Consider the following 56,085-nt stretch of genomic DNA (forward strand, 5'->3'; position numbering starts at 1 on the left):
CGCTCCTCCCGCGGCGGCGGAATGGGCGGCGGGTTCGGCGGCGGTCGCAGCGGGCGCCGGGGCGGCGGGCGCTTCTGATGCGACGCGCGACCTGTGCGGCGGTGCTCGTGGGCGCCCTCACGCTCGCGCCGCTCGCCGCTGCGGGTGCCGAGCCCGCAGAGCTCGAGTCCGATCACGTCACCGACCGCGCGGGCGTCCTGACCGCCACGGAGGAGCGCCGGCTCGAGGATCGGCTCGCGGCCCTCGCCGAGAAGGACGACCGGCCGGAGCTGTACGTCGTCTTCGTCGACGACTTCGAGGACCCGTCGAACGCACTGCAGTGGGCCGATCGCACCGCCCAGCTCAACAACCTCGCCCCGGATCAGTACCTGCTCGCGGTCGCGACGGAGGGCCGCGCCGTCGCGATCTCGGGCGAGTACGAGGAGGACGGCGGCGGGCCGCTGTCCGAGGAGCGCGTTCTCGAGATCGAGGACGGCGTGGGCTCCGGCTACTTCGCCGACGAGGACTGGGCGGGCGGCGTCGACTACGCCGCGGCCGAGTTCGACGAGGTGCCCCCGCCGTGGTGGGTGTGGGCCCTCGGTCTCGCGGGGCTCGCCCTCGTTGTCTTCCTCATCGTGCAGTTCGTGCTGCTCGGCCGCCGCAAGGCCGCCCGCGCCCTCGAGCTGCGCACGCTCGAAGGTCAGAAGAAGCGCGCGTCGATCACCCTCGTGCGCACGGATGAGGCCCTGCGCACGAGCGAGCAGGAGCTCGGCTTCGTCACCGCCGAGTTCGGCGAGGAGGCGACCGCGGACTTCTCCGCCGTGCTGGCCGAGGGTCGTGCGAAGCTCGACCGCGCGTTCGAGCTGCAACGGCAGCTGGAGGATGCGACCGAGGACTCGGACGCCGACACACGCTCCTGGACCGACGAGATCCTCGCCCTGTGCGGGCAGGTCGACCGCTCGCTGAACGAGCGCACGCGCAAGCTCTCGGAGCTGCGAGGGCTCGCCAAGGATGCCGCGGCGACGATCGAGCGCCTCACGAAAGCGCGCGCCGAGGCCGATTCCCTTGTGGCCACGGCGGAGGCGAAGCTCGCCGAGCTGGGCACGCGGGTGCCCGCCGAGCGGCTGACGGCCATCGCGGACGACCCCCAGCAGATGCGCGATCAGCTTCAGCACGCCGACCAGTGGCTCGCCCGGCTTCATGAAGCCGCGGCCTCGCGGAAGGCGACCGCCATCTCCACCGCCGTGCACGAGGTCGAGCGCGACCTCGCCGAGGTGGCAGAGCTCCACGCCGCCGTCACCGCGTTCGCCGCGTCGGTCGCGGTCGACGCGCCCGCGGTCGGATCCGTCGGGCCGGTCGCCGGCTCCCCCGCGCCGGCGCCGAGCACCCGCGACATCGACCGAGCCGACGCCGCGGTCCGCGCGGCCGAGGCGTCCGTCGCGGCACGTCCCGGTCAGCTGACGGTCGAGGGGCTGTCGACGCTCCGCTCGGCGCGGGAGGAACTGGCCCTCGGCTGGAGGGCCGCCGGAGACCCCGCGGCGCAGGCGGACCACGCGCGCTCAGCCCTTGCCCTCGCGCAGCAGGTGCAGCGGCTCGCCGGTGAGGCGCGGTCCTACGCGGCCTCCGGCACCCCGTCACGTCCGCGTCCGTCGATCCGGTCGTACGCGACGGATCCCGACGAGTCGGGCACCGGGATGAAGGCCGGAATCGGCGCGCTCAGCGGCGGCGCGGCCGGGTTCTTCGCGGGGCTCGGCGTCCTGGGCGACGAGGACGGGTCGGGCGCCGGCCTCGTCGTGCTGTTCATCCTCGGCGGCGCCGTCGTCGGCGCGCTCTCGGGCGCGTTCGGCGGCGACGGCGGCGGCGGGTCGTCGTCCGGATGGGGCGGGTCGTCGTCCCGCTCCTCCTGGTCGTCGCGGTCGTCGTCCCGGTCCTCCTTCAGCGGAGGATCCTCCCGATCCTCGTCGAGCAGCAGATCGTCCGGGCGCTCCGGCGGCCGGCGCTTCTAGACTCACCATCGAGCCCTCGATCCAACGAACCATCCACGCCAGACGAAAGGCACATCATGGCAAAGCAGTCAATCTTCGGGCGCATCTCGACGCTCATGAAGGCGAACATCAACGCCATCCTCGACCAGGCCGAGGACCCGGAGAAGATGCTCGACCAGCTGGTGCGCGACTACACCAACAACATCGCCGACGCCGAGGCCGCGATCGCCGAGACCATCGGCAACCTGCGTCTGCTCGAGCGCGACCACGCCGAGGACAAGCAGGCCGCGGCCGAGTGGGGCAACAAGGCCCTCGCCGCCAGCCGCAAGGCCGACGAGCTGCGCGCGTCGGGCGACACGGTCGACGCCGACAAGTTCGACGCCCTCGCCAAGGTGGCGCTGCAGCGTCAGATCTCGGCCGAGAACGAGGTCAAGGCCACGGCGCCGCAGCTCGAGGCCCAGAACGAGGTCGTCGAGAAGCTCAAGGCCGGCCTCAACGGCATGAAGGTCAAGCTCGAGCAGCTGCGGGGCAAGCGCAGCGAGCTGCTGGCCCGCCAGAAGACCGCCGAGGCCCAGACCCGCGTCGTCGACGCGGTCAAGTCCATCGACGTGCTCGACCCGACAAGCGAGCTCGGCCGCTTCGAGGAGAAGGTGCGCCGCGTCGAGGCACGTGCCGCCGGCCAGCAGGAGCTCGCCGCGTCGAGCCTCGACGCCCAGTTCGAGAGCCTCGAGGACCTCGGCGAGCTCACCGAGGTGGAGGCGCGCCTTGCCCAGCTCAAGTCGGGCGGCCAGCCGCAGGGCCAGCTCGGCCAGTAATCCCGTCCCGCCGCAGAGGCCGCGCCCGCTCGGGGTGCGGCCTCTGCCGTTTCCCGCCACCTTTCCGATCGATCCACGGCAGGATGGGGTGATGGCTCGCTTCGTCGTTGTGCCGCAGTGGCAGGGGTCGCCGTCCTCGCGCGCGATGGCGCACATCGACGGCACGGACGCGATCGCGGGCGATCTGCCGCGGTCGGCCTGCACGTTCGTCGAGGTGCCCCTCGAGGCCGGTGAGCCGCTCGGCACCGGCGTGCTGCGGGCGAGCGCGCTCATCCGCACCCGCGAGGCCCTGACCGCCGCGCTCGACGACGTCCCCGCCCCCGCGATCGTGGTGGGCGGCGACTGCTCGGTCTCGGTCGCCGCGATCGGCCACGCGGCCGCGCGGGACGACGGGCCGCTCGCGGTGGTGTGGTTCGACGCGCACGCCGACCTCCACACGCCGGACACATCCCCGAGCGGCGCCTACGCCGGCATGGCGCTGCGCGCCGTGATCGGCCAGGGTCCGGCAGGGCTCACGCTTCCGGATGGCGCCGTGGCGCCCGGCGGCGTGGTGCTGGCGGGGGTGCGCATGCTCGATCCCGAGGAGGACGAGCTGCTCGCCGACTCCGCGATCACGACGCTCGCCCCGTCGGATCTCACCGACCCCAAGGCGCTCGTCGCCGCGGTCGCGGCGACCGGCGCGAGCCGGGTCTACATCCACGTCGATCTGGATGTGCTCGACCCCGCCGACATCGCCGGCGTCTCGTCCCCCGAACCGTTCGGGGTGACCCCGGCCGCGCTCGTCGCGGCGATCGGCGCGGTGCGGGCGCGCCTGCCGCTCGCGGGAGCCACCGTCGCCGGCTTCACGCCGCAGACGCCGGCGGCGGCCGTCGAGGACATGGGCGCCATCCTGCGCATCATCGGGGCGCTCGCGTGATGCGCGTGGATCTCGCCGCACGGCACCCGCATGCCGAGCTCGCCGCGCTGCCGGAGGGCATCCGGACCCGCGCGGAACGCGCGCTGCGCACGGGCGACCGGATCGACCGGTTCATCCCCGGCTTCCTGCTCGACTCCCCACTCAGCCTCGTCGGCTACTGGTGGGGCACGGCGATCGGGTGGATCTGGGGCACGCTGTGGAGCACGGGCCCCGTCGAGCGCCGCGCCGGCCTGTGGGTGTTCCGCGGTCTGCCGGCGTGGGCCTTCCCGCGCGGCGGGGTGTGCGTCGGCGGCTGCTTCCTGACCGGCGACGCCCCGGTGACCGACCGGCTGCTCGCCCACGAGGCGGTCCACCGCGTGCAGTGGCGTCGGTATGGCTTCCTGATGCCGCTGCTCTACCTGCTCGCGGGTCGCGACGCCCTGCGCAACCGGTTCGAGATCGCCGCGGGCCTCCGCGCCGGCGGCTACGTGCGCACCCGCTGACGCGCGTCGTCCGGCGACCCGCGAGGGCTCAGCGGTCGGCGAAGATCCCGAAGCGCTCGGGGGTGCGGATGCGCTCGGGCGCGACGCCGAGGCGCTCGGTCAGGTGGTCGGCGATGTCGGCGGTGCCGAGGAACCCGCCGAGCAGATCGACCTGCGTGCGGTCGTCCTCGTCGCACATCATCTCGTCGGCCCACGCGGTGACAGCCCGCGTGAGGGCGGCGCCGGCAGCGCACGAGCGGCCGGTGCCGGGAGCTCCCGAGCGCGCGGAGCGGTCGAGCCAGGTGACGACCATGCGCGGCGGCGCCTCGACCTCGGCGATCCAGCCGGCGTCGGGGACCTCGATGAAGATCCGGCCGGTGGCGCAGAACGGCAGCGTCGTCAGCAGGAGCTCGAGGTCGCCGAGCGAGTGCTCGTCGGCCGTCACGAGGTGCTGCACGCGCGTGTGACGCGAGGCCCGGCAGGCGGAGGCGCTGTGCTCGCCGCGGGTACCCGGGATGCGCTGGTCGACGGAGGTCATGATGCCCCCAGTCTACGCCCTTTTGAGGGTTGCCTTACCTCACCCCCGAAGGGCGGGAGTCACGCCTCGATGAGGGTCCGGCGCAGCTGGGCGAGCTCGTCGTCAGTCATGCCGTGCTCGCGCAGGTAGTCGCCGGCGGAGCCGTGCTCGGCCCGCACCTGCGCGAGCACGTCGCGCATCACCGGCGCCGGCGACTTCGTGGCGAGCTCCTCGAGGTGCTTCGCGTCGGGGTAGGCCTCGCGGATCCGCGCGAGCATCCTGTCGCCGCGCCAGGCGGGGAGGTTCTGCTCGGTGAGCGCGTAGTCGGCGACGACCGCGTCCTCGTCCACCCCGGCCGCGGCGAGCGCGAGCGCGACCGTGATGCCGGTGCGATCCTTGCCGACCGTGCAGTGGATGACGACGGGCTCGGCCCCGAGGATGCCCCGAATGGCCGTGACGAGGCGATCGCCGGAGCGCTCGAGCAGCGCGCGGTACATCTGCGCGAGCGAGATGTCCTCGACGAAGAAGGAGGTGACGGAGCCGAGGAACAGCGGCACGCGGAGGGTCTCCACGTCCCCCACCCGGCTCGGCGCGTGCGCGACCTCGTCGTCGGAGCGCAGATCGATGACCCGCCGCACCCCGAGCTCCCGGAAGGCCACTCCGCCGACCTCGTCGACGCCGGCGAGGTTGCCCGAGCGGTAGAGGACGCCCGAGCGCGTGCGCGATCCGCCCGCCGGCAGACCGCCGATGTCGCGGAAGTTGACCGCGCCGGGCACAAGACTCATCGCCCGCCCCTCACGCCTGCGTCGCGGGAGCGGCCGCGCCGCCCTCGCGCGGCGGCACCGGGTAGCGTCCCGCGATGACGACCCGGTTGAACGCGTTGATCGAGATGGCGAGCCAGCTGACCCCGAGGTACTCCTTCTCGCTCAGCACGGCGCCCACGCGGTCGTACACGTCGTCGGGGATGCCGCCGCGGTGGATGAACGTGTAGGCCTCGGCGAGCTCGAGCGCCGCGCGCTCGCGCTCGGTGAACACCCCCGACTCGCGCCACACGGGAAGCTGGGCGAGATCGTCGTAGCCGATGCCGGCGGCGAGGCCGCGGTCGGAGTGGATGCGCGTGCAGTACGCGCAGGAGTTCAGCTGCGAGCAGTGAAGCAGCACCAGTTCCTTCAGCCGATCGTCGACGCCGTTCTCCTTGGCGATGCGGCCGACCTCGCGCGAGAAGGCATCGAGTGCCTTGTACGCGGTCGGCTCCGACTTCGAAAGATGCACGCGCGGCTGGGCCATGCTGACACCCTATCGAGCAGGATGGACCCTGGCACGAAAGCGCCTCCGGATCAGAGTGCACGCTCATCTTTCGAACGAAAGGTGAATGTGCTCAGGTTTCCGCCGTGCATTTGCGCACATCGATCCGCGATTTCCCCGTGTCGCCGAATCGGCGGCACAATGGGACCCGCGCGGCGCATCCGGCGTCGCCCTCCTCCGACCGGAAGCCGCCCTCGTGACCGAGACTCCCGCCGCCGCCATGGCGGATGACGCGCGCGATGAGTTCTCCTATCTGCCGGGTCAGGCAGCCCACCTGGGAGCGGCCGTCCCCGCCGCGGATCGCCTCCGGCTCGATCTGCCGGACGGGCGCGTGCTCAGCGCGGTGCGCCTGGGCGCGCAGCGGCCGCGGATCGTGCTGCTGCACGGCGCGGGCCTGAACGCCCACACCTGGGACACCACCTCCCTCTCCCTCGGCGAGGCCGTGCTGGCGGTCGACCTCCCCGGGCACGGCGACTCGTCCTGGCGGGACGACGCGGACTACCGGCCCCGCACCCTCGCCCCCGACGTCATCCGCGGCATCGAGGCCTGGACGGACGGGCCCGTGGTGCTCGTCGGCCACTCGCTCGGCGGCCTCACCGCGGCCGCGGTCGCCGCGGCGCGCCCCGACCTCGTCGCGGCGCTGCTGCTCATCGACATCACGCCGGGCGCGGCGGGCGGCAGCGGCTCGGCCGAGCTGCGCCGCTTCTACGAGGAGACGGTGTTCGACTCGCGCGAGGCGGTCGTCGAGCGCGCCACGGCATTCGGGCTCGGCGGCACGCTCGAGGACACCCGCCGCGGCGTCTTCCACAACACCCGCGTGCGCGCGGATGGACGCGTCGAGTGGAAGCACCACTTCGCACGCCTCGCCCAGCAGGCCCTCGCGGCCCCCGCGGAGGGCTCGCCGGCCCCGCTCGTCGACGACAGCTCGTGGGACGACCTCGCGTCGGTCGCCGCGCCCCTCACGCTCGTGCGCGCCACGCGCGGCTACATCGACGACGAGGCGGCGGCCGAGTTCGCGCACCGGCTCCCGGGCGCCGCCTTGGTCGAGCTGGATGCCCCGCACAACGTGCAGGAGGTCGCCCCGGGCGCCCTCGCAGCACTGATCTCGTCGGCGCTGCGCGCCGCCGGCCCCTCGCTTCCCCCGACCACCGTCGCAGCGCCCCTCGGCGCCGCCGCGGCTGACCCCACCGCGGATCCGGCCTGACCGGCGATCCGCACGGCGCACCCGAGCGCCGCCCGCTCCGAGAGGACACAATGCACAGCTTCTTCACCCGCCGCCCCCGCCGCCTCGCGGTCGCGGGCCTCGCCGTCGTCGCGGCGGCCCTCGCCGGCTGCACGACGGCCCCGACGACCGTCGGCCCCACGGGCGAGCCCGAGCCCCAGGCGACCCTGCGCCTGGGCATCCCGCTGACCCCCGAGAACATGGACATCCGCCACACGGCGGGCGTCGCGCTCGAGCAGATCCTGATCGACAACGTCTACGAGGGTCTCGTCGCCCGCACCGCCGAGAACGAGATCGTGCCGTCGCTCGCGACCGAGTACGAGGTCTCCCCCGACGGCCTGCAGTACACGTTCACGCTGAACCAGGGTGTGAAGTTCCACGGGGGCGGCGACCTCACCGCCTCCGACGTCGTCTCCAGCTACAACGCCGTCCGCGAGGACGAGGCGCTGCGCGGTCACGCCGAGCTGGCGCACGTCGTGTCGGTCGAGGCCCCGGACGAGCACACCGTCGTGCTGACGCTCGATGCCCCCGACCAGAACCTCCTCTTCTGGCTCACGGGGCCCGCGGGCCTGGTCTTCGACGAGGGCGACGAGACCGACCTGCGCACCGCCGCCAACGGCACCGGGCCCTTCCGCCTCGACGACTTCACCAAGGGCGTGGGCGCGACGCTCACGCGCTTCGACGAGTACTGGGGCGAGGCCAGCGGTGTCGCGGCCGTCGAGGTCTCGTACATCCCCGACCCCACCGCGGCCCTGAACGCGGTGCTCGACGGCAGCGTCGACGTCTTCAACCGGATCCTTCCCGAGTTCGCCCCCGAGATCGAGGGTGTGAACGGGTTCACGGTCACGCGCGGCCGCTCCACCTCCGAGGGCACGCTCGCGTTCAACAACGCCGTGGCACCCTTCGACGACGTGCGCGTGCGCGAGGCGCTGCGCCGCGCGATCGACCACAACGCGCTCGTGGAGGCCCTCGGCGGCGGCACCGTCCTCTACGGCCCGGTGCCCGAACTCGACCCCGGCTACGAGGATCTCACCGGTGTCGCCGACTACGACCCCGAGGCGGCCCGCCAGCTGCTCGCCGACGCCGGCCAGGACGACCTGACGCTCGAGCTGACGATCCCGAACCACTACAGCACCACGATCGCGACGTACCTCGTCTCGGCGTTCCACGACATCGGCGTGGAGCTGAAGGTCAACACCGTCGAGTTCTCCACGTGGATCGACGACGTGTACACGAACAAGGACTACCAGCTGAGCTTCGTCGAGCACGCCGAGCCCCGCGACTTCGCGAACTACGCGAACCCGGGCTACTACTTCGGCTACGACAACCCCGAGGTGCAGGAGTTGTACGCGGAGGCGATCGCCGCCGTCGACCCGGCGGAATCGGCCGAGCTCATCGCGCAGGCGGCCCGCATCGTGTCCGAGGACCACGCGGCAGACTGGCTGTATGTGGCGGACGAGATCACGGCCGTGGGCCCCGGCGTCGAGGGCTTCCCCGTCGACTCGACCACGTCGCGCATCGACCTCTCGGCCGTCACCCTGGCGACCGAGTGACGCGGAACCGGTGACGCGCTCCGCATGATCCGCATCGCATGATCCGCTACCTGCTCACGCGGCTGGTCCTCCTCGCGGTGGGCCTGCTCCTGGCGAGCGCGCTGATCTTCACGGTGCTGCGCGTGCTTCCGGGCGACGTCGCACAGCTGATCGCGGGGACTCAGGGATCCGCCGCGCAGGTCGCCGCCATCCGGGAGCAGCTGGGCCTCGACCGGCCGCTTCCCGAGCAGTACCTGTCCTGGATCGGCGGCGTGCTGACCGGTGACCTGGGCTCGTCCCTCCTGACAGGTGCCCCGGTCGCCGATCAGCTGTGGCAGAAGGCCCAGGTCACGGTGCCGCTCGGCATCCTGTCGATGCTCGTCGCGCTGCTGATTGCGGTGCCCTTCGGCGTGCTCTCGGCCGTGCGTCGCGGCCGCGCCGACGGCACCGCCCTCAGCGTCGCCTCGCAGGCTCTCGCCGCGGTGCCGGTGGTGTGGGCGGGGATGATGCTCGCCGTGCTGTTCGCGGTCGTGCTGGGCTGGCTTCCCGCCCAGGGGTTCCCGCGATCCGGCTGGCGCACCCCCGACCTCGCGCTGCGCTCGCTCATCCTTCCCGCGCTGACGATCGGCATCGTCGAGGGGGCGATGCTGATGCGGTTCGTCCGCAGCGCGACGCTGCAGGCGATCGGGCAGGACTTCGTCCGCACGGGAGCCGCGAAGGGGCTCACCCGCACCCAGTCGCTCATCCGGCACGGTCTTCCCTCGGTCGGTCTGTCCATCGTCACGGTCCTGGGGCTTCAGGTGGCGGGAATCGTGGTCGGCGCGGTCGTGATCGAGCAGGTGTTCAACCTGCCGGGGATCGGCCGGATGCTGGCGACGGACGTCGGAGCCCGGGATCTGATGATGGTGCAGGGCGAGCTGCTCGTGCTCACCGGCCTCGTGCTGCTCATCGGCTTCGTCGTCGACCTCGTCCACCACGCGATCGACCCCCGGCAGCGGGAGGCGGCATGAACACGCTCTCCCGCCTGTGGCGCCTGTCGACCGGCCGGTTCGGCCTGATCGCCGTCGCCGTCATCGGCATCACCGCGATCGCCTCCCTGTTCTGGACGCCCTTCGATCCGAGGAGCGTCGACATCGCCGCGCGCTGGGGGATGCCCGGCTGGCCGCACCTGCTCGGCACCGACGGAACGGGTCGCGACATCCTGAGCCTGCTGATGGTCGGCGCGCGCACGACGATCCTCGTCGCGGTCGGCGCCGGGCTCGTCGCGACGGCCGTCGGCATCCTGCTCGCCGCGCTCGGCGCGCTGACCCCGCGCTGGACGCGCGAGGCGGTCGCCGTGCTCATCGACATCCTGATCGCCTTCCCCGTCCTGCTGATCGCCATGATGATCTCCTCGGTCTGGGGCGGATCGCTCTGGGTCGTCGTGTGGTCGGTGGGCATCGGGTTCGGCGTCAGCATCGCGCGCGTGACGCGCCCCGAGCTGCGGCGCGTGCGCGGCAGCGACTACGTGCTCGCGGGGCAGGCGTCCGGGCTGACCGCGCTGCAGAACCTGCGCACCCATCTGCTCCCCAACGTGGCGCCCGTGTTCATCGTGCAGCTGTCGTGGTCGATGGCGGTCGCCGTGCTCGCCGAGGCCGGGCTGTCCTACCTCGGCTTCGGCGCATCCGTGACGTCGCCGTCGTGGGGGCTGCTGCTCGCCGAGCTGCAGCAGTACCTGCAGATCCACCCGCTCTCGGTGGTGTGGCCGGGCCTGGCGATCACGCTCACGGTGCTCGCCCTCAACCTGCTCGGCGACGCGCTGCGGGAGGCGACGGATCCGACCCTCCGCGGCCGCGACGCGGCCCCGCACGGCCCCCGCGCGATCCCCCACACGACGCCGGGGGTGGTCGCATGATGCGGTGCCGGAGGCTCCTCATTGCATGCGATGTACTGAGCGAGCGGAGCGAGTCGAAGTGACGCTCGAGGTGCAGGATCTCGCGATCGAGATCGGCGGCCGCCGCGTCGTCGACGGGATCTCCTTCGCCGTGCCGGACGGAGCCCGCGTCGGGCTGATCGGCGAGTCGGGATCGGGCAAGTCCCTCACCGCGCTCGCGATCCTCGGCCTCCTCCCCGACGGCGCGACCGCGCACGGAAGCATCCGGTGGAACGGGCGCGAGCTGATCGGATTGCGCGACCGCGAGCTCGCGACCCTCCGCGGCGACGAGCTCGGCATCGTGTTCCAGGAGCCGCAGACCGCGCTCAACCCGATCCGGACGGTCGGCCGTCAGATCGCCGAGTCGGTGCGGATCCACCGCGACGTCTCCCGCGCGGAGGCGCGCCGCATCGCCGTGACGGAGGCCCGGCGGGTGCGGCTTCCCGACCCCGAGACGATCGTGCGACGCTACCCGCACCAGCTCTCGGGCGGGCAGCGTCAGCGCGTCGCGATCGCGATGGCCCTCGCCTGCGAGCCCCGCCTGCTGATCGCGGACGAGCCGACGACGGCGCTCGACGTCACCATCCAGGCCGAGATCCTGCAGCTGCTGCTGGGGCTCGTCGCCGACAGCGGGATGTCGCTGGTCTTCATCACGCACGACCTCGCCGTGCTGTCGCAGGTCGCGACGCACGGGGTCGTGCTGGAACACGGTCGCGTCGTCGAGGAGGGACCGGTCGCGCAGCTGCTGTCGGCACCCGCCCATCCCGTGACGCAGGGCCTGCTGCGCGACGCGACCGCGACGCTCTGGCGGCCGTCGTCGGGAGGGGCTCCGTCATGAGCGAACCGCTGATCCGCGCGCGCGGGGTGAGCCGCCGCTACCTGCTCCCCCGCGAGACGCTGTTCTCGCCGCGCCGCGAGAACGTCGCCCTCACCCCGACCGACCTCGACGTCGCCGAGGGGTCGGCGCTGGGCGTCATCGGCGAATCCGGATCGGGCAAGTCCACGCTCATCCGGCTGCTGCTGGGCCTCGACCGGCCCACCACCGGCACCGTCGAGTTCGACGGGCGGTCGGTGGACGCGGCGGCGTCGGCCCGCTCGCTTCACTGGCTGCGGCGCGAGACCGGCATCGTGTTCCAGGATCCGTACGCCTCGCTGGATCCGCGGATGACGGTCGAGCGGATCGTCGCCGAGCCTCTCTGGGCCCTCGGCGTCGACGGCGACCACGCGGCACGGGTGCGCGAGGTGCTCGCCGACGTGGGCCTCGAACCCGAGATGGCGTCGCGGTACCCGCACGAGTTCTCGGGCGGGCAGCGCCAGCGCATCGCGCTCGCCCGGGCGATCGCGCACCGCCCGCGCGTGCTCGTGGGCGACGAGCCCCTCTCGGCGCTCGACGTCACCGTGCGCGCCCAGATCCTCGAGCTGCTCGCCGGGCTGCGTGCGCGCGACGGGCTCACCCTTGTGCTCGTGTCGCACGACATCGGCGTGGTCCAGAGCCTGTGCGACACGGTCGCCGTCATGAAGGACGGCGCCGTCGTCGAACACGGCACGACCTCGGATGTGCTGCTGCGACCCCAGCACGACTACACGCGGCGCCTGCTCGCCGCGATCCCCACGATCGGCTGAGCGCCCTGAGGCACGGACCGGATCCGAGCTAGGCCCGCGCCCTCAGCTGCTCGATCGCCTCGAGCTCGTCGGGAGCCAGCGGACCACGCGCCTCCGCCGCGAGGCAGGCCTCGAGCTCGGCGCGGTTCTTGACGCCGAGCACGACCGTCGCGATCCCCGGCGCGGTGAGCGCCCAGCGGTGCGCGAGGTCCTCGGGCGTCTGCCCGAGCTCTGCGGCCAGCGCCCGGAAGCCCGCGGCGCGCGCGAAGTCCCGGGCCACGGTGCTGTCCGGCTCGACGGCGCGGTCGATGCCGCTCGTCAGCGCTCCCGCGGCGACCGCCCGGATGCCGACCACCGGCACGCCGGCCGCGCCGGCCGCCTCGACGGCCTCCTCCTGCGCCGGCCGCGGCTCGTCGCCGAACATCCACATGTCGCCCGCGAGATCCAGCGCGTTGACCGCGAGCTGCACCGCATCGGGCCGCTCCTACGCGGCGAGCGCGGCCTGAACGGCATCCGGGTGGCCATGCCCGGTGATGCCCCAGGCTCGGATGGTGCCCGCGTCGCGCAGCCGGATGAGCTCGGGCACAACGAGCTCGGCGCACCGATCCCAGCCGATCATGTTGTTCGTCGGCTCGGAGGCCCCGGGGCGCCGCAGCTGGCTGTGCACAAGCAGCAGGTCGAGGTGTTCGAGGCCGAGGCGCTCGAGGCTGGCGGTGAGGCTCTCGCCGATGCGCGCCACCGGATCGGCCACCTCGTCGTCGGGAACCTGCACCTTGGTTGTGACGAGCGGGGGCGAGCCGCGCCACGTGCGCAGGGCCTCGCCCACCACCACCTCGGATTCGCTGCCGGGGCCGTAGCTCGGCGCGACGTCGAGGTGGGTGATGCCGCCGTCGAGCGCGGCGTGCACGGTGGCGATCGCCTCGGCGCGATCCGTCGCGCCCCAGACGCCGCCGATCCCGCCGCCGCCGAGCGACAGCGCGCTGACCGTTCCCAACCGTCCGAACGGGCGTGTCTCCATAAGTCCTCCTGACCGTCCCGGCCCGCGACCGCGGGCCTCTGCGCATCCACTCTCGTCCGCCATGGACTGGGGCAACAGACCAATCGGGCCTCTATAATCCGGACCATGAGCACGGCGGGCCAGGTGGATATCGGCCTGTTCCTGGACCTGGAGAGCCGGAACGGGCCGCGTCACCAGCGCGCCGCGGCCGCGGTTCGCGACGCCATCCGCGCCGGCCGCCTTGCCCCCGGCGAACGACTGCCCGCCTCCCGCGCGCTTGCCGCCGACCTCGGCGTCTCGCGATGGGTCGTGGTCGAGGCATATGAGCAGCTCACGGCAGAGGGCTACCTCGAGGCGAGGCGCGGTGCCGGCACCACGGTTGCTCGCGCGGCCGCGGCGCAGGCGGGACCACGGGATGACCTCCCCTCCGTGCCGCCCGGCGGCAAGCAGCCGCACCTCGACCTGAGACCGGGCCAGCCGGATCTCTCCGCGTTCCCGCGATCCGCCTGGCAGCGCGCCTACGTCGCCGCGGCACGATCCGCAGCCACCGACGAGCTCGGGTACCCGGCCGCCGCCGGCATGCCGACCCTGCGGCGCACGATCGCCCACTATCTCCGCCGCGTGCGCGGCATCAGTGCGAGCCCGGATGAGGTGGTGATCACCCTCGGCACCGCGACCGGTGTGAGGCTGCTCGCGCGCGCCCTCGTCGCACGGGGAGCCTCCGAGCTGGTCGTCGAAGAGCCAGGGTGGCAGGTGCTGCCCTCGGTCGCCCGCGACTGCGGGCTGAGGATCACACCCCGGGCCGTGGACGAGGAGGGGCTGGTGGTCGAGGGGCTCCCCGGCGCCGACGCCGCGCTGGTCACGCCCGCCCACCAGTTCCCGTCCGGGGCGGCGATGTCACCGGAGAGGCGGCGGGGACTCCTCGCCTGGGCGTCGGCGCGGGGAGCGTTTGTGATCGAGGACGACTACGACGCCGAGTTCCGCTACGACCGCCGCCCGGTCGGCGCCCTCGCCGGTCTTGATCGTCGTCGCGTCGCCTACCTCGGCTCGGTCAGCAAGACCCTCGCTCCCGGGCTCCGCCTCGGCTGGCTGGTAGCCCCGCCCGAGCTGCGTCCGGCGCTCGACGTGGTGCTTCCGCTGCATGCGCTGCCGTCCGCGCTGGATCAGCTCGCCCTCGCACGGCTGATGGAGTCCGGCGCGTACGACCGGCACCTCCGCACGATGCGCCACAGATACCGCGAGCGCCGCGACGCGCTGGTGGCGGCGCTGCGTCGCGAATCGCCCGGGACCGTCGTCGGCGGGATCGCGGCGGGTCTTCATCTGTCGCTTCCGCTGGGCGACCCCGGGAGGGCTCAGGAGGTCGCCGCCTCCCTGGCCCGAGCCGGGGTGCTCGTCGCCGGCCCGGAGCGCTACTCGAGCACGTCGACCGGTGCGATCGTGCTCAGCTACGCCCGGCTCCCCGTCGAACGCGCGCCGGAGGCGGCCCGCCTCATCGCCCGATCCCTGCGCTGACTCGCTCCGCCGACGGCGCCGATGCTCAGCTGAGGCTGCCGGCGCTCCCCACGGCTGCGAGGAAGAACGCCCCGAGAACCACAGCGAACACGAGGAAGAGCAGGGTGAGCACAAGGAAGATGTAGCCGAGCACAAGACCCGTGATCGCCATCCCCTTGCCGCCGAGGCCGTCGCGCCGGATCTGGCCGAGCGCGACGTGACCGAAGATGACCGCCGCGAGCGGGAGCAGCGGCGTGAACCAGCCGATGACGGGAATCCACGAGACGAAGACCGGGAAGAACGACAGGATCCCGAGGATCATCGCCGTGATCGCCGTCCCGCTGTTGCGGGGTCCGGCGGGCACGAGGTAGGCCGGGGCGTACACCTGCATCGGCTGCGACGGCGCATACTGCGGCTGCGTCGGCGGCTGCAGCGACTGCGGCTGATGCTGCGTCGGCTGATCCGGATACGTCATGCAGCTCCCCCTCGGTCTGCGCTGTGCGCGGTGCGCTCTGAGCGTAGCGGTCCGACAGGAGGCGAGGGACCGCGGCGCATTCCCGCACCGCGCCGCGTGCGACGGACCTTCACAGCTCGTTCACCTTCGGGCCACCGTCACGACAGGCGGATGGGGAGCGGTCCCCCTATGTTGCCGGAGTCGGCCATACAGCTCGACTTGTCCCGGGCCGGCATCCTCCTGCATTCCACATACCCGGAAGGTACTCATGCAGACCACCCTTAAGCGCGGCCTCGCGCTGACCGCGGGCCTCACGCTCGCATTCGGACTCGCCGCCTGCTCGTCCACCCCGGCGGCGGAGGAAACCCCCGCCGGCGAGGCGCCCGCCGCAGAGGCCCCCGCGACCGAGGGCACGTTCGCGAAGGACGAGAACACGATCGTCTTCGCCACGCTCCCCGACCACGAGGGCGCCGAGCAGGACGCTCAGCCGATCGCCGACTGGATCGCCGAGATCACCGGCAAGAACGTCGAGCTGTACCAGGCCACCGACTACACCGCCGTCGTGCAGGGCCTCGCGTCCGACAAGATCGATGTGGCGCAGATCTCCGCCTTCACCTACTACCAGACGCAGGCGGCAGGCGGCGAGATCGAGCCCATCGGCGCGCAGATCACGGAGGAGGGCGCCGAGCCCGGCTACTTCTCGGTCGCCATCAAGAACCCGGCCGCCACCGACGTCGCGTCGCTCGCCGACTTCGCCGACCAGCCGATCTGCTTCGTCAACCCGACCTCGACCTCGGGCTTCGCCGTCCCCATGGGCGGCCTGCTCGACGCCGGCGTGACCGTCGCGGAGGAGAACCGCCTCTTCGGCGAGGAGCACGACCTCAACGCGGCGAAGGTCGCCGAGGGCGTCGACTGCCAGGTCGGCTTCGCGCAGGACGTGGACGCCGACCCGCTGATCGAGGCCGGCGAGCTCGAGGAGGTCGACCGCGTGCAGGTTCCGGCCGCCCCGATCGTCATGCAGTCGGCTCTGCCGCAGGACGTCAAGGACCAGCTGACCGCCGCCATCGCCGACTCCACGCAGGAGTCGCTCACCGACGCGGGCATCGAGCTGAACGACTTCCTCAAGGAGAGCTGGTTCGGCTTCGGCAAGGTCGACGACGCGTACTACGACCTGATCCGCACCCTCTGCACCGAGATCGCCGACGAGGTCGAGGCCTGCCGCGCGTAAGCGCCGCACGCCCCTCCCCCTCGGACACAGCGAAAGCACACTGAGATGACGAACAGCGACACCCCCACCGCCACGGCGGTTCAGATCACCGATCTGGGCAAGACCTATCCCGGGGCCACCGGGCCGGCCTTGACGGGGGTGTCGCTGTCCGTCGCTCCCGGCGAGATCGTCGTCCTGCTGGGCCTGTCCGGCTCCGGCAAGTCGACCCTCCTCCGCCACATCAACGGTCTCGAGACCCCGAGCACCGGCTCGGTCGTGTCGCTCGGTCACGACGTCGCCTCGCTGAAGGGCCGCGCGCTGCGCGAGCTGCGCGGCCGCGTCGGCTTCATCTTCCAGCAGTTCGAGCTCGTCGGTCCGCTGACCGTGCTCGAGAACGTGCTGACCGGCGCGCTGTCGACCCTCGGCGGTCCGCGCGTCGGCCTCTTCATGTACCCCAAGTCCCTGCGCGAGAAGGCGCTCGGCCACCTCGACCGCGTCGGTCTGCTCGAACGCGCCTACCAGCGCGCCGACACACTCTCCGGCGGCCAGCAGCAGCGCGTGGCGATCGCCCGCGCCCTCATGCAGGATCCGGACATCCTGCTCGCCGACGAGCCGGTCGCATCCCTCGACCCGGAATCCAGCAGCCAGGTGATGGCCCTCATCCGCGAGATCGCGGCCGAGCGCGGCCTCACCGTCGTCTGCTCGCTTCACCAGGTCGACCTCGCGCTCAGCTGGGGCGACCGGATCGTCGGCCTGCGCGCCGGCGAGGTCGTGCTCGACATGACGACCGAGAACCTCACGCGCGAGCAGGTCATGGAGATCTACGGCCGCGTCGCCACGACGACGGCAGAGATCGACGCGGTCACCGCCGAGCTCGCCGAGGCTCGCGAGCAGGTGCTCGCGGCCGAGATCCGCCGCAACGCCGGCGAGCGCCTGCAGCAGGGCTTCGCCGAGGAGGACCCGTCGTGACGGCTCCCGCCGTCCAGGTCGGACTCGCCGACCGCATCACAGCCGTCCCGCGTCCCGCTCCGCGGCTGTCGACCGTCGTGTCGTACGCCGTCATCATCGGGGTGCTGGGCCTCGGGGTGTGGTCGTTCATCGCGCTCGACTACAACCTCGCGAACTTCGGCACCACGGGCGACAACATCGCACGATTCCTGAACTCGGCGACGCCCATGCAGTGGCCCGGGTTCGAGGTGATGGCGACCGTGGGCGCCGGCGGCGCCAAGGTCTTCACGATCGAGTGGGTCGGCTGGGAGCCGGTCGGGCACATGATCGAGGCAATCGCGATCACGCTCGCGATCACGATCGCCGCGACGTTCCTGTCCGCCCTCCTCTCCATCCCCGTCGCCTACGGCGCCGCCCAGAACACGACTCCCGGTCCGACCGTGATGGCGATCTGCCGCGGCATCGGCGTGCTCGCCCGCGCGGTGCCCGACATCGTCTTCGTCGTGTTCTTCGCGTTCCTCTGGTTCAACTCGGGCACGCTGCCGGCGATCGTCGCCGTCGCCCTCCACTCCGTCGGCATGATCTCGAAGATGTTCGCGGACGCCATCGAGCAGATCGACGAGGGCCCGCGCCTCGCGGTGCGCTCGGCCGGCGGGTCGAAGATCCAGGAGTTCTGGACGGGCGTCGTGCCGCAGGCCCTGCCCGCGTGGATCGCCGTCACCCTCCACCGCGCTGACATCAACCTGCGCGGCACGGTCATCCTCGGCGTCGTCGGCGTCGTGGGTCTCGGCTACGACCTCGACGAGGCTCTGCACGCCGGCCCCTCGGGCCTGCGCCGCGTCATCCCGCTCGTGCTCGTGATCATCGTGCTGTGCCTGGCGTTCGAGATCATCTCGTCGCTTGTGCGCGCCCGCCTGCTCGGCGTCGAGCCCACGGGCAAACGCCTCGGCGACGTCGTCGCGCGGGCCGCATCGAAGAACAAGGCCGCGGCGCCCGCGCTGGCCGCCGTGGCCGCCGAGCGCGACCCCGACAAGCGCATCGCGAACGCCCTGAAGCGTCCCTGGGATCGCCGTCGCCTCGCGTCGACGATCTGGATCTGGGTCGGCATCGCCGTCGTCGTCGCCTCCTTCCTCTACTGCGCGCCCAACGTGGCGAAGATCTTCGCCCCCGAGTGGGACCAGGTGAACAACCCCGCCCTCGACCGCGCCCTGTGGCCGCCCACGATCGGCGATCGCACCTGGGCCGTGGTGCTCGATGCCGTGCTGACGACGCTGAAGGTCGCGTTCACGGCGACCCTGATCGCCGCGGTCATCTCGGCCTTCGTCGGCCCGCTGTCGGCGCGCAACGTCGCGCCGGCGCGCTGGGTGCGCAGCCTGTTCCGCGGCATCACGATCTTCCTACGCGCGGTGCCCGAGCTCGTCGTGGCCATCCTGTTCATCATCGCGACCGGCTTCGGCGCGCAGGCGGCGGCGCTCGCGCTCGGCGTCGGCGGCGTGGGCCTGCTCGGCAAGCTCATCGGCGACTCCATGGAGGAGGTGCCGAACGGCCCCGAGCGCGCGCTCTCCGCGGCGGGCGGCACGCGGCCGCAGGTGTTCTTCTCCTCGACCGTCCCGCTGTCGGTCCCGGCCCTCGTCAGCCACCTGATGTACGTGCTCGACCACAACATCCGCTCCGCGACGCTGCTCGGCGTCGTCGGCGCGGGCGGCATCGGCTTCCTGCTGCTCAACGCCCTGCAGGGACGTCACTTCGACCAGGTGAACGCCTTCCTGTTCGTGATCATCGCGATGGTGGTCGTCGTCGAGGGCGCGTCGGTCCTGATCCGCCGCGCCCTGAAGTGATGCCCGACCGCTACGACCTCGCGGTCGTCGGCGCCGGCATCCTCGGCCTCGGCCACGCCGCCGCGGCGATGGAGCGCGGGCTGAAGGTCGTCGTGGTCGACCGCGCCACGGCGATCACCGGCGCCACGGTGCGCAACTTCGGTCACGTCGGCACGACGATGCAGGCCGGCGAGGGCCGCGACTACGCGGAGCGGGCGCGGGAGCTGTGGCTGCGCTACGCACCGCGCGCCGGGTTCTGGCTGCGTCAGACCGGCACGCTCATGGTCGCGCACGCCGAGGACGAGCTCGCGGTGCTGAGCGAGTCGGTTCCCGGTCAGCTTCTGGACGGCGAGGCGGTGCGCCACCGCGTGCCGGTGCCCGGCGCGATCGGCGGCGCGTTCCTGCCACGCGATCTGCAGGTCGACCCGCGGGAGGCGGCGCCCCGGCTCGCCGACTACCTGTCGCGCCGCGGGGTCGACTTCCGCTGGCGCACCACCGCTCTCGGCGTCGAGCCCGGCATGCTGCACACGAGCCGCGGCGAGATCTCGGCGAGCGCGATCGTCTTCGCCGTGAACTTCGACGTCGACCACCTCTTCCCCGGGATCGCCGAGGAGCACGGGATCATCCGCTGCGGGCTCGACATGATGCTCGCCGACGGCGTCGGCCTCGGGGTGCCGCTGCTGACCGGATCGTCCCTGCTGCGGTACTCGGCGTTCGCCGGCACTCCCTCCGTCGCCCGGCTGCGGGACCGCCTGCATGCCGAGCAGCCCGAGCTGATCGCGCGAGACGTCAACCAGATGTACACCGAGCGTCCCGACGGCACGCTCGTCGTCGGCGACACGCACTACCGCGACGTGACCGTGACGCCGTTCCAGGACGAGGCGGCGTTCGAGCTGCTGGAGCGACGCGCGCGCGAGCTGTTCGGCCGATCCGAGCTGCGCATCCGCCAGCGCTGGCAGGGCGTCTACGCGTCGGCACCGCGGGACTTCCTGCGGGCCGCCCCGATGGACGGTGTGCGCGTCGTGTCGGTCACGACCGGCATCGGCATGACGACGGGCCTGGGCCTCGCCGAGTCGGTCGTGTCGGACCTGTTCGGCTGATCGCGCCGCGACCGGTCGTTGAGCGGAGTGAGCGCCAGCGAGGAGTCGAAGCCATCGGTCGTGGACCTGTTACGGCGGCTTCGACTCGCTGGCGCTCGCTCAGCCCGTTTCGACTCCGCTTCGCTCCGCTCAACGACCAGAAGGCGGAACGACCAGCGGGCGAGTCACCCACCGGTCGTTGAGCGGAGTGAGCGCCAGCGAACGCAGTCGAAACGGGTTGAGCGACGAGCGCCAGCGAGGAGTCGAAAGCAGCGGCGGTGCGCCGCGGGTCAGTCGTCGCTGCCGAAGATCCGCTTCAGCATGCCGGTCTTCTTCTTCGGGTTGAGCTGCTTCTGCAGGTACACGGTGCCGAGCCAGCGATCGAACTTGTAGCCGACCTTGCCCATCCGGCCCACCTCCACGAAGCCGAGCTTCTCGTGCAGCGCGATCGAGCTCTCGGCGCCCTTGTCGCTGATCACGGCGACGAGCTGGCGCAGGCCGATCTCCTCGCAGGCCTCGATGAGCGCCTCGAGCAGCGCGCGCCCGAGGCCCTTTCCCCGCGCCGCCTGGCCGAGGTAGATCGAGTTCTCCACCGTGTAGCGGAACGCCGACTTGCCCGCCCACGGCGACACCAGCGCGTATCCCAGCACCTGGCCGCTCGGGCTCACGGCCACGAGGAACGGCAGGCCGAGCTTCTGCAGGTGGTCGAACTTCTCGCGCCACCGCTTGTGGCTCCAGGCCTTCTCGTCGAAGGTGACCACCGAGTTGCGCACGTAGTAGTTGTAGATCTCGCGGATGTCGGGGATGTCCGCGGGCGTCGCCGGCCGGATCTCGTACGTGAAGGGCCGCTCGGGGGCGGGCCGCTTCTGCAGGTGCCGCGGCAGCACGCGGCGCTTCTGGTACTCCTCCTCCAGCATGGGTCTCAGCCTATGCCGGGATGCGCCAGTCGACCGGGGCCGCACCCTGCTGCTCGAGCAGCGAGTTCACGCGCGAGAACGGCCGGGACCCGAAGAACCCGCGGCTCGCCGACAGCGGCGAGGGGTGCGCCGACTCGACCCAGGGCGTCGCGCCGAGCATCGGCTTCAGGCCCGAGGCGTCGCGCCCCCACAGGATCGCGACGAGCGGCGCGTCCCGCTCGACGAGCGTGCGGATCGCGTGCTCGGTCACCTTCTCCCAGCCCCAGCCCCGGTGTGATGCGGGAGCGCCGGGGCGCACGGTGAGCACCCGGTTGAGCAGCATGACCCCCTGGTCGCTCCAGGCCGACAGTTCGCCGTGCGGGGCGGGCGCGATGCCGAGGTCGTCCTGCAGCTCGCGGTAGATGTTGCCGAGGCTCCGCGGCAGCGGGCGCACGTGCTTCTCGACCGCGAAGGACAGGCCGATCGGATGCCCCGGGGTCGGGTACGGATCCTGGCCGACGATCAGCACGCGCACGTCCGCGAGCGGCCGTTGGAACGCGCGCAGCACGTGCTCCCCGGCGGGCAGATACCCGTGCCCGGCGGCGACCTCGCCGCGCAGCCTCTCCCCGAGGGCGGCGATGTCGCCGGCGACGGGCGCGAGGGCCTCGGCCCAGCCCGGATCCATCAGTCCGGCCGCGGCGAGCTCCGGCAGCGTCATCGCCATGTCAGGCGGATGCCTCCAGGCCCGCGTCCTCCTCGCGCACGGTTCCCTTCCACGACCACGGGAAGTCGATCCACAGATCCGTCGCCTTCCAGGCGTAGTCCGGCTCGATGATCGTCGTCGGCTTGGTGTAGATCGTGACGGAGCGCACATCCGCTCCCCGCCCCTTGAGCAGGTCGACGGCGAGCGCGAGCGTGCGACCCGAGTCGGCGACGTCGTCGACGAGCAGCACGCGGCGTCCGTCGAGGTATGCCATGTCGAGCTCGGGCGGAAGCACCTCGGGCGCGTCGAGCACGGTGCCGATGCCGGTGTAGAACTCGACGTTCAGGGCACCGCAGTTCTTGGCGCCGAGGCCGTACGCGATCGCTCCGGCCGGCAGCAGCCCGCCGCGGGCGATCGCGACGACGACCTCCGGCTCGAAGCCGTCGGCGAGGATGCGCCGCGCGAGATCGCGGGTCGCTTCGCCGAAGCCGTCCCAGGTGAGCCGCTCGCGGATGTCGGTGTCTGCCACGCGGGTCCTTCCAGTAGTGTGTGGGTGATCAGTCGCGCGGCGTCAGGGGGCCGCGCGCAAGGATGTGCTGGGCCGACTGCGCGACGGGGCGCATCGTCACCAGGTCGAGGTTCACGTGGCCGGGCGCGTTCAGCGAGTAGGCGATCACGTCGGCGACGTCCTCGGCAACGAGCACGCCGTCCACGCCCTCGTACAACGCGTCCGCGGCGGCCTTGTCACCCAGGCGGTTGAGCGTGAACTCCTCGGTGTGAACCATGCCGGGGGCGATCTCGATCACCCGGATGGGCTCGCCGTTGAGCTCCTGCCGCAGGGCCTTGACCAGCATCCCCTCCCCCGCCTTGGCGGCGTTGTAGCCGCCGCCGCCCGGGTAGGCGACCTGCGCCGCGGTCGAGGTGACGAACAGGGTGTCCGCGTGGCCCGATCCGGATCGGATGGCGTCGCGCAGCTGGGGCAGCAGGGCCTTCACCAGACGCTGGGCCGAGAGCACGTTGACCTCGAACATCCAGGTCCAGTCGTCGGCGTCGCCGTCCTCGATGCGGTCGGTGCCGCGGGCGCCGCCGGCGACGTGGACGAGCGCCTGGATGCCGCCGGTGGCCGCGACGTGGGCGGCGAGCGCGTCGACGTCGGCCTGGGCGGTGAGGTCTGCCGCGAAGACGGCGGCACCGGTCTCATCCGCGAGGGCCTCGAGCCGATCGGCGCGGCGCGCGACGCCGAGCACGTCCCATCCGCTCGCCCGCAGGGCGCGCACCGTGGCGGCGCCGATCCCCGAGCTCGCTCCCGTCACGACCGCGCGCCGCGGGGCGCCTGCTTCGGTGTTCGTCACCTCTCAAACCTACCCGGCCGTCATGCGGACGTATGTGACGCCGCGTGTCCGCTCCGTTGCCCGCCTCCGACGGCGGACGTAACGTCGGTGCAAGGCCGCGCACGGCCCGCCGACTTCACCCCGACCGGAGGTTCCCATGGCCGAGAACACCTCGTCGCCGCAGCTGCGTTTCGAGACCCTGCAGATCCACGCCGGCGCTGCGCCGGATCCGGTCACGGGCGCCCGCGCGACGCCGATCTACCAGACGACGTCGTACGTGTTCCGCGACTCCGACCACGCGAAGAACCTGTTCGCGCTGGCGGAGCCCGGCAACATCTACACCCGCATCCAGAACCCGACGCAGGATGTCGTCGAGCAGCGCCTCGCCGCCCTCGAGGGCGGCACGGGCGCGCTGCTGGTGGCGAGCGGCCAGGCCGCCGAGACCTTCGCCGTGCTGAACATCGCGCAGGCCGGCGACCACATCGTCTCGTCGTCGTCGATCTACGGCGGCACGTACAACCTGTTCAAGTACACGCTCGCGAAGCTCGGCATCGAGGTCTCGTTCGTCGAGAACCAGGACGACCCCGGCGCCTGGCGCGCGGCCGTCCGCCCGAACACGAAGCTGTTCTTCGCCGAGACGATCGGCAACCCGCAGATCAACGTGCTCGACATCCGCACGGTCGCCGACATCGCCCACGAGAACGGCGTGCCGCTCATCGTCGACAACACGATCGCGACGCCGTACCTGATCCGCCCGTTCGAGCACGGCGCCGACATCATCGTCCACTCCGCGACCAAGTTCCTCGGCGGCCACGGCACGGTCATCGGCGGCGTCATCGTCGACGGCGGCCGCTTCCGCTGGTCGGAGAACGGCGAGAAGTTCCCGGGTCTCACGACGCCCGACCCCTCGTACCACGGCGCCGTCTACACCGATGCGGTCGGCGACGAGCTCGCCTACATCATCAAGGCGCGCGTGCAGCTGCTGCGCGACCTCGGCGCCTCGATCGCGCCGCAGAGCGCCTGGCAGCTCATCCAGGGCATCGAGACCCTGTCGCTGCGCGTCGAGCGCCACGTGCACAACGCGCAGCAGGTGGCCGAGTGGCTCGAGAACCACCCCGACGTCGCGACCGTGAACTACTCGGGGCTTCCCACCTCGCCCTGGTACGCCGCGGCGAACACGTACGCCCCGAAGGGCGTGGGCGCCGTGCTGTCGTTCGAGCTCAAGGGCGGCGTGGACGCCGGCCGCACGTTCGTCGACTCGCTGCAGCTGTTCAGCCACCTGGCGAACATCGGCGACGTGCGCTCGCTCGTCATCCACCCCGCCTCGACGACGCACTCGCAGCTGACCCCCGAGCAGCAGCTCAGCGCGGGTGTCACGCCCGGCCTCGTGCGCCTGTCGGTCGGCCTCGAGAACGTCGACGACCTGATCGCCGACCTCGAGCAGGCGCTCGCCGCGGCCCGCAGCATCTCGTCTGCCCGCGTCTGACCCGCGCGCCGCGAGAGTCCACCTCCGCGCCGAGAATCCCGTCACGCCCGGATTCTCGGCGCGGAGTCGCATTGTCGCCGCGTAACAGTGGCCGGGCGCGCTCACGCCGCCGGGCAGAATGAAGCGCATGGACTGGCAGATCTCCGAGGACACGGTGCCGTCGAGCATGGTGACGGAGGCCGACGCCCGGTCGATGGTCGGCCGTCCCCCGGCCTCGGGCGCCTGGCGCGACGGCGACCCGGCCGGCGACCGCCGGTTCGCCTCCTTCGGCGAGCTGCGCCTCGAGGGCGGCGGCATCCTGCCGTCCTTCCGGATCGCGTATGAGACCTGGGGCGAGCTGAATCCGGCGCGCGACAACGCCATCCTGATCGCGCACGCGCTCACGGGCGACAGCCACGTGCGCGGCGACGCCGGCCCCGGGCATCCGACGGCCGGCTGGTGGGGCGACATCGTCGGCCCCGGCGCGCCCATCGACACCGACCGCTGGTTCGTGGTGGCGCCGAACATCCTGGGCGGCTGCCAGGGATCGACCGGCCCCGCGAGCATCCACCCCGACGGCGAGGCGTGGGCGGCCCGGTTCCCGTATCTGACCGTGCGCGATCAGGTCGCCGCGCAGGCGAGGCTCGCGGATGCCCTGGGCATCGACGTCTGGGCGGCGGTGATCGGCGGCTCGATGGGCGGGATGCACGCGCTCGAGTGGGCCGTCGGAGAGCCGGATCGCGTCGCCCGCCTCGCGGTGCTGTCGGCGCCTCCCGTGACGACGGCCGACCAGATCGCCCTGAACTCGGTGCAGCTCGAGGCGATCCACATCGACCCGCGCTTCCGCGGCGGCGAGTACTACGAGGCCGCGGCCGGCGACGGACCGCATCGGGGCCTGGCGCTCGCCCGCCGGATGGCGCTGCTGAACTACCGCAGTCCCACCGAGCTCAACTCGCGGTTCCAGCGCTCGTGGCAGTCGGGCGTCAGCCCGCTCGGGCACGGGGGTCGGTTCGCGGTCGAGTCGTACCTCGACTTCCACGGCAACAAGTTCACGCGGCGCTTCGACGCGAACTCGTACATCCGACTCGTCGGCGCGATGGACTCCCACGACGTCGGCCGCGATCGGGGCGGCGTCGAGGACGCCCTCGGCCGCGTGACGGCGACGTCCCTTGTGCTCGGCATCGACTCGGATCGCCTGTTCCCCATCGACGGCCAGCGCCGGATCGCGCGCGGCATCCCGCGGACGCTCGACGGGGACGAGGCGGTCGTGCTGAACAGCGACTTCGGGCACGATGGATTCCTGATCGAGACCGCCGCGGTCGGAGCGCATCTGCGGCGCCTGCTCGCGAGCGACTGACCGAGGGGAGCCGCCGATGGATCCGGCATGGACCGCCGCGCTGCTCGCCATCGCCTCCGGCACCGTCTCGGGCCTGCGTCCCTACTTCGTCGTGCTGACGCTCGGCGCGGTGAAGGCTCTCGTCCCGCTCGATGCCGCCGGCCCCGCCGCCGGCGTGATCGAGGCGATCCCCGACATGCTCGCCCAGCCGTGGGTGCTGATCGTGGTGGGCCTGCTCGCCCTCGGCGAGGTCGTGGTCGACAAGCTGCCCTACCTCGACTCGGCGTGGGACGGCATCCATCTCGTCCTGCGTCCGCTGTTCGGCGCGGCGCTCGGCTACGGCATCGGCGTCGGCGTCGACGAGGGAACGGGCGTGGCGGTCGGCGCCGCCGTCGCGGGCGGTGTCACGGCGGCGGGCGTGAGCTTCGGCAAGACCGCGACCCGGGCAGTGGTCAACATGCTGCCCGAGCCGGTGTCGAACGTGCTGGTGAGCTTCGGCGAGGACGCCGCGGCCGTCATCCTGCTCGTGCTGAGCTTCCTGCTGCTGCCGCTCGCGGCCGTCCTCGCCGTGCTGCTGCTGGTGGGCGCCGTGATGCTGATCGTGCGGATGCGGCGGAAGCTCGCCGAGCGCCGACGGCGCGCCGCCGGGGCCGCGGGCTCGAGCTAGTCGAGCCGCGACCCCGCGGTCAGACGCTCGCGAGGGCTTCGGCGACGACGTCGAGACCCTCGTTCAGCAGCTCGTCGCCGATGGACAGCGGCGGCAGGAACCGGATGACGTTGCCGTACGTGCCGCAGGTGAGGACGATGACGCCCTCGGCGATGGCGGCCTTCGCGACCGCCGCCGCCAGGGCCGCATCCGGCTCCTTCGTGGTGGGATCGACGAACTCGACGGCCATCATTGCGCCGAGACCGCGCACGTCGCCGATGCGCGCGTCACCCGCCTGCAGCGCGGTGAAGCGGTGGCGGATGATCGCGCCGACCTCGGCCGCGCGTGCGGGGAGGTCCTCGGTCTCGTAGGCGTCGATCGCGGCGAGCGCCGCGGCGCAGGCGATGGGGTTGCCGGCGTAGGTGCCGCCCAGGCCGCCGGGGTGGGCGGCGTCCATGATCTCGGCGCGGCCCGTGACCGCGGCGAGCGGGAGGCCAGCGGCGAGCCCCTTGGCCGTGGTGATCAGGTCGGGCACGATGCCGAAGAGCTCGCTCGCGAACATGGCGCCGGTGCGGGCGAACCCGGTCTGCACCTCGTCGGCGATGAACACGACGCCGTTGTCGCGGCACCACTCGACGAGGGCGGGAAGGAAGCCGTCGGCGGGGACGATGAAGCCGCCCTCGCCCTGGATCGGCTCGATGATGACGGCGGCGACCTGGTCTCCGCCGATCTGCTTCTCGATCATCGAGATCGCGCGCGCGGCGGCCTCGGCGCCCGTCAGCCCGTCGCGGAACGGGTACGACAGCGGGGCGCGGTAGACCTCGGGGGCGAAGGGGCCGAACCCGCTCTTGTAGGGCATGGTCTTCGCCGTGAGCGCCATGGTGAGGTTGGTGCGGCCGTGGTATCCGTGGTCGAAGGCGACGATCGCCTGACGGCCCGTGTGCTTGCGCGCGATCTTGACCGCGTTCTCGACCGCCTCGGCGCCGGTGCTGAACAGGGCGCTCTTCTTCGCGTGGTCGCCGGGGGTGAGACGGTTCAGCGCCTCCGCCACGGCGACGTACGACTCGTACGGCGAGACCATGAAGCAGGTGTGGGTGAACGCGGCGACCTGGCGCTGCACGGCCTCGACCACCTTGGGATGCGCGTTGCCGACCGTTGTCACCGCGATGCCCGAGCCGAGGTCGATCAGGGAGTTGTCGTCGGCGTCGACGATCACTCCCCCGCCCGCGGCGACGGCCGAGATCGGGGCGGAGTGACCGACGCCCACGGCGACGGCCTCGGCCTTGCGCGCCAGCAGCTCCTGCGAGCGGGGCCCCGGGATCGCGGTGACGAGGCGGCGCTCCTGCGGGAGGGAGGGACCTCCCACGACGGTGCCGGCTGCGAACGACTCAGTGGTGACGGTCATGCGCCGATTGTAGGCGGCGCCGCGGCATCCGGCCGGAGCTCAGGCCTGCAGGACCGGCACCCGCTCGGCGCGGCGCTCGAGCGCGAAGCTCGCGAGCACCATGCCGACGCCCAGCACCGCCAGGACGATGCCCAGCCACGCCGGGGCGACATAGCCCCAGCCGAGGGCGATCACGCCGCCGCCGAGGGCGGCGCCGAGGCTGTTGCCGATGTTCATCCCCGAGTGGTTGAGGGCCGCCGCGATCGTCGGGCGGTCGCCGGAGACGTCCATCAGTCGGGTCTGCACCGCGGGCCCCGCCAGCGCGCTGATCGCTCCGAACAGCAGCATCGCGATCACCAGGGTCACGGCGTTGTGCGCGGCGACGCCGACGACCGCGGAGCCGACCGCGAGCAGCACGAAGGCGGCCACCAGGGCGCGCGCGAGGTTGCGGTCGGCGACGACGCCGCCCACGAGGTTGCCCACCGTCATGCCGAGGCCCGTCGCGACGAGCACGATCGGCACCGCCCACTCGGGGGCGCCGGCGACCTCGGTCATGATCGGCGAGATGTAGCTGTAGATCGCGAAGAACGAGCCGAAGCCGATGGCGCCGACGCCGAGCGTCATCCAGACCTGACCGAGCCGGAAGACGCCGAGCTCGTGCCGCAGGGAGCGGGATCCCTCGCTCGGCATCGACGGGACGACGAGCGCGATCATCAGCACGCCCAGGGCGAAGATCCCGACGACCACCGCATAGGCGGCGCGCCATCCGGCGACCTGCCCGAGCCACGTCCCGAGCGGCACCCCCACGACGTTCGCGACCGTCAGGCCGCTCATCACGATCGAGACGCCACGGGCCCGTTTGCCGGGGCCGAGCAGGTCGGCGGCGACGATCGCCGCGATGCCGAAGTACGCGCCGTGCGGGAGGCCCGCGATCAGCCGCGCGATCGCCACGGTCTCGAAGGTCGGCGCGAGCACTGTCAGCAGGTTGCCGACGAGCAGCAGGGAGGCGAGGACGATCAGCACGCGGTGACGCGGGAACCGCGCCGCGTAGCCCGCGATGAGCGGAGCGCCGATCACGACGCCGAGCGCGTACAGGCTGATCAGCAGGCCGGCCTGCGCGATCGCATCCGCCTGGCTCGTCGCCCAGGCGGTCGCGAGCAGGTCGCGCGCGATGCCGGGAAGCAGCCCCATGGAGACGAATTCGGTCATGCCGATGCCGAAGGAGCCGATGGCGAGGGAGAGGAGCGCCCACATCGCCGCCCCCCTCGACGGGGTCGAGGAGGTCATGCGTACAAGCCTAAGGGGCGCCGGACGGCTCCGCGCGCACAGGGGCCGGGACCGGGGTCAGCGGTCGGACTCGTCGATCGCCGCCTCGAGGCGGGCGATCTTGCCGTCGATCTCGCCCGAGTATCCGGGGCGGATGTCGGCCTTGAGCACAAGCGAGACGCGCGAGCCGAACGGCATCACGGCCTCGGTGGCGCGCTTGACGACATCCATCACCTCGTCCCAGGTCTCACCCTCGATCTCGGTGAACATCGACGTTGTGCGGTGGGCGAGGCCCGACTCGCGCACGACCTTGACGGCCGCGGCGACGGCGTCGTGAACGGATCCGTCGGGGTTCTCGACGTTCGAGCCGGACGGGGCGACGGAGAAGGCGACGAGCATTGGTTGTCTCCTGTTTCGTGTTCAGACGGCGGCGGGAGCCGGCGCGACGGGATGCCGCGCGGCGGAGCGGATCGGCACCCGCGCGAGGCGCACGATCGCCCAGATCATGAGGATCACGAGCACGATGTTGCGCGCCGTGAGGACGGTCACCGCGGTGACGTCTGCCGCGAGGAGACCGCCGTAGAGCAGCGGATACACCGCCTGCGTGAGCGCCGCGGTGAGCAGACCCAGCGCCACGAACGGACGGGCGCCGCGCCGGTCGAGGACGATCCAGAGGACGAGCGGCGGGATGAGCCAGTCGTGGAACTGCGGGGATCCGACCTTGTTCAGCGCGATCAGCACGACGACCAGCGCGAGCGCGAGCGGGGGAAGCAGCCGCACGATCGAGGCGCCGCGCCGGGCCTTGAGGGCGCCGAGCAGCACAACGGCGACCGTGGCGAGCACGAGCAGCGGGGTCATCGCGGCGATCACGAGGTCGACGTTCGGGCCGGTCACCTGGAAGGTCAGGATGTTCTCGTCGTAGAACAGCCACCACCCGTCGAGGTGCAGGGCCGCGCCCCAGAGGTACACGCTGCTGACGGGCGCCTCGAGCTGAAGCCCCCGGCCCGTCTGCGCCGTCACGAAGCCGAGCAGGTGCGCCGCTCCCCCGGCGAGCACCACGACGGCCACGACCAGAGCGGAGGCGACGAGCGCACCCGTGACGACCTCGAGCCGACGGCGGAGGGCGACGAAGGCCGCGGCGAGGAGGGCCGCCGGCCACACCTTGATCCACGCGCCCGCGGCGAGCAGCCCCGCGGCGAGCACGGGGCGGCGGACGATCCAGAGCAGCCCGACGATCGCGAGCGGCACGGTGATCGCGTCGATCCGGTACATCCCCACCGGCCCCAGCAGCAGGATGAACGCGAGCCAGAACCACGCGGCCGTCGACCGCGAGCGCGACCGGCCGTCGCCGAGGAGCACCCAGAATCCGGCCGCGTTGCACAGCGTCACGAGCACCGCCCACGCGACGGTGTAGCCCCCGAGCCACGCGAAGGCGTGCGCGAGGATCATCGGCGCGAGCGCAAGGTGCGGGTAGACCCACGACTCCGTGATCCCGACGATGGATGCCCCGTGCAGGGCGGCGTTCGACCACGGCTCGTACACGAAGTACACATCGCCCATCGGCTGATTCGGCAGCTGCCAGCCGAGCCAGCCGACGAGCACGTGGACGAGCGCGAAGGCGAGCCAGGGAAGCAGTCGCCGACGCACGATGCTCATCCTAGGAGGCGCCGGTGTCCTGCTCACGCGCGGCGAGCGCTGCGGCATACGCGGCCGGGAGGTGCGCGGCGACATCGAGGGCGGTGATCGGATGCCCCGTTCCGCCGGAGGCCGTGCCGGCGGCGAGCCGCGCCGCATGGCCGTGCAGCCAGGCGCCGGTCGCCGCGATCTTCGCCAGGGCCTCGGCGTCGACGGGGCCGGTCGCCGCCGCCGTCGCCGCCACGGCGCCGATCGCCCCGGCGAGCACGTCTCCCGTTCCCGCGGTGGCGAGCCACGGGGTGCCGGCCCGCACGACCGTGAACCAGCCCGTGGGCGAGGCGACGATGGTGGCGGTGCCCTTCAGCAGCACCGCTCCCCCGAGCGCCACCGCCGTCTCGCGGGCCACGAGCAGGCGCTCGTCGAAGCCGCGTTTCAGGCGGCCCTTGAGAGGGTCGTCGCCCTCGACGTCGTCGACGCCGAGCCCCAGCGGGATGCGCACCTCGGCGAGCTCGCCGTCGTGCGGTGTGACGACGATGGGGCCGCGCGACTCGGCCGCGAGGTCGAGCGCTCCGGCGTCGACGATGACCGGCGCGCCCGAGCGCAGGATGTGGATCATCGCCGACCGCACGTCGTCGGGCCGCGTGCGCGCGTCCACGCCCGAGCCGATCACCCACGCGTCGGCCCGGCCCTGCCCGGTCACGACCTCCGGCCGTCGCTGCAGCACGAGCCGCGCGACATCCGGGTCGCCGATCCAGCGCACCATGCCCGCGCCGCTGCGTGCCGCGCCCTCGGCGCCGAGCACCGCGGCACCGGGGTACGCGGGCGATCCGGTGCGCAGCGCCACCACACCCCGGGAATACTTGTGCGAGGCCGCCGTTGGCATCCGGAGGACCGATGCCGCATCCGCCGCGGTCCACTCGCGTGCTTCCATGCCGTCACCCTAATCCCCGTCCCGGGCGCCGTCCCGGTCACGATCGGAGTTCCATGAGCCTGCTGTTCACCCCGCTCACGCTGCGCGATGTCACCGCCCGCAACCGCCTGTGGGTGGCGCCGATGTGCCAGTACAGCGCCGAGGACGGCATGCCGAACGACTGGCATCACGTGCACCTCGCGCAGTTCGCGTCGGGCGGTGCGGGCCTGGTGGTCGCCGAGGCGACCGCGGTGGTGCCGGAGGGCCGCATCTCGCCGCGCGACGTCGGGCTGTGGAACGACGCACAGCGCGAGGCGTGGCGCCCGATCGTCGCCGCGATCCACGCGCGGGGAGCCCTCGCCGGCGTCCAGCTCGCCCACGCCGGCCGCAAGGGATCGACCTGGTGGCCGTTCGCGGGCCACGACGGCACCGTCCCGTCCGAGGAGGGCGGATGGACCACCGTCGCGCCGTCCGCGATCGCGTACCCCGGATTCGCGGCCCCCGTCGCGCTCGACGCCGCGGGCATCGCGGCCGTTGTCGAGGCCTTCCGCGCTGCGGCGCGTCGCGCGCTGGACGCCGGCTTCGACGTGCTCGAGGTGCACGCCGCCCACGGCTACCTGCTTCACGAGTTCCTCTCGCCGCTCACCAACGAGCGCGAGGACGAGTGGGGCGGCAGCCTCGAGAACCGCGCCCGCATCGTGGTCGACGTCGTCCGCGCCGTCCGCGCGGAGGCCGGCGAGGGAGTGCCGGTGCTCGTGCGCTTCTCGGCCTCGGATGCCGCGCCGGGCGGCCTCGTCCCCGAGGACGTCGCGCAGGCGGCGCGCTGGGTGGCCGACGCAGGCGCCGATCTCGTCGACGTCTCGAGCGCGGGCCTCGTCGCTCACCAGCAGCTGTCCGTGGGCCCCGGGTATCAGGTGCCGTTCGCGGAGCGCATCCGCGAGCTCGCCGAGGTGCCCGTCGCCGCCGTGGGAATCATCACGACGGGCGAGCAGGCCGAGCGGATCCTGCAGGACGGCTCGGCCGACGCCATCTTCGCGGCGCGCGAGTGGCTGCGCGACCCGCACTTCGGACTCCGCGCCGCCACGGAGCTGGGCGAGGACCCCGAAAGCCTCTGGCCGCCGCAGTACCTCCGCGCCTTCCGCCCGCACCGCAAGGCGTCAGTGCCGGCGTCGTGTGGCGTCGTGGACCTCGCCGATGAGCTCCTCGAGGATGTCCTCCAGGAACAGCACCGCCGTCGTCCGCCCCTCCGCGTCGCGCACGCGCGCAAGGTGACGGCCCTGGTGGCGCATCACCGCGAGGGCGTCCTCCAGGTCGGTCGTCTCCAGCACCGGCACCATGTGATGGATGCGCTTGGGCGGGATCGGACGCGCGTACTTCGCGGGCACGTCGCCGTCGTCCGCGGCCTTCAGGACGTCCTTGAGGTGCACGTAGCCGACGGGCTCGCCCTCCAGGTCGACGATCACGTAGCGCGAGTAGCCGTGCTTGGCGACCGCGCGCTCGATCTCATCCGGCGTCGTCGTCTCCGGCAGCGAGACGATCTCGCTCAGCGGCACGGCGACGTCCTTCGCCTTCTTGTCGGTGAACTCGACCGCGGCGGCGACGGCTCCCGAGACGTCGTCGAGGACACCCTCGCGGCGCGACTGCGTCACGATCGTCGCGACCTCGTCGAGCGTGAACGTCGACGCGGCCTCGTTCTTCGGCTCCACGCGGAACAGGCGCAGCACCGCATTCGCGACCCAGTTCAGCGCCCAGATGACCGGATGGAACACCTTCGACACCCACACGAGCGGCGTCGCCAGCAGCAGCACGGCGCGGTCGGGAACGGAGAACGCGATGTTCTTCGCCACCATCTCGCCGAACACCACGTGGAGGTACGACACGAGAAGCAGCGCGATCACAAACGCGACCGTGTCGACGAGCCCCTCGGGCATGCCGGTGAGACCCAGCGGCCCCTCGAGCAGGTGATGGATCGCCGGCTCCGACACGTTCAGGATCAGCAGCGAGCAGATCGTGATGCCCAGCTGCGAGGTCGCGAGCATCAGCGTCGCGTGCTCCATCGCGTACAGCGCGGTCTTTGCGGCCCGCGAGCCGCGCTCGGCGAGCGGCTCGATCTGCGAGCGGCGTGCCGAGATGACGGCGAACTCGGCGCCGACGAAGAAGGCGTTCGCGAGCAGCAGCACCACAAGCCATGCGATTCCGGCCCAGTCGTTCATCGCTCGCCTCGCTTCTCGGAGCCGCGACGCGACTGTCCGGCACGCGATCCCTGGTCGCTCGAGCGCCGCTCGATGATCGGATCCGGCTCGGGCGGCGGGTCGGGGGTGAACCGCACGCGGTCGACGCGGCGTCCGTCCATCCGCTCGACCGACAGCGTCCCGCCCTCGATGCGCACGGAGTCGCCCACGCTCGGGATGCGCTCGAGCACGCTCATGATGTAGCCGCCGACGGTGTCGTAGGCGTCGTCCTGGGGCACCTCGACCTCGGCGCGGTCCTCGAGTTCATCCGGACGCAGCTGGCCGGGGAACGTGATCGAGTCGCGGTGGCGGACGACGCCGGCCAGGCGCCGGTCGTGCTCGTCGGCCACCTCGCCCACGATCTCCTCCACGAGGTCCTCGAGGGTGACGACGCCCGCGGTGCCGCCGTACTCGTCCACGACCACCGCCATCTGGTAGCCGCGCGAGCGCAGCTCGGACACGAGCTGGTCGAGGTGCACGGTCTCGGGCACCCGCAGCGGCTCGGTGGCGAGCGCGGCCGCGGGGACATCGGCCCTGCGCTCGCGCGGCACGGCCACTGCGGCCTTGAGGTGAACGACGCCGACGATGTCGTCCATCGACTCGTCGAACACCGGGAAGCGGCTGTGGCCGGTCTGACGCGCGAGCTCGATCACGTCGTCGGTCGAGTCACCGGCGGCGACCGCGTGCACCCGCGGGCGGGGGGTCATGACGTCGCCGGCGCTGAGGCGCGAGAAGTTCAGGCTGCGGTCGAGCAGCGTCGCGGTGTCCTCCTCCAGCACGCCGGCGAGGGCCGACCGCCGCACGAGGGACGACAGCTCCTCGGCCGTGCGCGCGCCGGAGAGCTCCTCCTTCGGCTCGATGCCGAAGGCCCGCAGCACGGCGTTCGCGCTGCCGTTGAGCAGGGCGACAGCGGGGCGGAACACCGCCGTGAAGGCGATCTGGAACGGTGCCACGAGCTTCGCGGTCGCGAGAGGTACGGCCAGAGCGAAGTTCTTCGGCACGAGCTCGCCGAGGATCATCGACAGGATCGTCGCGATCGCGACGGCGACGACCGTCGCGATGGGCGCGACGGCGGCCTCCGCGAGCCCCCACGACAGCATGACCGGCTCGAGAAGATGCGAGAACGCCGGCTCGAGCGTGTAACCCGTGAGCAGCGTCGTGAGCGTGATGCCCAGCTGGGCGCTCGAGAGGTGCGTGGAGGTCTGGCGCAGCGCCGCGATCGTCATGCCGAGGCGCGTCTCGCCGCGATCGCGGCGGGCCTCGAGATCCGCGCGGTCGAGGTTCACCAGGGCGAACTCGCTCGCGACGAAGAGGCCGGTGCCGACCGTCAGAAGGAGCCCCACGCCGAGCAGGATCAGGTCCATGCGGACCCACCTCCGCTCATCGCGAAGGCCGGGCAGTGGGGCGATCTACTACTGGGAGGGTCGTCCATAGGTCTCCGAGTCTAGGGCCGGCGGCTATGCGGCGGCCGAGGAATCCGAGCGCCGCTCTCCACATCCGCCCCCCACCACCAGCGGTGTGCCCGCGCGTCCGGCGCGATGCCGGCCGCGCGGGCAACGGCGTCAGAGCGCCGAGTCGTCGCCGGTCGCGACGTCGGCCGCCGGGGCCGCCTGGCGCACCGGTGCCGCGGGCGTGGGCGTGGTCGCGGGACGCATGCCCTCGCCGATCGCCTCGCCGACCGCGCGGCCGGCGATGATCGCGGAGAGGTCGACGCCGGTCGCGGCCTTGACCGCGTCGAACGTCGCGCGCATTCCCACCGCCTGCTCGTTCGCGAGGTGCGCGGACGCGCCGCCCTCGCCGCCGAGCACGGTGATGGATCCGACGCGCTGGTAGCCCTTGGCGAACTCGGCCATCATCGGCACGACGGCCTCGATCGCACGCTGCGCCATGAGGGCCTCCTCGTGCTCCGCGATCGCCGCGGCCTCGGCCTTGATCGCCGCCGCCTTCGCCTCACCCGCGAGCCGGATCGCCTCGGCGTCCGCCTCGGCACGGAACTTCGTCCCCTGCGCCTCCTGCTGCGCCGAGAACGCCGCGGCCTCGGCCGCCGCGCGTGCGGCGGTCGCATCGGCCTCGGCGGCAAGGCGCACCGTCTCGGCATCCGCCGCGGCACGGGTCTTCAGCTCGAGCGCCTTCTGCTCGGCGATCATTGCCTGCGCCTCGGCCTCCTTGATGCGCGCGTACGCCTCGGCATCCGCGGCCTTCTGCTGCTCGTACGCCTCGGCGTCCGCCTTCTGCTGGCGCTCATACGTGGCGGCCTCGGCCACGCGGCGCACCTCGGCGTCGAGCTTCGCCGACTGGTTCATGGCGGCCTGCTCGAGCACCGCCTGCTCGAGCTTCTCGCGGGCAAGCTTCTCGGCGGCCTCGGCCTCGGCGTTCGCGCGGCCGATCTCTGCCTTCGCGTTGGCCGTGTTCTTCTGGTACGCCGTGTACTCGACGAGGTTCTGCTCGTCGGTCGCGATCTTGTTGCGCTGCACCTCGCGCTGCGCCGAGATGCTCGCCACCTGGGCGTCGCGCTTGACGCGCTCGATCTCGCTCGCGCCGAGCGACTCGATGTAGCCGTTCTTGTCGGTGATGCCCTGGATCTGGAACGAGTCGAGGATGAGACCCTGCGCCTCAAGGTCGCCCTTGATGTTCTCGGCGATCTGGTCGGACAGCTGCTGGCGGTCGCGCATGAGCTGCTCGACCGTGAGCATCGCGACCACGCCGCGCAGCGAGCCCTCGAGCTGCTCGCGCGTGAACTGCTCGATCGCGTTGTCCTGCGACGCGAAGCGCTCGGCGGCGCGACGCACCTGCTCGGGCTCCGAGCCGATCTTGAACAGCGCGACGCCGGTGACGTCCACCGTGACGCCGTTCGACGACTGGGCGGTGGGCTCGACGTTGATCTGGCGGGCGCGCAGGGAGATCAGCTCGGCGCGCTGCGTGATCGGGTTGACGATCGCTCCGCCGCCCGTGACGACGGTGATCCGGGACGTCGCCCCGTCCTCGCCGCGCTGGTTCTTTCCGACGATCACGAGCGCCTCGTCGGCCTTCGCGATCCGGTACCAGGCGCGGAACAGCAGCAGCACGATCAGCCCGACGACGATGACGCCGACGACGATGGGCGCCACCGTGAAGAACAGGGTGAAGGGATCCACGGGAATGCTCCGATTCGATATCGCGGACGCGCCCCCTGCGCGACCGCATGCCCGCTCAACATAGCGACCAAGGGGGACACGGCGCATCCGTCCTGAAAGGGACCTCCGCGTGGCACCCGCACGCGGAGGGCGACGGACGATCTGAGCTAGGCTTTTGGGGCGCGCCCGCGCCACGCAGGCAGCCGTGTGGGCGCAAGACGACGGGTACCGCCCAAGGGGTATCCGGGTCCAGGATTTCACCGATGAAAGAAGGCGATTCGGCCGTGTCGAGCCAGGGAACGGGCACCGGAACCGCGAACGACGGAGAGTTCGGAGCCAATCAGTGGCTCGTGGATGAGCTCTACGAGCAGTTCACGGCCGACAGGAACTCGGTGGACAAGGAGTGGTGGCCGATTCTGGAGGCCTACCAGGCCGGTCGCACCGGACAGCCCGCGCCGAGCGCTCCCGCCGCGCCGGCCGCCGCGGCTCCCGCCCCCGCCGCGCAGCCGGCGGCCCCCGCCGCGAAGCCGGCCGAGGCCCCGCAGGAGGCCGTCGCCGCCCCGCAGCCCACCGGGCAGCAGCCCGTGGCGCGGACGACCGCGAAGCCCGCCGCCCCCGCGCCGATCCCGGCCGATGCTCCGCAGAAGGCGAAGGCTCCCACCGAGCCCGCCGAGGCGAAGGTCGACGAGGACGTGGTCACCGTCCTGCGCGGCATGCCCAAGACCCTCGCCAAGAACATGGACGAGTCGCTCACGGTCCCCACGGCCACGAGCGTCCGCACCATCCCGGCGAAGCTGATGATCGACAACCGCATCGTCATCAACAACCACATGTCGCGCACCCGCGGCGGCAAGGTCAGCTTCACGCACCTCATCGGCTGGGCCCTGATCCAGGCGCTGAAGGAGTTCCCGAGCCAGAACGTGTTCTACGCCGAGATCGACGGCAAGCCGTCGGTCGTCGCACCGGCGCACGTGAACCTCGGCATCGCCATCGACCTGCCCAAGCCCGACGGCACGCGCGCCCTGCTCGTCCCGAGCATCAAGAACGCCGACACGCTCTCGTTCACCGAGTACCTCGCCGCGTACGAGGACCTCGTCAAGCGCGCGCGCGGCAACAAGCTCACCGCCGCCGACTTCGCCGGCACGACGGTCTCGCTCACCAACCCGGGCGGGATCGGCACGGTCCACTCGGTGCCGCGTCTGATGAAGGGCCAGGGCTGCATCATCGGCGCCGGCGCCCTCGACTACCCCGCCGAGTTCCAGGGCGCCAGCCAGAAGACGCTCAACGAGCTGGCGATCGGCAAGACGATCACCCTCACGAGCACCTACGATCACCGCGTCATCCAGGGCGCCGGCTCCGGCGAGTTCCTCAAGAAAGTGCACGAGCTGCTGATCGGTCAGCGCGGCTTCTACGAGGGCATCTTCGCGGCGCTGCGCATCCCCTACGCGCCCATCGCGTGGAACAGCGACGTCGCCGTGGACCTCGCCGAGCGCGTCGACAAGACCGCCCGCGTGCAGGAGCTCATCAACAGCTACCGCGTCCGCGGCCACCTGATGGCCGACGTGGATCCGCTCGAGTACGTGCAGCGCCTCCACCACGACCTCGAGATCGAGTCGCACGGCCTGACCTTCTGGGACCTCGAGCGCGAATTCGTCACGGGCGGCTTCGGCGGCAAGCGCACGATGAAGCTGCGCGACATCCTCGGCGTCCTCCGCGACTCGTACTGCCGCACGACGGGCATCGAGTACATGCACATCCACGACCACGAGCAGCGCGAGTGGTTCCAGCAGAAGCTCGAGCTGAAGTACACGAAGCCCGACCACGACGACCAGCTGCGGATCCTGCGCAAGCTGAACGAGGCCGAGGCCTTCGAGACCTTCCTGCAGACGAAGTACGTCGGCCAGAAGCGCTTCTCGCTCGAGGGCGGCGAGTCGCTCATCCCGCTGCTCGACCGCATCCTCGAGGGCGCGGCCGATTCCGGGCTCGAGGGCGCCGCGATCGGCATGGCCCACCGCGGTCGCCTGAACGTCCTGACGAACATCGCCGGCAAGACGTACGGCCAGGTGTTCCAGGAGTTCGAGGGCGCGCTGCCGGGCAACAAGCGCGGCTCGGGCGACGTGAAGTACCACCTCGGCACCGAGGGCACGTTCGTGTCCGAGAGCGGCGCCGAGCTCTCGGTCTACCTCGCCGCGAACCCGTCGCACCTCGAGACCGTCGACGGCGTGCTCGAGGGGATCGTCCGCGCCAAGCAGGACCGCAAGCCGGTCGGATCCTTCACCTGGCTGCCGATCCTCGTCCACGGCGACGCGGCCTTCGCGGGCCAGGGCGTCGTCGTCGAGACGCTGCAGATGTCGCAGCTGCGCGGCTACCGCACGGGCGGCACGGTGCACGTCATCGTCAACAACCAGGTCGGCTTCACGACGCTCCCGCAGGACAGCCGCACGTCGGTCTACGCCTCGGATGTCGCCAAGACGATCCAGGCGCCGATCTTCCACGTGAACGGCGACGACCCCGAGGCCGTCGCGCGCGTGGCCGAGCTGGCGTTCGAGTACCGCGAGCGGTTCCACCGCGACGTGGTCATCGACCTCGTCTGCTACCGCCGCCGCGGCCACAACGAGGGCGACGACCCGTCGATGACGCAGCCGCTCATGACCGACCTGATCGAGGCGAAGCGCTCCACCCGCCGCCTGTACACCGAGGCGCTCGTCGGCCGCGGTGACATCACCGAGGAGGAGTACGAGGAGGCGAAGCGCGACTTCCAGGAGCGCCTCGAGATCGCCTTCGCCGAGACGCACGCCGCCGAGACCGGATCCATCCCGGTCGTCGACGCGTCGGGTCCCGTCGCCGTCGAGCCCGCGGGCGAGCCCGAGTCCACCGGCGTCCCCGCCGAGGTGATCGCGCAGATCGGCGACGCCCACGCCAACAAGCCCGAGGGCTTCACCGTCCACAGCAAGCTTCAGCAGGTGCTCGACAAGCGCGTCCAGATGAGCCGCAACGGCCAGATCGACTGGGCCTTCGGCGAGCTGCTGGCGTTCGGCTCCCTGCTGGTCGAGGGCACCTCGGTGCGCCTCGCCGGCCAGGATGCGCGCCGCGGCACGTTCGCCCAGCGTCACGCGACGTTCCACGACCGCGTGAACGGCCAGGAGTGGCTGCCGCTTGTGAACCTGTCCGAGAACCAGGGCCGCTTCTGGGTGTACGACTCGCTGCTCAGCGAGTACGCGGCCCTCGGCTTCGAGTACGGCTACTCGGTCGAGAACCCCGACGCGCTCGTGCTCTGGGAGGCGCAGTTCGGCGACTTCGTCAACGGCGCGCAGTCGATCATCGACGAGTACGTCACCGCGGCCGAGCAGAAGTGGGGCCAGGAGTCGAGCGTCGTCATGCTGCTCCCCCACGGCTACGAGGGTCAGGGCCCCGACCACTCGTCGGCCCGCATCGAGCGCTTCCTGCAGATGTGCGCGCAGGACAACATGACGGTCGCCCGTCCGTCGACGCCGGCGTCGTACTTCCACCTGCTGCGCCGCCAGGCGTACGCGCGCCCCCGGCGCCCGCTCGTGGTCTTCACCCCGAAGGCGATGCTGCGCCTGCGCGGCGCGACGAGCGAGGTCGCCGACTTCACGTCGGGTCGCTTCGAGCCGGTGCTCGACGACAACCGCGGCGTCGACAAGAACGCGGTCACGAAGGTGCTGCTTCACTCCGGCAAGATCCACTGGGATCTGCGCGGCGAGCTCGACAAGCGCCCGAACGACGGCATCGCGCTCGTTCGCCTCGAGCAGTTCTACCCGGCCCCGGTCGACCAGCTGAACGCGGTGCTCGACACGTACCCGAACGCCGAGCTGGTGTGGGTGCAGGACGAGCCCGAGAACCAGGGCGCGTGGCCGTTCATCGCGCTCCAGCTGGCGAAGAGCCTCAAGGGCCGCGCCATCAGCGTGGTCTCGCGGGTCGCGTCGGCATCGCCTGCCACCGGCTCGTCGAAGGTCCACGCGAGCGAGCACGCCGACCTCATGAAGCGCGCGCTCGCCTGAGCTCAGCTCACACGCGAAGCGGCCGGTCCCCTCGGGGGCCGGCCGCTTCGCGTTCCGATGGCGCGGCCAGATCAGGAGATCCGGCGACGCGAGGAGGATCTTCCGCCGGATCTCCTCTGCAGCGCGGATCTCCTCGGCTCGGACTGCCGCTAGCGTGACCGGATGGACTCCCACCGGCTCGGCGCGGCGCTTCCGCGGGTCATCGGCTGGCTGAACCGCACAAACGCGCGCCACCCGTGGAGCCACAACGACCGGCTCCACCGCTGGATCGCGCGGCGGCTTCCGGATCGCCGGCGCTCGGTCCTCGACGTCGGGTGCGGGCAGGGTCTGCTCGCCTGGCGCCTGTCCCATCGGTTCGGGCGCGTGCTGGCGATCGACGTCGACGCGCCGCAGGTCGCCGCGACCGCCGCGCGCTGCGCCGACCGCCCCAACGTCACCGCCCGGGTGGCGTCCTTCGCCGAGGTCGACGGCACCTTCGACGGAATCACGATGGTCGCGGTGCTCCACCACCTCGATCTCGAGGATGCGCTGCCCCGGATCCGCCGCCTGCTCGCGCCCGGCGGCCGCCTGTTCGTGATCGGCCTCGCCCGCTCCGAGACCCGGATCGACCTCGCGTGGGACCTGCTCTCGTCCGTGACGAACCCGCTGATCGGCGTCATCCTGCATCCGCGTCCGGTGCGGGATCCGCCCTCCGGGGATCCTTTCCCGACCAAGGATCCGGATGTCACGCTCTCGGAGCTGCGCGCGGCGTTCGCCCGTCACCTTCCGGGCGCGCGCTTCCGGCGCCGGCTCGGCTTCCGCCACACGATCGAGTGGACCGCACCGGCGCGCTGAGCCCCGTCAGTCGCGGCGCTCGCGCAGCCACACCGCGGCGAGCGCGCCGGCGATCGCGCCGAAGAGGTGGCTCTGCCACGAGACGCCGACCTGTCCCGGCAGCACGCCCCACAGCAGCGCACCGTAGAGGGCGGCGACCACAACGCCGATCAGGATCTGCCCGATGCGCCGGTTGAACAGCCCGCGCAGGATGACATACGTCAGCCACCCGAAGATCAGGCCGCTCGCGCCGAGATGCACGGTGCCCGGGCCGCCGGTGAGCCACACGGCCGCTCCCCCGCCCAGCCAGATGAGCGCGGTCGCCGCCAGCCCGCGGCGGTAGTCGACCGCGAGGGCGAGGAACCCGAGCACGAGGGCAGGCACGGTGTTCGCGACGAGGTGCGGCCATCCGGCGTGAAGCAGCGGCGCCCACAGCACGCCCCAGACGCCGTCGGGCCGCCACGGCTCGATCCCCTCGCGGTCGAGGCGGTTGAACATCAGCGTGTCGACGACCTCGATCACCCACAGCGCGATCACGAACGCGCCGATCGTGACCGCCGCCGGTCCGATCGCCCACCGAGCGCGGGCGGGAGCGGCTGACTGGGTCACGTGGCGATGATATCCGCGCCCGCCCTGCGTCCGATCAGAAGGGCCGGCGGGTCAGGCGACGGGAGCCAACGCCTCACGGAGCAGCTGCTTCGCACGCTGATAGCGGCCGCGCGCGGTGGAGGCGGGGACCTCGAGGTGCACCGCCGCCTCGGCAAGGCTGAAGCCGTCCCAGTGGACGAGCCGCACGAGTTCCGCCAGGTCGGGCTCCAGCCGCGCGAGAGCGTCGCGCACCTCGACGCCGCGGTCGGCCGGCGGCGCCGAGCGCGCCACGAGCGACCGCAGCCGGTCGGCGAGGTTCGAGCGCCGGACCTCGCCGCGCTGCGCGTGAAGCAGCACGTTCCGCGCGATGCCGAACAGCCACATCCGCGCCTGCTCCGGGTCATCCGGCAGGGCGCGCTCACGCCGCCACGCCGTCGCCATCACCTCCGCGACGGCGTCCGCCGCATCCTCCGGAGCCAGCCGACGCTGCAAGTAGCACAGCAGGGCCTCGGCGTTGTCCCGCAGCGCGGGGGTGAGTTCGCCGCTCATTCGCAGTGGCTCTCGCCCTCGTAGCTGCCATCCGGGCCGAGCGCGATGCCCTCGGCCTCGAGGTGCTCCCACATGGCCTCGCTGGCGACGCGGTGCACCGCCGCGGTGTACTCGTCATCGGCGTCGTAGATGCGCGGGTCGTCCCAGGCGACGTCGACCTCCTCGGCGCCCACCGTGATCGAGTGCTGCCCGGCTCGACGCTCCTCGATCACTGCCGCGATCGCCTCGTCGGTGAGCACATCGTGCGTGGCGTAGAACTCGCGCACGGCCGCGGCGACCTCCGGCTCGGCGCCGGTGAGGTTGCCGACCCGCAGCTCGCACGTCGCGCCGCTCGGAACGGTGTAGGTCCACGCGGCATCCGGGTCTTCCGCCCACGGCTGCCATCCCAAGGCTCCGGTCGCGGCCGCGGCGGCGGTTCCCCCGCCGAGCACCAGCACGGCCGCCACCGTCGCCACTGCGGCGCGCGGCGGGAACCGGCGCAGCCGCCCGCGCCGTGGCGTCTCGGACATCCGCTCGAGCTCCGCGCGCACGTCGCCATCCGCGCGGGACGTCGGATCCGCACCGGCAAGCAGCGCGTCGAGCTCATCCGTCTCGGTCATGTCATCCCCTCGATCCGGCCGCTCTCCGGCCCTCACAAGGGACATTCCCGGATGACGCCGTTTCGTCCGTCCGGGTTCGCGGGAGATCCCGTGTGCTCAGGATCAGGATGGCGCATCCGGCCCGGAGAAGCGGGGATCTCCGGAGAAGGCGTCAGGCGAGCGGCCGCACGACCACCGGCACCGGCTCGACGCCGACCGTGACGCGCTCCTCGAACTCGAGGCGCTCCGACGCGGCGTGCTGCAGGCGCAGCAGCGTGCCGTCCTCCGTGCGCACGACGGTGCGGCGCAGCGAGCCGAGGAACGTCGACTCCTGCACGACGGCGGGGATGGTGCCGCCGAGCCGCACGTTCTCGGGACGCAGGAACGCCTCCGCGGCGCCGTCGGGCGCTTCGCCCACGACCGGCACCTCCACACCGAGCACTGTCGCGACGCCGCCCGACACCACCGCCGGAACGACGGACGACAGCCCCACGAAGGCCGCGACCCCGGGCGTCGCCGGACGCAGGTAGAGCTCCTCGGGCGTGCCGATCTGCTCGATCCGGCCCGCGTTCATGACGGCGATCCGGTCGGAGACGGCGAGCGCCTCCTCCTGGTCGTGCGTGACGAACACCGTCGTGGTGCCGAGGCGCAGCTGGATGCGGCGGATCTCGTCGCGCAGCTGCACGCGCACCTTGGCGTCGAGGGCCGACAGCGGCTCGTCGAGCAGCAGCACGCGCGGCTCGGTCACCAGCGCGCGGGCGAGGGCGACGCGCTGCTGCTGTCCGCCGGACAGCTGGTGAGGGAAGCGGTCGGCGAGATGCCCGAGGCCCACGAGGTCGAGCGCGTCGCCCGCGCGCGTCGTCGCCTTCGCGCGCGCGACGCCGCGGCGGCGCAGGCCGAACGCGGTGTTGTCGATGACGCTGAGGTGCGGGAAGAGCGAGTACGCCTGGAAGACCATGCCGATGTCGCGCTTGTTCGTCGGCGTGGCCGAGACGTCCTGCCCGCCGAGCAGGACGGATCCGCCGGTCGCCTGCTCGAGGCCGGCGAGCACGCGCAGGGCCGTCGTCTTGCCGCAGCCGGACGGGCCGAGCAGCGACACGAACTCCCCCGGGCGGATGTCGAGGTCGATGCCGTGAAGCACGCGAGTGGATCCGTAGTCCTTCACCACCCCGCGGAACTCGACACGGGTGCCCTCGCCCGCCTCGGCGAGCAGGGCGTTGCCGGAGGTCTGCGGCAGCCCCAGCGGGATGTCGTCGATGGCGGTCATTGCGGCTTCGCTTTCGTGAGGGGGCGCGGGGTGCGCACGGCCTTCGGGCCGCCGATCCCGCCGATGACGAGGAGCAGGATGAACACGAACACCAGCGCGATCAGGGTGAAGATCGCCGGCGCGTAGACGTCCTGTTTGCTGACGAGCACCATCGCGGTCTGCAGGACCTGCCGGTTCAGCAGCGACGCGATCGTGAACTCGCCGAGCACCACGGCGACCGAGATGAGGGATGCCGCGAGCAGCCCCTGGCGCAGGTTCGGGGCGAGCACGCGCAGCACGACGGTGATCCAGCCGGATCCGAGCGAGCGCGCCGCCTCGGAGAGCGTCCGGATGTCGATCGCGTCGACGGATGCCTGGATCGCCCGGTACGCGAAGGGAAGCACCGTGATGCCGTACGCGAAGGCGAGAGTCCACGCGCCGGTGCCGAGCGTGCGCGACACCTGCAGGTAGATAGGCGCGAGCCCGACCACAAGCACGATCGCCGGGATCGAGATCGGCAGCAGCGCGACGAACTCGAACGCGCGCTTGAGCTGCGGGAATCGGAGGTTGACGAGGATGATCGTCGGCGCGATGAGCACGAGCACGATCGCCACCGTGACGAGGGCGAGGATGAGCGAGTTGCCGAGTCCGATCCACAGCGGGCGGAGCGTGCCTGCCGCGGCGGGATCGAACAGGCCGGTCCAGTTGGCGACCGAGTAGCCGTCGCCGTCGCGCAGCGTGTGAAGCAGCGTCGCCGCGAGCGGCACGAGGAAGGCGACGCCGACCAGCACGCCGATGATCCACCGGGTCGCGCGCGACGGCGCGATCAGCCCGGCGCTCATCGCTGCCACCGCGCGGCGCGCTTCTGGATGACCGAGTAGCCCCACATCACGAGGGCGACGACGGCGATCATGCCGAGGGCGAGAGCACCGGCGAGGTTCTCGCGCCCGAGCACCGTCTCGCTCGTCAGGGCCGCGCGGATCTGCAGCGGGATGATCGGCGCTCCCTGGCTGACGAGTGCCGCGGCCGTCGCGTACGACGAGAACGCGTTGGCGAACAGCAGCAGGAGGCTCGCGAGGAACGCCGGGGCGAGCACGGGGATGCCGATCTGCGTCCAGAAGCTCGCGCGCGTGCCGCCGAGCGTGAGGTTCGCCTCCGCCCACTGCGGCTTCAGCGCCGACAGGGCCGGCATGAAGGTGATGACCATAAGCGGCACCTGGAAGTAGAGGTAGGGGCCGATGAGGCCCGGCAGGTCGTAGAGCCACATGCCGCCCTCGTAGATGTCGACCCCGAGCACGCTCTGGATCAGCAGCGTGACCACTCCCTGCGCGCCGAACGCGGCGATGAAGACGAACGCGAGCATGACACCGCCGAACTGGGCGAGGACCCCGGCGGCCGCGTCGACGGCGCGCCGCACCGGGCTGTGCTCCGACAGTCCCAGCAGCGCGTAGCAGACGAGGGCGCCGATGACCGCGCCGACGACCGCGGTCAGCGCGGACACCCAGATCGTGCTCCAGAAGCCCGCCAGGATGACCGGGTCGACGAGGGCGCTGAGGTTGTCCCACGTGAACGCGCCCTCGCTGTCGAAGAGCCCGGATCCGAGCGCGAGCACGGTGGGCAGCAGGAGGAACAGCGCGATGTACGCGGCGAACGGCGCGAGCCCGAGCCACGCGAGCACCGCGGCCGCGCTGCGGCGGCGCGCGGGTGTCGCGCGCGCCGCCGCGTCGCCGGCCGCGGAGCCCGGGGTGGGCTCCGCGGCCGGCAGGGTGAGGACGGTCACTTGACCGCCGCGGCCCATTCGGCGCCGAGCAGCTCGCCGGCGGCCGTGCTCTGCTCCTCCGTGGGGACGAGCGTCTCGGCGGGCGTCGCCGGCAGCGCCGCGGCGAGGTCGGCGTCGATCGTGCCGGCCTCGGTCATGGCGTCCATGCGCACGGGACGGGCGCCGCCCTTCAGCCACAGGTTCTGCACCTCGTCGCTGTAGAGGAACTCCTGCCACAGGCGCGCGGCCGCGGGGTGCGGGGCGTCCTTGTTGATCGCCTGGTTGTAGTAGCCGGCGTAGCCGAGGTCGTCGAACACGACGACCTCCCAGTTCTCGTTGTCGGCGGTGTGCACCGCGTTCAGGTAGTCCCAGTCGAAGACGACGGGCGTCTCGCCGCTGGCGATCGTGGCGGGCGTCACGTCGAGCTTCAGGAAGTTGCCCGCGTCGTTGAGCTTCTCGAAGAAGTCGATGCCGGGCTGGAAGTCATCGAGGTCGCCGCCCGACTGCAGCGTCGCGAGGCCCACGCCCGCGAAGGCCGCGCCGGCCTGGGTCGGATCGCCGTTCAGCGCGACCGAGCCCTTGAACTCCGGGGCCAGCAGGTCGTCGAGAGCGGTGATCTCGGGGAACTTCGACGAGTCGTAGCCGACGGACATGTACCCGCCGTAGTCGCCGACGAAGAGGCCGGTCGGCTCCTTCAGTGCGTCGGGGATCTCGTCCCACGTCTGCACCTGGTACGGCGCGAAGTAGTCGGTGCTCTGGAGCGCGACCGCGAGTCCGAGGTCGAACACGTCGGGGGCGATGTCGAGGCCCTTGTTGGTCTCGGCGGCCTCGATCTCCTCGGCGCTCGAGACGTCGGGCGACTGCTCGTTGATCGCGATCTCGGGGTACTTCGAGGCGAACAGGTCGAGGATCTCGCCGTAGTTCGCCCAGTCGCGCGGAAGCGCGATGACGTTGAGCGCGCCCTCGGCCTTGGCGGCCTCCTCGAGCGCCTCGAACGAGCCGAAGTCCTCGACGCTCGTGGCGGTCGCGGCGTCGACGGCGCCCTCGGCGGCGGCGGGGGCGGCCGCGGGCGAGGCGCAGCCGGTGAGGGCGAGGGCGGATGCGGCGACGAGGCCGAGCCCGGTGATGAGGGAACGACGGATCATGGATGTCCTCCAGGGAAGGGAAGGCCCGCGCTGTGGTGCGGGCGCGCTCGGGTGGCGCTCGTCTCGGGGGAGACATCCCGAACGCTAGGGACGACACATGAACGTCCCACTCTCCGGGAGGTGAACGACGTCCCCGACCATGGTTACCGGCGGGTGACGTGCCTCTCGGATCGCCGCGGACGCGTGAGACGGCCCGTCCCTCGACCGGCCGCCTGAGCCGTGCGCCCGGCTCAGTAGACGATGCTGAGGAACGGCGCCCGCGGCACGCGCAGCGCGGCGTCCACCGCATCCACCGTCTCGGTCGAGCCCGAGACGCGCCCCGCCGCCCGAAGCACCGCGAGCGAGAACCCACCGAGGTAGACGGCCGACAGCTCGATCACGGACAGCTCGAGGTCCGGGGCCGCGTCGGCCGTCGCCACCGTCGCCTTCCCGTCGGCGATGTCGACCCGCCAGATCCCATCGGCGTAGCCGAGCGGATCCGTCACCCTCATCGTGAACGAGGCGGGAGCCGCGTACGCACGGGCCTCGAGCGCGGCGGGGACGTCGAGGATCCGCAGCCAACCGTGGTCCTTCTGGCGCGAGACGGGCACGCGCGCATCGTCGACGAACCAGGGCAGCGGCTCGTCGACCGGACGCATCGGTGCGACGACGGTGCCGACGAGGTCGTGCTCGATCGCGAAGCGCCAGAGCGCGGCGAGCGCCTCGTCGTGCTCGGCGATCAGGTATCGGATGCGGAGAACGCCGCGACCGTCGTCCTCCGGGTCCCCCTCGACGCTGTACGCCATCACGCCGCGAGGCTCCCCCGCCGCGTCGACGTACCGCACGGTGCGGACGGCGGCGCTCTTGTCCTCGGCGAGGGCGACGCGGCCGCGCCAGCGCCGCGGCCAGCCGGGGATCTCGCCCACGCGATGGGGCAGCGTCCGCTCGTGCAGGTCGCCCATCAGGCGCGCGGCGTCCTCACGATCGAGGTACTGCACGCGCCCGGACGCATCCGGCCCTGCCCACCGCGCCCGGCGCGTGTCGACCTTCCAGGTCGCGATCCTTGTGGCGGGCGCGAAGCCGTAGCGGCCGTAGATCGTCGCCTCGCTCGCCGTCAGGCCCGCCGCGGGGACCCCGGCGGCATGCGCGTCGCGCAGCTCGGCCTCGAGCAGCGCCCGCGCCACGCCGCGGCGACGATGGGTGGCGGCCACGGTGATCGTGCTGATCGACCACGACGGCAGCACGCCCCCGGGCACGGTCATCGGCGCGACCCACGAGCTGGCGGTCGCGACGGGCCGCTCGGCCTGCGGCGTCGACAGGTCGTAGACACCCGTGACCCGTCGCCAGGACATCGGCTCGCGCCACTCGGCGATCTCGTCGTCCGACAGCTCCGGCCCCGCGAAGCCTCGGCGCACCGCGTGCGACCAGGCATCCATGATCGCGGCGCGCTCGTTCTCTATCAGGCGATACTCGAGGCCGCGTTCCGCGAGCGCCGCTCGCGTGGTCTCATCGAGGGGAAGCGTGCGGGCGTCGGGAAGCTCTGCCATGCCTCCGACACTATCCAGCGCCGGGACGGCTCAGCACGCCCTTGCGCGGGAGCGCCGGATGGGTCAGTGCGCCGCCTGCGCGTCGCGCAGCCGCGCCAGCACGAGGTCCTTGAGCTCCTCGGGTGCCGTCTCCTTGCAGGCACGCGCGACGACCTCGGTCAGCGTGCGCGAGACCAGCGCCTCGTCGCGGCACGCGGCGCACGTCGCCAGGTGCTCCTTGATGTCGGCGTGCTCCGTCTTGCAGACCTCGTTGCGGAGGTACTCCTCGAGGTCCTGGCGCGCCTTCTCGCAGCCGCAGTCGATCATCTCTCACTCCTGTTGGGACGTCGGCTCGCGGGGCGCGCGCCGGCGGGGGTGTCGGTCGCGGCCTGGATCCCTCGCTCGGCCGCGTAGTCCTTCAGCAGGTCGCGAAGCAGGCGCCGTCCGCGGTGGAGGCGGCTCATGACCGTGCCGATGGGGGTCTTCATGATGTCGGCGATCTCCTGATAGGCGAAGCCCTCGACATCCGCGAGGTACACCGCCATCCGGAAGTCGTCCGGGATGGACTGCAGGGCCTCCTTGACGACGGATGCCGGCATCCGGTCGATCGCCTCCGCCTCGGCCGACCGGCTGCTCATGGCCGTGGTCGACTCGGCACCGCCGAGCTGCCAGTCCTCGAGATCGTCGATCGTGCCCTGGTAGGGCTCGCGCTGCTTCTTGCGATACGTGTTGATGTACGTGTTCGTGAGGATCCGGTACAGCCACGCCTTGAGATTCGTCCCCTGCGTGAAGGACGCCCAGGATGCGAACGCCTTCACGAACGTCTCCTGCACGAGATCCGCGGCGTCGCTCGGATTGCGCGTCATGCGCATCGCGGCGCCGTAGAGCTGATCCATGAACGGCAGCGCCTGCTCCTGGAACTGGTCGCGAGCCGTCTCGGGACCCGCCTCCGCGGCGGGGCTCGCACCAGAGCCCGACTGCGCGGTCACGTCGTCGGTGTCGGCCAGATCGAGCTCGTCATCCATCACGCGCCAGTCTAGGCCGGTCACCCGTGAGGACACGGGGGCGTAGCCCACGCGCTCAGGCGCCAGAATCGTGGCAGTCATCCAGGTCCTCGCTTTCACTAGGCTGGAACCGATGAGCTCGCGCGTGTATTCCCCCGAGGCCCCGCAGGGCGAGTACGCCGCGCCCGTGGCGGACGCCCCGCTCGACGCGGCGCTGGCGATCCCCGGGTCCAAGTCGCTCACCAACCGCGAGCTGATCCTCGCCGCACTCGCCGAGGGCCCGAGCCGGCTCATCGCGCCCCTCCAGTCGGACGACTCGCGCCGGATGGTCGAGGGCCTGCGCTCTCTCGGCGTGGTGGTCGAGGAGGTGCCGGGCGAGAGCCCGTTCGGCCCCGATCTGCTCGTTCACCCCGCGTCGCCGTTCTCCGGTGGCGCCACTGTCGACTGCGGCCAGGCGGGCACCGTGATGCGGTTCCTCGCGCCGCTCGCCGGCTTCGCTTCCGGCGACGTCCTCGTCACCGCCCACGAGAGCGCGCTGCATCGCCCGATGGCCGAGATGATCCGCGCGATGCGCGACCTCGGCGTCGACATCGACGACGGCGGCCACTGGTCGCTGCCGTTCACCGTGCGCGGTCACGGCCACGTCCGCGGCGGGGAGATCTCGATCGACGCCTCGGTCTCGAGCCAGTTCGTCTCGGGGCTGCTGCTGGCGGCCCCGCGCTTCGACGTCGGCCTGCACCTGCGCCACGTCGGCGCCCGGCTGCCCAGCGTGCCGCACATCGACATGACCGTCGAGGCCCTCGCGCGCCGCGGCGTGCACGTCGAGCGCCCCGCGGCGGGCGAGTGGATCGTGCCGGCGGGAAGCCTGCGCGCCAAGGACATCGCCATCGAGCCCGATCTGTCGAACGCGGCGCCGTTCCTCGCCGCCGCGATGGTGGCGGGCGGATCCGTGACGGTCGCGGGCTGGCCGCCGCACTCGACCCAGCCGGGCGCGCAGCTCGCCGACATCCTGCAGCTCATGGGCGGACGCGTCAGCCGCCGCGGCGGCGCCCTCACCGTCGCGGCAGGCCGCGGCATCCACGGCGTCGACCTCGACCTGTCGGCCGTGAGCGAGCTCACGCCGACGCTCGTGGGCCTGGCGGTCTTCGCCGACTCCCCCACGACCTTCCACGGGATCGCCCACATCCGCGGTCACGAGACCGACCGCATCGCGGCGCTCGCCGCGAACGTGACCGCGCTCGGCGGATCGGCCGAGGAGATGCCCGACGGCATCCGCGTCATCCCGCCCGCGGTGACGGGCAGGAAGCTCACGAGCGGCACGTGGCGAGCGCACCACGACCACCGCATGGCGACCACCGGAGCGCTGATCGGCCTGCGTGTCCCCGGCGTCGTCGTCGACGAGATCGGCACGACGGCGAAGACCCTCCCCCAGTTCACGCAGCTGTGGGACGAGATGCTGGGCGGGCGATGACGCCCTCGCGGAGCGGCCGGAGCGGGGCGAAGTTCGCCGTGCTGAGCGAGCGGAGCGAGTCGAAGTGAGCTGGCTCGACGACCCCCTCGACGACGAGGACGAGCCGCTCTTCGACGAGAGCGACGTCCGCGTCCGCCCGAACCCCAAGGCGAACCGGCCGCGGACCAAGCGTCGCCCGGCGCACGAGGACGCCACCATCGCGCGCGTGCTGGGCGTCGACCGCGGTCGCTACACGGTGCTCGCCGGCGAGGACACCCCGGAGGAGCGCCAGCTCACCGCCGTGCGCGCCCGCGAGCTGCGGAAGATGCCGATCGTCACGGGCGACCGCGCGCGCGTGGTCGGCGACACCTCCGGCGAGGAGGGGACGCTCACCCGCATCGTCGGCATCGAGGAGCGCACCTCGCTCCTTCGCCGCAGCGCGGACGACACCGACCAGGTCGAGCGCGTCATCGTGGCCAACGCCGATCAGATGCTGCTCGTCGTCGCCGCGGCCGATCCCGAGCCCCGCCCCCGCCTCGTCGACCGGTACCTGATCGCCGCGCTGGATGCGGGAATCCGGCCGCTGATGGTCATCACGAAGACCGACCTCGCGGATCCCGCGCCGTTCCTCACGCACTTCGAGGGTCTCGACGACCTGCGCGTGTTCACCAGCGCGCGGCATGAGACTCCCGTTGACGAGATCGGCGCGGCCCTGATCGGGCACTCGACCGTGTTCGTCGGCCACTCGGGCGTCGGCAAGTCGACCCTGGTGAACGCGCTCGTGCCGACCGCGGGACGAGCGACCGGTCACGTCAACGTCGTCACGGGACGCGGGCGGCACACGTCGTCCTCGACCGTGTCGCTGCGGTATCAGGGCGAGGGCGGATCCGGCTGGGTCATCGACACCCCGGGCGTGCGGTCGTTCGGGCTCGGCCACGTCGACCCGGCGAACATCATCCGCGCGTACCGCGACCTCGAGCCGGTCGCCGAGCAGTGCCCGCGCGGATGCACACACCTCGCCGATGCCCCCGACTGCGCGCTGAACGAGGCCGTGGCCGAGGGCGCCCTGCCGGCGTCGCGCGTCGACTCGCTGCAGCGCCTGCTCGCGACCTTCAAGGACCGCACCGACTACTGAGGCTCACCGCTCCACCCGCTCGTTAGGCTGGACGGGTGACTGACACGCGCCTCGAACCCGGTACTCCCGCTCCCGACTTCACGCTGCAGGATCAGGATGGCAAGTCCGTCTCGCTGGCGGACTTCCGCGGCGGCAAGGTTCTGCTGTACTTCTACCCCGCGGCGATGACGCCCGGCTGCACGACCGAGGCGTGCGACTTCCGCGACAGCATCGCCTCCCTCTCCGGCGCCGGCTACACGGTGCTCGGCGTCTCGCGCGACGAGCCGGCCAAGCTCGCCGAGTTCCGCGACCGCGACGCCCTGACGTTCGGGCTGCTGAGCGACCCGGATGCCGCCGTGCACCGCGCCTACGGGGCGTGGGGCGAGAAGATGAACTACGGCAAGGTCGTCGAGGGCGTCATCCGCTCGACCTTCGTCCTCGACGAGCAGGGCACCATCACGAGGGCCCTCTACAACGTCAAGGCCACCGGCCACGTCGCCCGCCTGCGCCGCGAGCTCGGCATCGACTGACCTACCGACGCCGGCGGCTGCATCGGGCCGCCCCGCACGACGCAGGACAGGTCCCGCTTCCGGCCCTCGCGCCGGCGGCGGATGGAGAACGCGGTCACCAAGGCATATGCGCCGTTCCCGGGACGGATCGCGTTTCGACATCATCGAATGACGTGAAGACCTCGATCACCGATGCGTGGTTCTCGTACTGGCCCACCGCGTTCGTGGTGCTGATGTCGGCCCTCGTCCTTGGAGCGGTCCTCGTACCCACCATGCTCCTGGTCGCCAGGCCCAGCGGTCCCATCACGCCAGTCGAGCGGTTCATCTCGAGGGCCCCAGCGTGGCTCACATGGCTGGGCGGACACCCCTGCCGACCTTTGAGAACCGGCGAGATGGCCATCTCACGCCTCAACGAAACGGTCGCCACCCCAGCTCTGCGGGCATGGGACGCGCACCGAGCCGCAGCAGGGACGATGCAGCTCCTGACGAGCTTGCTCGCGGCGGCCGGAGTGGGTCAGCTCGTATGGACGTGGTGGGCTCTCACGCCGGCTCCCACGATGGTCTCACCCATACTCGTCTCAGCCAGCGGCATGCTCGCAACGTTGATACCGCTTGCGACCGTCCGCCTGTTGACGCCGATCGCGTGGCACCGCCGGGCACCTTTTCTCTGGCAGGTCTGGGCGGACCTTAGCCGACTCGAGCGATCCGCGACGAACAGCAGAGAGCTTGAGGCCGCGCTGCGCTCGGTCGAGACAACCTTCGTCTGGCGGCGCTTCAGCCGCTCGCTGCCCTCCGACCTGCTTAAGCTGCTGCGCTGGCGCTCCGTTTGCGCCAAGGTCGTGAGCGTCCTCTCGGATGTCACTCCCGATCAACTCGAGTCGCCACAGCAACTCGACACCCTCATGGACCAACTCGCGAGACAAGCATTCGCAGCCGGTCCATCACCCGAGCAACACGATGAGAAAACGGACGTACTCGCGGATCCTCGCTACCAGTCGCGACTGCTGCCCTCGGTTCGCAGCCGACTGCTGATCGTGATTGCGCTGTTCGCGCTCGCTGTCATGTGCATCCTCGGAAGCCGAGTCGGCAACGGCGAACTCTTCGATTCGGAGACGATACAGCTCACGCAGGCGGTCGCCACGCTCGCGGCTACCGTGCTCGGGCTCCCCTGCATGCTCATCACCACTGTCACGGCTTTAGCCTCTTCGCTCCGCGTGCCCCGCGCCTGATGGCTCGAACGACCTTCTCGGTCGTGGACCGCTCGCCGTACACTTGCCACATGGCACCGGAGGTCGCAGAGGTGAAGCGGGCGCTGCTGGCGCTCTCCGAACGTGACCGCGCTGCGGTGATCCGTGCAGGTCTCATCAGTCTTGACGGACATGTCGGGACCGGTGAACAGGACGACATTGACGCAGCCTGGCGCTCCGAAGTCGACTCGCGGCTCGTCGATGTGCTGAGCAACGCAGTGCAGCTAGGGACCTTCGAGGAGACCCGCGCCCGGTTCGCGGCGAAACATCCGGCGTGACGTCCGAGCATGCGGAGCATCCAGAAGCGGGTGCCGAGCTGTTCGCGGCAGCGGAACGCCTGGAGGAGGCGCAACCGGGCCTAGGCCATGCCCTGTTCGCGGCCGTCCGCGAGGCGATCTCCGCCATCGAGCGGTATCCGGACGCGTGGCCGCCCCTCACAGGTTGGGAGCGTGAACCCGTCGTCCGCGCGAAGGGCACCACACGGTTCCCCTTCCGCGTCATCTATGTCGTTAATGAGGGCGTGCCCGTCATCCTCGCCTACGCGCACGAGCGCCAGCGTCCGGGGTATTGGAGGCGCCGCTACGACGGCATACTCGGCCGCTGAGAGCCGATTCGCTTGCCCGGGTACGCACGCGAGAGGCCCGGACCCGCAGAGCTCTCTGCAGATCCGGGCCTCCGCCGTGCGAAGGTCTCCTAGGTCAGACGGCTCAGAAGTCCCAGTCCTCGTCGTCCGTGGCCTCGTGCTTGCCGATGACGTACGACGAGCCGGAGCCGGAGAAGAAGTCGTGGTTCTCGTCCGAGTTCGGCGAGAGCGACGACAGGATGGTCGGGTTCACGTCGGTGACCGACGAGGGGAACATCGCCTCGTACCCCAGGTTCATGAGGGCCTTGTTGGCGTTGTAGTGAAGGAACTTCTTGACGTCCTCGGTCAGCCCGACCTGGTCGTAGAGGTCCTGCGTGTACTGCACCTCGTTGTCGTAGAGCTCGTAGAGCAGCGAGAACGTGTAGTCCTTGATCTCGTCGCGCTCGGCCTGGCTGACCAGTTCGAGGCCCTTCTGGAACTTGTAGCCGATGTAGTACCCGTGCACTGCCTCGTCGCGGATGATGAGGCGGATCAGGTCGGCCGTGTTCGTGAGCTTCGCGCGGCTCGACCAGTGAAGCGGCAGGTAGAAGCCCGAGTAGAACAGGAAGCTCTCGAGCAGGGTCGAGGCGACCTTGCGCTTGAGCGGCTCATCGCCACGGTAGTACTCCATGACGATCTGAGCCTTCTTCTGCAGGTTCGGGTTCTCCACCGACCAGCGGAACGCCTCGTCGATCTCCTGCGTCGAGCACAGCGTCGAGAACACCGACGAGTAGCTCTTGGCGTGCACCGACTCCATGAATGCGATGTTGGTGTACACC

Annotated in this window: 53 protein-coding genes and 2 pseudogenes (1 of these 55 only partly in view); 27 read left to right on the forward strand and 28 right to left on the reverse strand. The window is 71.7% G+C overall.

Features of this window, described 5'->3' with window-relative positions; all coding sequences use genetic code 11:
- Nucleotides 1-77: 77 nt before the first annotated feature.
- The 4 genes from IR155_RS07780 to IR155_RS07795 all read left to right on the forward strand — a co-directional run bounded on the left by IR155_RS07780 (nt 78) and on the right by IR155_RS07795 (nt 4,177).
- A complete protein-coding gene (locus IR155_RS07780) occupies nt 78-1,985 on the forward strand; it encodes a TPM domain-containing protein (protein ID WP_135114276.1) in 1,908 nt (635 codons plus the stop codon).
- 56 nt (nt 1,986-2,041) lie between these two features.
- Nucleotides 2,042-2,779, forward strand: coding sequence for a PspA/IM30 family protein (locus IR155_RS07785; RefSeq protein WP_135114277.1), 738 nt, complete (start codon nt 2,042-2,044; stop codon nt 2,777-2,779).
- A 91-nt stretch (nt 2,780-2,870) separates the two neighbouring features.
- Nucleotides 2,871-3,695 carry an arginase family protein gene (locus tag IR155_RS07790; protein ID WP_135114278.1) on the forward strand — a complete coding sequence of 275 codons (825 nt, stop codon included), beginning with the start codon at nt 2,871-2,873 and terminating at the stop codon, nt 3,693-3,695.
- Between the two features lie 83 nt (nt 3,696-3,778).
- Entirely contained in the window at nt 3,779-4,177 is a 399-nt protein-coding gene (locus IR155_RS07795; RefSeq protein WP_135114332.1) for a Fe-S oxidoreductase, read from the forward strand.
- A gap of 28 nt (nt 4,178-4,205) precedes the next feature.
- Here IR155_RS07795 and IR155_RS07800 read toward each other — a convergent pair whose 3' ends face one another.
- Genes IR155_RS07800 through IR155_RS07810 form a run of 3 tightly spaced genes read right to left on the reverse strand, consistent with a single transcriptional unit; the run spans nt 4,206 to nt 5,960 of the window.
- Nucleotides 4,206-4,694, reverse strand: a complete 489-nt coding sequence (locus IR155_RS07800) for an SIP domain-containing protein (RefSeq protein WP_135114279.1) — start codon at nt 4,692-4,694, stop codon at nt 4,206-4,208.
- Between the two features lie 59 nt (nt 4,695-4,753).
- Nucleotides 4,754-5,458: a tyrosine-protein phosphatase gene (locus IR155_RS07805; RefSeq protein ID WP_135114280.1), complete on the reverse strand. Its 705-nt coding sequence runs from the start codon at nt 5,456-5,458 to the stop codon at nt 4,754-4,756.
- A 10-nt stretch (nt 5,459-5,468) separates the two neighbouring features.
- Entirely contained in the window at nt 5,469-5,960 is a 492-nt protein-coding gene (locus tag IR155_RS07810; RefSeq protein WP_135114281.1) for a carboxymuconolactone decarboxylase family protein, read from the reverse strand.
- Between the two features lie 214 nt (nt 5,961-6,174).
- On the opposite strand from IR155_RS07810, the gene IR155_RS07815 reads away from it, so the two are divergent.
- From IR155_RS07815 to IR155_RS07840, 6 genes are read left to right on the forward strand one after another with little or no spacing between them, the layout of a single operon-like run.
- On the forward strand, nt 6,175-7,182 hold the full coding sequence (locus tag IR155_RS07815) for an alpha/beta fold hydrolase (protein ID WP_322783513.1): 1,008 nt from the start codon (nt 6,175-6,177) through the stop codon (nt 7,180-7,182).
- 50 nt (nt 7,183-7,232) lie between these two features.
- Nucleotides 7,233-8,753, forward strand: a complete 1,521-nt coding sequence (locus IR155_RS07820) for an ABC transporter substrate-binding protein (RefSeq protein WP_135114282.1) — start codon at nt 7,233-7,235, stop codon at nt 8,751-8,753.
- A 38-nt stretch (nt 8,754-8,791) separates the two neighbouring features.
- Nucleotides 8,792-9,742 carry an ABC transporter permease gene (locus tag IR155_RS07825; protein ID WP_135114283.1) on the forward strand — a complete coding sequence of 317 codons (951 nt, stop codon included), beginning with the start codon at nt 8,792-8,794 and terminating at the stop codon, nt 9,740-9,742.
- Complete coding sequence (locus IR155_RS07830) at nt 9,739-10,626, forward strand: ABC transporter permease (protein ID WP_135114284.1); 888 nt, start codon at nt 9,739-9,741, stop codon at nt 10,624-10,626. The genes IR155_RS07825 and IR155_RS07830 overlap by 4 nt, the downstream gene beginning before the upstream one ends.
- Nucleotides 10,627-10,684: 58 nt before the next feature.
- Nucleotides 10,685-11,482 carry an ABC transporter ATP-binding protein gene (locus tag IR155_RS07835; RefSeq protein ID WP_135114285.1) on the forward strand — a complete coding sequence of 266 codons (798 nt, stop codon included), beginning with the start codon at nt 10,685-10,687 and terminating at the stop codon, nt 11,480-11,482.
- On the forward strand, nt 11,479-12,267 hold the full coding sequence (locus tag IR155_RS07840) for an ABC transporter ATP-binding protein (RefSeq protein ID WP_135114286.1): 789 nt from the start codon (nt 11,479-11,481) through the stop codon (nt 12,265-12,267). Before IR155_RS07835 ends, IR155_RS07840 begins: the two co-directional genes overlap by 4 nt.
- Nucleotides 12,268-12,295: 28 nt before the next feature.
- Here the strand turns inward: IR155_RS07840 and IR155_RS07845 are convergent.
- Nucleotides 12,296-13,327, reverse strand: a pseudogene (locus tag IR155_RS07845) (aldo/keto reductase).
- Between the two features lie 42 nt (nt 13,328-13,369).
- Between IR155_RS07845 and pdxR the strand changes: the two are divergent.
- Complete coding sequence (gene pdxR, locus IR155_RS07850) at nt 13,370-14,755, forward strand: MocR-like pyridoxine biosynthesis transcription factor PdxR (protein ID WP_135114287.1); 1,386 nt, start codon at nt 13,370-13,372, stop codon at nt 14,753-14,755.
- 25 nt (nt 14,756-14,780) lie between these two features.
- Here the strand turns inward: pdxR and IR155_RS07855 are convergent, their stop codons facing one another.
- On the reverse strand, nt 14,781-15,209 hold the full coding sequence (locus IR155_RS07855; protein WP_135114288.1) for a DUF4190 domain-containing protein: 429 nt from the start codon (nt 15,207-15,209) through the stop codon (nt 14,781-14,783).
- 247 nt (nt 15,210-15,456) lie between these two features.
- Here IR155_RS07855 and IR155_RS07860 point away from each other — a divergent pair, with 247 nt between their 5' ends.
- From IR155_RS07860 to IR155_RS07875, 4 genes are read left to right on the forward strand one after another with little or no spacing between them, the layout of a single operon-like run.
- A complete protein-coding gene (locus tag IR155_RS07860; protein ID WP_167760737.1) occupies nt 15,457-16,416 on the forward strand; it encodes a PhnD/SsuA/transferrin family substrate-binding protein in 960 nt (319 codons plus the stop codon).
- Between the two features lie 45 nt (nt 16,417-16,461).
- Entirely contained in the window at nt 16,462-17,364 is a 903-nt protein-coding gene (gene phnC / locus IR155_RS07865) for a phosphonate ABC transporter ATP-binding protein (RefSeq protein ID WP_135114290.1), read from the forward strand.
- A complete protein-coding gene (locus IR155_RS07870; protein ID WP_135114291.1) occupies nt 17,361-19,181 on the forward strand; it encodes a PhnE/PtxC family ABC transporter permease in 1,821 nt (606 codons plus the stop codon). The genes phnC and IR155_RS07870 overlap by 4 nt, the downstream gene beginning before the upstream one ends.
- Entirely contained in the window at nt 19,181-20,260 is a 1,080-nt protein-coding gene (locus IR155_RS07875; protein WP_135114292.1) for a TIGR03364 family FAD-dependent oxidoreductase, read from the forward strand. The genes IR155_RS07870 and IR155_RS07875 overlap by 1 nt, the downstream gene beginning before the upstream one ends.
- A 269-nt stretch (nt 20,261-20,529) precedes the next feature.
- Here IR155_RS07875 and IR155_RS07880 read toward each other — a convergent pair whose 3' ends face one another.
- The 4 genes from IR155_RS07880 to IR155_RS07895 are packed head-to-tail and all read right to left on the reverse strand — an operon-like array spanning nt 20,530 to nt 23,190.
- On the reverse strand, nt 20,530-21,156 hold the full coding sequence (locus tag IR155_RS07880) for a GNAT family N-acetyltransferase (RefSeq protein WP_135114293.1): 627 nt from the start codon (nt 21,154-21,156) through the stop codon (nt 20,530-20,532).
- A gap of 10 nt (nt 21,157-21,166) precedes the next feature.
- Nucleotides 21,167-21,859: a uracil-DNA glycosylase gene (locus IR155_RS07885; protein WP_135114294.1), complete on the reverse strand. Its 693-nt coding sequence runs from the start codon at nt 21,857-21,859 to the stop codon at nt 21,167-21,169.
- A 1-nt stretch (nt 21,860) separates the two neighbouring features.
- Complete coding sequence (locus tag IR155_RS07890; RefSeq protein ID WP_135114295.1) at nt 21,861-22,367, reverse strand: phosphoribosyltransferase; 507 nt, start codon at nt 22,365-22,367, stop codon at nt 21,861-21,863.
- 28 nt (nt 22,368-22,395) lie between these two features.
- Nucleotides 22,396-23,190: an SDR family oxidoreductase gene (locus IR155_RS07895; protein ID WP_135114296.1), complete on the reverse strand. Its 795-nt coding sequence runs from the start codon at nt 23,188-23,190 to the stop codon at nt 22,396-22,398.
- A gap of 136 nt (nt 23,191-23,326) precedes the next feature.
- Between IR155_RS07895 and IR155_RS07900 the strand changes: the two genes are divergently transcribed.
- From IR155_RS07900 to IR155_RS07910, 3 genes are all read left to right on the forward strand, one after another.
- Nucleotides 23,327-24,655, forward strand: a complete 1,329-nt coding sequence (locus tag IR155_RS07900; RefSeq protein ID WP_135114297.1) for a bifunctional o-acetylhomoserine/o-acetylserine sulfhydrylase — start codon at nt 23,327-23,329, stop codon at nt 24,653-24,655.
- A 127-nt stretch (nt 24,656-24,782) separates the two neighbouring features.
- Nucleotides 24,783-25,991 carry a homoserine O-acetyltransferase MetX gene (gene metX, locus IR155_RS07905; protein ID WP_135114298.1) on the forward strand — a complete coding sequence of 403 codons (1,209 nt, stop codon included), beginning with the start codon at nt 24,783-24,785 and terminating at the stop codon, nt 25,989-25,991.
- Between the two features lie 16 nt (nt 25,992-26,007).
- The gene (locus IR155_RS07910) at nt 26,008-26,637 is read left to right on the forward strand and encodes a DUF4126 domain-containing protein (RefSeq protein WP_135114299.1); all 630 of its coding nucleotides are present in this window, start codon (nt 26,008-26,010) and stop codon (nt 26,635-26,637) included.
- 19 nt (nt 26,638-26,656) lie between these two features.
- Here the strand turns inward: IR155_RS07910 and gabT are convergent, their stop codons facing one another.
- Genes gabT through IR155_RS07935 form a run of 5 tightly spaced genes read right to left on the reverse strand, consistent with a single transcriptional unit; the run spans nt 26,657 to nt 31,832 of the window.
- Entirely contained in the window at nt 26,657-28,021 is a 1,365-nt protein-coding gene (gene gabT / locus IR155_RS07915; protein WP_135114300.1) for a 4-aminobutyrate--2-oxoglutarate transaminase, read from the reverse strand.
- Nucleotides 28,022-28,060: 39 nt separating this feature from the next.
- Nucleotides 28,061-29,287, reverse strand: a complete 1,227-nt coding sequence (locus tag IR155_RS07920) for an MFS transporter (protein ID WP_135114301.1) — start codon at nt 29,285-29,287, stop codon at nt 28,061-28,063.
- A 57-nt stretch (nt 29,288-29,344) separates the two neighbouring features.
- Nucleotides 29,345-29,665 carry a thiamine-binding protein gene (locus IR155_RS07925; RefSeq protein ID WP_135114302.1) on the reverse strand — a complete coding sequence of 107 codons (321 nt, stop codon included), beginning with the start codon at nt 29,663-29,665 and terminating at the stop codon, nt 29,345-29,347.
- Nucleotides 29,666-29,686: 21 nt separating this feature from the next.
- Nucleotides 29,687-30,922, reverse strand: a complete 1,236-nt coding sequence (locus IR155_RS07930) for a glycosyltransferase 87 family protein (RefSeq protein ID WP_228066825.1) — start codon at nt 30,920-30,922, stop codon at nt 29,687-29,689.
- 1 nt (nt 30,923) lies between these two features.
- Nucleotides 30,924-31,832: an ADP-dependent NAD(P)H-hydrate dehydratase gene (locus IR155_RS07935; RefSeq protein ID WP_135114303.1), complete on the reverse strand. Its 909-nt coding sequence runs from the start codon at nt 31,830-31,832 to the stop codon at nt 30,924-30,926.
- Between the two features lie 53 nt (nt 31,833-31,885).
- Here IR155_RS07935 and IR155_RS07940 point away from each other — a divergent pair.
- Nucleotides 31,886-32,947: pseudogene (locus IR155_RS07940) on the forward strand (NADH:flavin oxidoreductase/NADH oxidase); the annotation flags it as partial.
- 21 nt (nt 32,948-32,968) lie between these two features.
- On the opposite strand, the gene IR155_RS07945 reads toward IR155_RS07940, so the two are convergent.
- From IR155_RS07945 to IR155_RS07955, 3 genes are all read right to left on the reverse strand, one after another.
- Nucleotides 32,969-34,024 carry a hemolysin family protein gene (locus IR155_RS07945; protein ID WP_135114304.1) on the reverse strand — a complete coding sequence of 352 codons (1,056 nt, stop codon included), beginning with the start codon at nt 34,022-34,024 and terminating at the stop codon, nt 32,969-32,971.
- On the reverse strand, nt 34,021-35,406 hold the full coding sequence (locus IR155_RS07950) for a hemolysin family protein (protein ID WP_135114305.1): 1,386 nt from the start codon (nt 35,404-35,406) through the stop codon (nt 34,021-34,023). The genes IR155_RS07945 and IR155_RS07950 overlap by 4 nt, the downstream gene beginning before the upstream one ends.
- A gap of 198 nt (nt 35,407-35,604) precedes the next feature.
- Entirely contained in the window at nt 35,605-37,176 is a 1,572-nt protein-coding gene (locus IR155_RS07955) for an SPFH domain-containing protein (protein WP_233441150.1), read from the reverse strand.
- Nucleotides 37,177-37,439: 263 nt separating this feature from the next.
- Here IR155_RS07955 and IR155_RS07960 point away from each other — a divergent pair, with 263 nt between their 5' ends.
- Complete coding sequence (locus IR155_RS07960; RefSeq protein ID WP_194210314.1) at nt 37,440-41,177, forward strand: multifunctional oxoglutarate decarboxylase/oxoglutarate dehydrogenase thiamine pyrophosphate-binding subunit/dihydrolipoyllysine-residue succinyltransferase subunit; 3,738 nt, start codon at nt 37,440-37,442, stop codon at nt 41,175-41,177.
- A gap of 162 nt (nt 41,178-41,339) precedes the next feature.
- On the forward strand, nt 41,340-42,011 hold the full coding sequence (locus IR155_RS07965; RefSeq protein WP_135114308.1) for a class I SAM-dependent methyltransferase: 672 nt from the start codon (nt 41,340-41,342) through the stop codon (nt 42,009-42,011).
- Between the two features lie 6 nt (nt 42,012-42,017).
- Here the strand turns inward: IR155_RS07965 and IR155_RS07970 are convergent, their stop codons facing one another.
- From IR155_RS07970 to IR155_RS08015, 10 genes are all read right to left on the reverse strand, one after another.
- The gene (locus IR155_RS07970) at nt 42,018-42,599 is read right to left on the reverse strand and encodes a rhomboid family intramembrane serine protease (RefSeq protein WP_209306755.1); all 582 of its coding nucleotides are present in this window, start codon (nt 42,597-42,599) and stop codon (nt 42,018-42,020) included.
- Between the two features lie 51 nt (nt 42,600-42,650).
- Nucleotides 42,651-43,127 carry an RNA polymerase sigma factor gene (locus tag IR155_RS07975; protein WP_135114309.1) on the reverse strand — a complete coding sequence of 159 codons (477 nt, stop codon included), beginning with the start codon at nt 43,125-43,127 and terminating at the stop codon, nt 42,651-42,653.
- Entirely contained in the window at nt 43,124-43,726 is a 603-nt protein-coding gene (locus IR155_RS07980) for a hypothetical protein (protein ID WP_135114310.1), read from the reverse strand. The genes IR155_RS07975 and IR155_RS07980 overlap by 4 nt, the downstream gene beginning before the upstream one ends.
- 151 nt (nt 43,727-43,877) lie before the next feature.
- Complete coding sequence (locus IR155_RS07985) at nt 43,878-44,972, reverse strand: ABC transporter ATP-binding protein (protein ID WP_135114311.1); 1,095 nt, start codon at nt 44,970-44,972, stop codon at nt 43,878-43,880.
- Nucleotides 44,969-45,793, reverse strand: a complete 825-nt coding sequence (locus tag IR155_RS07990) for an ABC transporter permease (RefSeq protein ID WP_135114312.1) — start codon at nt 45,791-45,793, stop codon at nt 44,969-44,971. The genes IR155_RS07985 and IR155_RS07990 overlap by 4 nt, the downstream gene beginning before the upstream one ends.
- Nucleotides 45,790-46,749 (reverse strand): ABC transporter permease, encoded by a 960-nt coding sequence (locus IR155_RS07995; RefSeq protein ID WP_135114313.1) that lies wholly within the window; start codon nt 46,747-46,749, stop codon nt 45,790-45,792. The genes IR155_RS07990 and IR155_RS07995 overlap by 4 nt, the downstream gene beginning before the upstream one ends.
- The gene (locus IR155_RS08000) at nt 46,728-47,855 is read right to left on the reverse strand and encodes an ABC transporter substrate-binding protein (RefSeq protein WP_135114314.1); all 1,128 of its coding nucleotides are present in this window, start codon (nt 47,853-47,855) and stop codon (nt 46,728-46,730) included. Before IR155_RS08000 ends, IR155_RS07995 begins: the two co-directional genes overlap by 22 nt.
- Nucleotides 47,856-48,085: 230 nt before the next feature.
- Entirely contained in the window at nt 48,086-49,381 is a 1,296-nt protein-coding gene (locus tag IR155_RS08005; protein WP_135114315.1) for a GNAT family N-acetyltransferase, read from the reverse strand.
- Between the two features lie 63 nt (nt 49,382-49,444).
- On the reverse strand, nt 49,445-49,687 hold the full coding sequence (locus IR155_RS08010) for a zf-HC2 domain-containing protein (protein WP_135114316.1): 243 nt from the start codon (nt 49,685-49,687) through the stop codon (nt 49,445-49,447).
- Nucleotides 49,684-50,466, reverse strand: a complete 783-nt coding sequence (locus IR155_RS08015) for a sigma-70 family RNA polymerase sigma factor (protein WP_194210312.1) — start codon at nt 50,464-50,466, stop codon at nt 49,684-49,686. Before IR155_RS08015 ends, IR155_RS08010 begins: the two co-directional genes overlap by 4 nt.
- Nucleotides 50,467-50,497: 31 nt before the next feature.
- On the opposite strand from IR155_RS08015, the gene aroA reads away from it, so the two are divergent.
- The 6 genes from aroA (at nt 50,498) to IR155_RS08045 (ending at nt 55,288) form a co-directional block, all read left to right on the forward strand.
- Nucleotides 50,498-51,835, forward strand: coding sequence for a 3-phosphoshikimate 1-carboxyvinyltransferase (gene aroA / locus IR155_RS08020; protein WP_135114317.1), 1,338 nt, complete (start codon nt 50,498-50,500; stop codon nt 51,833-51,835).
- A 64-nt stretch (nt 51,836-51,899) separates the two neighbouring features.
- The gene (gene rsgA / locus IR155_RS08025; RefSeq protein ID WP_135114318.1) at nt 51,900-52,949 is read left to right on the forward strand and encodes a ribosome small subunit-dependent GTPase A; all 1,050 of its coding nucleotides are present in this window, start codon (nt 51,900-51,902) and stop codon (nt 52,947-52,949) included.
- Between the two features lie 35 nt (nt 52,950-52,984).
- A complete protein-coding gene (bcp, locus tag IR155_RS08030; protein ID WP_135114319.1) occupies nt 52,985-53,458 on the forward strand; it encodes a thioredoxin-dependent thiol peroxidase in 474 nt (157 codons plus the stop codon).
- Nucleotides 53,459-53,610: 152 nt separating this feature from the next.
- Nucleotides 53,611-54,666, forward strand: coding sequence for a hypothetical protein (locus IR155_RS08035; RefSeq protein WP_135114320.1), 1,056 nt, complete (start codon nt 53,611-53,613; stop codon nt 54,664-54,666).
- 50 nt (nt 54,667-54,716) lie between these two features.
- Entirely contained in the window at nt 54,717-54,962 is a 246-nt protein-coding gene (locus IR155_RS08040) for a hypothetical protein (protein ID WP_135114321.1), read from the forward strand.
- On the forward strand, nt 54,959-55,288 hold the full coding sequence (locus IR155_RS08045; RefSeq protein ID WP_135114322.1) for a type II toxin-antitoxin system RelE/ParE family toxin: 330 nt from the start codon (nt 54,959-54,961) through the stop codon (nt 55,286-55,288). The genes IR155_RS08040 and IR155_RS08045 overlap by 4 nt, the downstream gene beginning before the upstream one ends.
- A 103-nt stretch (nt 55,289-55,391) precedes the next feature.
- On the opposite strand, the gene nrdF is transcribed toward IR155_RS08045, so the two are convergent.
- Nucleotides 55,392-56,085 carry the 3' portion of a class 1b ribonucleoside-diphosphate reductase subunit beta gene (nrdF, locus tag IR155_RS08050; RefSeq protein ID WP_135114323.1) on the reverse strand. It continues 281 nt past the right edge of the window, so the window shows 694 of its 975 coding nt (coding positions 282-975); its start codon lies beyond the right edge, outside the window; its stop codon occupies nt 55,392-55,394.

Origin of the sequence: Microbacterium paludicola (assembly GCF_015235415.1) — a bacterium.
Classification (GTDB): Bacteria; Actinomycetota; Actinomycetes; order Actinomycetales; family Microbacteriaceae; genus Microbacterium; species Microbacterium paludicola.

Excerpts from the sequence above, each read along its gene's own strand:
- IR155_RS07780 (WP_135114276.1), top strand. The coding sequence starts at position 78 with ATGCGACGCGCGACCTGTGCGGCGGTGCTCGTGGGCGCCCTCACGCTC.
- IR155_RS07785 (WP_135114277.1), top strand. The coding sequence starts at position 2,042 with ATGGCAAAGCAGTCAATCTTCGGGCGCATCTCGACGCTCATGAAGGCG.
- IR155_RS07790 (WP_135114278.1), top strand. The coding sequence starts at position 2,871 with ATGGCTCGCTTCGTCGTTGTGCCGCAGTGGCAGGGGTCGCCGTCCTCG.
- IR155_RS07800 (WP_135114279.1), bottom strand. The coding sequence starts at position 4,694 with ATGACCTCCGTCGACCAGCGCATCCCGGGTACCCGCGGCGAGCACAGC.
- IR155_RS07805 (WP_135114280.1), bottom strand. The coding sequence starts at position 5,458 with ATGAGTCTTGTGCCCGGCGCGGTCAACTTCCGCGACATCGGCGGTCTG.
- IR155_RS07810 (WP_135114281.1), bottom strand. The coding sequence starts at position 5,960 with ATGGCCCAGCCGCGCGTGCATCTTTCGAAGTCGGAGCCGACCGCGTAC.
- IR155_RS07820 (WP_135114282.1), top strand. The coding sequence starts at position 7,233 with ATGCACAGCTTCTTCACCCGCCGCCCCCGCCGCCTCGCGGTCGCGGGC.
- IR155_RS07825 (WP_135114283.1), top strand. The coding sequence starts at position 8,792 with ATGATCCGCTACCTGCTCACGCGGCTGGTCCTCCTCGCGGTGGGCCTG.
- IR155_RS07830 (WP_135114284.1), top strand. The coding sequence starts at position 9,739 with ATGAACACGCTCTCCCGCCTGTGGCGCCTGTCGACCGGCCGGTTCGGC.
- IR155_RS07840 (WP_135114286.1), top strand. The coding sequence starts at position 11,479 with ATGAGCGAACCGCTGATCCGCGCGCGCGGGGTGAGCCGCCGCTACCTG.
- pdxR (WP_135114287.1), top strand. The coding sequence starts at position 13,370 with ATGAGCACGGCGGGCCAGGTGGATATCGGCCTGTTCCTGGACCTGGAG.
- IR155_RS07855 (WP_135114288.1), bottom strand. The coding sequence starts at position 15,209 with ATGACGTATCCGGATCAGCCGACGCAGCATCAGCCGCAGTCGCTGCAG.
- IR155_RS07860 (WP_167760737.1), top strand. The coding sequence starts at position 15,457 with ATGCAGACCACCCTTAAGCGCGGCCTCGCGCTGACCGCGGGCCTCACG.
- phnC (WP_135114290.1), top strand. The coding sequence starts at position 16,462 with ATGACGAACAGCGACACCCCCACCGCCACGGCGGTTCAGATCACCGAT.
- IR155_RS07875 (WP_135114292.1), top strand. The coding sequence starts at position 19,181 with ATGCCCGACCGCTACGACCTCGCGGTCGTCGGCGCCGGCATCCTCGGC.
- IR155_RS07880 (WP_135114293.1), bottom strand. The coding sequence starts at position 21,156 with ATGCTGGAGGAGGAGTACCAGAAGCGCCGCGTGCTGCCGCGGCACCTG.
- IR155_RS07885 (WP_135114294.1), bottom strand. The coding sequence starts at position 21,859 with ATGGCGATGACGCTGCCGGAGCTCGCCGCGGCCGGACTGATGGATCCG.
- IR155_RS07900 (WP_135114297.1), top strand. The coding sequence starts at position 23,327 with ATGGCCGAGAACACCTCGTCGCCGCAGCTGCGTTTCGAGACCCTGCAG.
- metX (WP_135114298.1), top strand. The coding sequence starts at position 24,783 with ATGGACTGGCAGATCTCCGAGGACACGGTGCCGTCGAGCATGGTGACG.
- IR155_RS07910 (WP_135114299.1), top strand. The coding sequence starts at position 26,008 with ATGGATCCGGCATGGACCGCCGCGCTGCTCGCCATCGCCTCCGGCACC.
- gabT (WP_135114300.1), bottom strand. The coding sequence starts at position 28,021 with ATGACCGTCACCACTGAGTCGTTCGCAGCCGGCACCGTCGTGGGAGGT.
- IR155_RS07920 (WP_135114301.1), bottom strand. The coding sequence starts at position 29,287 with ATGACCTCCTCGACCCCGTCGAGGGGGGCGGCGATGTGGGCGCTCCTC.
- IR155_RS07925 (WP_135114302.1), bottom strand. The coding sequence starts at position 29,665 with ATGCTCGTCGCCTTCTCCGTCGCCCCGTCCGGCTCGAACGTCGAGAAC.
- IR155_RS07930 (WP_228066825.1), bottom strand. The coding sequence starts at position 30,922 with ATGAGCATCGTGCGTCGGCGACTGCTTCCCTGGCTCGCCTTCGCGCTC.
- IR155_RS07935 (WP_135114303.1), bottom strand. The coding sequence starts at position 31,832 with ATGGAAGCACGCGAGTGGACCGCGGCGGATGCGGCATCGGTCCTCCGG.
- IR155_RS07945 (WP_135114304.1), bottom strand. The coding sequence starts at position 34,024 with ATGAACGACTGGGCCGGAATCGCATGGCTTGTGGTGCTGCTGCTCGCG.
- IR155_RS07950 (WP_135114305.1), bottom strand. The coding sequence starts at position 35,406 with ATGGACCTGATCCTGCTCGGCGTGGGGCTCCTTCTGACGGTCGGCACC.
- IR155_RS07965 (WP_135114308.1), top strand. The coding sequence starts at position 41,340 with ATGGACTCCCACCGGCTCGGCGCGGCGCTTCCGCGGGTCATCGGCTGG.
- IR155_RS07975 (WP_135114309.1), bottom strand. The coding sequence starts at position 43,127 with ATGAGCGGCGAACTCACCCCCGCGCTGCGGGACAACGCCGAGGCCCTG.
- IR155_RS07980 (WP_135114310.1), bottom strand. The coding sequence starts at position 43,726 with ATGACCGAGACGGATGAGCTCGACGCGCTGCTTGCCGGTGCGGATCCG.
- IR155_RS07985 (WP_135114311.1), bottom strand. The coding sequence starts at position 44,972 with ATGACCGCCATCGACGACATCCCGCTGGGGCTGCCGCAGACCTCCGGC.
- IR155_RS07990 (WP_135114312.1), bottom strand. The coding sequence starts at position 45,793 with ATGAGCGCCGGGCTGATCGCGCCGTCGCGCGCGACCCGGTGGATCATC.
- IR155_RS07995 (WP_135114313.1), bottom strand. The coding sequence starts at position 46,749 with ATGGGCCGCGGCGGTCAAGTGACCGTCCTCACCCTGCCGGCCGCGGAG.
- IR155_RS08000 (WP_135114314.1), bottom strand. The coding sequence starts at position 47,855 with ATGATCCGTCGTTCCCTCATCACCGGGCTCGGCCTCGTCGCCGCATCC.
- IR155_RS08005 (WP_135114315.1), bottom strand. The coding sequence starts at position 49,381 with ATGGCAGAGCTTCCCGACGCCCGCACGCTTCCCCTCGATGAGACCACG.
- IR155_RS08010 (WP_135114316.1), bottom strand. The coding sequence starts at position 49,687 with ATGATCGACTGCGGCTGCGAGAAGGCGCGCCAGGACCTCGAGGAGTAC.
- IR155_RS08015 (WP_194210312.1), bottom strand. The coding sequence starts at position 50,466 with ATGACTGCCACGATTCTGGCGCCTGAGCGCGTGGGCTACGCCCCCGTG.
- aroA (WP_135114317.1), top strand. The coding sequence starts at position 50,498 with ATGAGCTCGCGCGTGTATTCCCCCGAGGCCCCGCAGGGCGAGTACGCC.
- IR155_RS08040 (WP_135114321.1), top strand. The coding sequence starts at position 54,717 with ATGGCACCGGAGGTCGCAGAGGTGAAGCGGGCGCTGCTGGCGCTCTCC.